45 protein-coding genes, 1 rRNA gene and 1 pseudogene (1 of these 47 only partly in view) are annotated in these 55,759 nt (G+C 58.4%); 10 read left to right on the forward strand and 37 right to left on the reverse strand.

The window, feature by feature from the left end; all coding sequences use genetic code 11:
* The 9 genes from AC1RS8_RS09205 to AC1RS8_RS09245 form a co-directional block, all read right to left on the reverse strand.
* Window positions 1-143 carry the 5' end (the start) of a cyclin-dependent kinase inhibitor 3 family protein gene (locus AC1RS8_RS09205; protein WP_493162513.1) on the reverse strand. 370 nt of this gene lie to the left of the window's left edge, so the window shows 143 of its 513 coding nt (coding positions 1-143); it begins with the start codon at window positions 141-143; its stop codon lies off the left edge, out of view.
* A 12-nt stretch (window positions 144-155) separates the two neighbouring features.
* The gene (arsH, locus tag AC1RS8_RS09210; RefSeq protein ID WP_493162514.1) at window positions 156-872 is read right to left on the reverse strand and encodes an arsenical resistance protein ArsH; all 717 of its coding nucleotides are present in this window, start codon (window positions 870-872) and stop codon (window positions 156-158) included.
* Window positions 865-1,938 carry an ACR3 family arsenite efflux transporter gene (gene arsB, locus AC1RS8_RS09215; protein ID WP_493162515.1) on the reverse strand — a complete coding sequence of 358 codons (1,074 nt, stop codon included), beginning with the start codon at window positions 1,936-1,938 and terminating at the stop codon, window positions 865-867. Before arsB ends, arsH begins: the two co-directional genes overlap by 8 nt.
* A 17-nt stretch (window positions 1,939-1,955) precedes the next feature.
* Window positions 1,956-2,426 (reverse strand): arsenate reductase ArsC, encoded by a 471-nt coding sequence (locus AC1RS8_RS09220; protein ID WP_493162516.1) that lies wholly within the window; start codon window positions 2,424-2,426, stop codon window positions 1,956-1,958.
* A gap of 36 nt (window positions 2,427-2,462) precedes the next feature.
* Window positions 2,463-2,825, reverse strand: coding sequence for a metalloregulator ArsR/SmtB family transcription factor (locus AC1RS8_RS09225; RefSeq protein WP_030131004.1), 363 nt, complete (start codon window positions 2,823-2,825; stop codon window positions 2,463-2,465).
* Window positions 2,826-2,833: 8 nt separating this feature from the next.
* On the reverse strand, window positions 2,834-3,247 hold the full coding sequence (locus AC1RS8_RS09230) for an arsenate reductase ArsC (protein ID WP_493162517.1): 414 nt from the start codon (window positions 3,245-3,247) through the stop codon (window positions 2,834-2,836).
* Window positions 3,248-3,574: 327 nt separating this feature from the next.
* Window positions 3,575-4,930 carry an FAD-dependent oxidoreductase gene (locus AC1RS8_RS09235; protein WP_493162518.1) on the reverse strand — a complete coding sequence of 452 codons (1,356 nt, stop codon included), beginning with the start codon at window positions 4,928-4,930 and terminating at the stop codon, window positions 3,575-3,577.
* Between the two features lie 11 nt (window positions 4,931-4,941).
* Window positions 4,942-5,445 carry an arsinothricin resistance N-acetyltransferase ArsN1 family A gene (locus tag AC1RS8_RS09240; protein ID WP_493162519.1) on the reverse strand — a complete coding sequence of 168 codons (504 nt, stop codon included), beginning with the start codon at window positions 5,443-5,445 and terminating at the stop codon, window positions 4,942-4,944.
* A gap of 64 nt (window positions 5,446-5,509) precedes the next feature.
* Window positions 5,510-6,007 carry a MarR family winged helix-turn-helix transcriptional regulator gene (locus AC1RS8_RS09245; protein ID WP_477798830.1) on the reverse strand — a complete coding sequence of 166 codons (498 nt, stop codon included), beginning with the start codon at window positions 6,005-6,007 and terminating at the stop codon, window positions 5,510-5,512.
* A 123-nt stretch (window positions 6,008-6,130) separates the two neighbouring features.
* On the opposite strand from AC1RS8_RS09245, the gene AC1RS8_RS09250 reads away from it, so the two are divergent.
* Complete coding sequence (locus AC1RS8_RS09250) at window positions 6,131-7,348, forward strand: MFS transporter (RefSeq protein WP_493162520.1); 1,218 nt, start codon at window positions 6,131-6,133, stop codon at window positions 7,346-7,348.
* Window positions 7,349-7,400: 52 nt separating this feature from the next.
* On the opposite strand, the gene AC1RS8_RS09255 is transcribed toward AC1RS8_RS09250, so the two are convergent.
* From AC1RS8_RS09255 to pmrG, 8 genes are all read right to left on the reverse strand, one after another.
* The gene (locus tag AC1RS8_RS09255; RefSeq protein WP_493162521.1) at window positions 7,401-8,471 is read right to left on the reverse strand and encodes a flavin-containing monooxygenase; all 1,071 of its coding nucleotides are present in this window, start codon (window positions 8,469-8,471) and stop codon (window positions 7,401-7,403) included.
* Between the two features lie 38 nt (window positions 8,472-8,509).
* The gene (locus AC1RS8_RS09260; RefSeq protein WP_493162522.1) at window positions 8,510-8,860 is read right to left on the reverse strand and encodes an ArsR/SmtB family transcription factor; all 351 of its coding nucleotides are present in this window, start codon (window positions 8,858-8,860) and stop codon (window positions 8,510-8,512) included.
* 428 nt (window positions 8,861-9,288) lie between these two features.
* Window positions 9,289-10,503 (reverse strand): 5'-methylthioadenosine/S-adenosylhomocysteine nucleosidase family protein, encoded by a 1,215-nt coding sequence (locus AC1RS8_RS09265; RefSeq protein ID WP_493162523.1) that lies wholly within the window; start codon window positions 10,501-10,503, stop codon window positions 9,289-9,291.
* A complete protein-coding gene (locus tag AC1RS8_RS09270) occupies window positions 10,500-10,970 on the reverse strand; it encodes a response regulator (RefSeq protein WP_493162524.1) in 471 nt (156 codons plus the stop codon). The genes AC1RS8_RS09265 and AC1RS8_RS09270 overlap by 4 nt, the downstream gene beginning before the upstream one ends.
* Window positions 10,967-14,389, reverse strand: a complete 3,423-nt coding sequence (locus AC1RS8_RS09275; protein WP_493162525.1) for a hypothetical protein — start codon at window positions 14,387-14,389, stop codon at window positions 10,967-10,969. Before AC1RS8_RS09275 ends, AC1RS8_RS09270 begins: the two co-directional genes overlap by 4 nt.
* Before the next feature lie 525 nt (window positions 14,390-14,914).
* The gene (locus AC1RS8_RS09280) at window positions 14,915-15,178 is read right to left on the reverse strand and encodes a hypothetical protein (RefSeq protein ID WP_008047515.1); all 264 of its coding nucleotides are present in this window, start codon (window positions 15,176-15,178) and stop codon (window positions 14,915-14,917) included.
* A 512-nt stretch (window positions 15,179-15,690) separates the two neighbouring features.
* Window positions 15,691-16,524 carry a phosphatase PAP2 family protein gene (locus tag AC1RS8_RS09285; RefSeq protein WP_489339714.1) on the reverse strand — a complete coding sequence of 278 codons (834 nt, stop codon included), beginning with the start codon at window positions 16,522-16,524 and terminating at the stop codon, window positions 15,691-15,693.
* A gap of 31 nt (window positions 16,525-16,555) precedes the next feature.
* Window positions 16,556-17,227, reverse strand: a complete 672-nt coding sequence (gene pmrG / locus AC1RS8_RS09290) for a lipopolysaccharide core heptose(II)-phosphate phosphatase PmrG (RefSeq protein WP_489339713.1) — start codon at window positions 17,225-17,227, stop codon at window positions 16,556-16,558.
* 394 nt (window positions 17,228-17,621) lie between these two features.
* Between pmrG and AC1RS8_RS09295 the strand changes: the two are divergent.
* Both AC1RS8_RS09295 and AC1RS8_RS09300 read left to right on the forward strand, forming a co-directional pair.
* A pseudogene (locus AC1RS8_RS09295) lies at window positions 17,622-18,500 on the forward strand (methyl-accepting chemotaxis protein); the annotation flags it as partial.
* A gap of 201 nt (window positions 18,501-18,701) precedes the next feature.
* The gene (locus AC1RS8_RS09300) at window positions 18,702-19,406 is read left to right on the forward strand and encodes a methyl-accepting chemotaxis protein (RefSeq protein ID WP_407514505.1); all 705 of its coding nucleotides are present in this window, start codon (window positions 18,702-18,704) and stop codon (window positions 19,404-19,406) included.
* 161 nt (window positions 19,407-19,567) lie between these two features.
* Here AC1RS8_RS09300 and AC1RS8_RS09305 read toward each other — a convergent pair whose 3' ends face one another.
* The 6 genes from AC1RS8_RS09305 to AC1RS8_RS09330 all read right to left on the reverse strand — a co-directional run bounded on the left by AC1RS8_RS09305 (window position 19,568) and on the right by AC1RS8_RS09330 (window position 29,406).
* A complete protein-coding gene (locus AC1RS8_RS09305) occupies window positions 19,568-20,941 on the reverse strand; it encodes a DUF1329 domain-containing protein (protein WP_489339712.1) in 1,374 nt (457 codons plus the stop codon).
* A 134-nt stretch (window positions 20,942-21,075) separates the two neighbouring features.
* A complete protein-coding gene (locus AC1RS8_RS09310; RefSeq protein ID WP_489339711.1) occupies window positions 21,076-23,031 on the reverse strand; it encodes a DUF1302 domain-containing protein in 1,956 nt (651 codons plus the stop codon).
* A gap of 60 nt (window positions 23,032-23,091) precedes the next feature.
* Window positions 23,092-24,381 carry a phospholipase gene (locus tag AC1RS8_RS09315; protein ID WP_489339710.1) on the reverse strand — a complete coding sequence of 430 codons (1,290 nt, stop codon included), beginning with the start codon at window positions 24,379-24,381 and terminating at the stop codon, window positions 23,092-23,094.
* Window positions 24,382-24,620: 239 nt separating this feature from the next.
* The gene (locus AC1RS8_RS09320) at window positions 24,621-26,189 is read right to left on the reverse strand and encodes an FGGY-family carbohydrate kinase (RefSeq protein WP_057716503.1); all 1,569 of its coding nucleotides are present in this window, start codon (window positions 26,187-26,189) and stop codon (window positions 24,621-24,623) included.
* 20 nt (window positions 26,190-26,209) lie between these two features.
* Window positions 26,210-27,805, reverse strand: coding sequence for a glycerol-3-phosphate dehydrogenase/oxidase (locus AC1RS8_RS09325; protein WP_489339709.1), 1,596 nt, complete (start codon window positions 27,803-27,805; stop codon window positions 26,210-26,212).
* 5 nt (window positions 27,806-27,810) lie between these two features.
* Window positions 27,811-29,406: an FAD-binding oxidoreductase gene (locus AC1RS8_RS09330; RefSeq protein ID WP_489339708.1), complete on the reverse strand. Its 1,596-nt coding sequence runs from the start codon at window positions 29,404-29,406 to the stop codon at window positions 27,811-27,813.
* Between the two features lie 210 nt (window positions 29,407-29,616).
* On the opposite strand from AC1RS8_RS09330, the gene gliR reads away from it, so the two are divergent.
* Window positions 29,617-30,645, forward strand: coding sequence for an AraC family transcriptional regulator GliR (gene gliR, locus AC1RS8_RS09335; protein ID WP_057716506.1), 1,029 nt, complete (start codon window positions 29,617-29,619; stop codon window positions 30,643-30,645).
* A 26-nt stretch (window positions 30,646-30,671) separates the two neighbouring features.
* On the opposite strand, the gene AC1RS8_RS09340 is transcribed toward gliR, so the two are convergent.
* The 7 genes from AC1RS8_RS09340 to mdaB form a co-directional block, all read right to left on the reverse strand.
* Window positions 30,672-31,040, reverse strand: a complete 369-nt coding sequence (locus tag AC1RS8_RS09340) for a glyoxalase superfamily protein (RefSeq protein ID WP_489339707.1) — start codon at window positions 31,038-31,040, stop codon at window positions 30,672-30,674.
* Between the two features lie 236 nt (window positions 31,041-31,276).
* Window positions 31,277-32,734, reverse strand: a complete 1,458-nt coding sequence (locus AC1RS8_RS09345) for a D-aminoacylase (protein WP_489339706.1) — start codon at window positions 32,732-32,734, stop codon at window positions 31,277-31,279.
* A 1-nt stretch (window position 32,735) separates the two neighbouring features.
* Window positions 32,736-33,596 carry a MurR/RpiR family transcriptional regulator gene (locus AC1RS8_RS09350; RefSeq protein ID WP_218494849.1) on the reverse strand — a complete coding sequence of 287 codons (861 nt, stop codon included), beginning with the start codon at window positions 33,594-33,596 and terminating at the stop codon, window positions 32,736-32,738.
* 14 nt (window positions 33,597-33,610) lie between these two features.
* A complete protein-coding gene (locus AC1RS8_RS09355; protein WP_008047545.1) occupies window positions 33,611-34,960 on the reverse strand; it encodes a GntT/GntP/DsdX family permease in 1,350 nt (449 codons plus the stop codon).
* A 185-nt stretch (window positions 34,961-35,145) separates the two neighbouring features.
* On the reverse strand, window positions 35,146-36,591 hold the full coding sequence (locus AC1RS8_RS09360; protein ID WP_057716510.1) for a SulP family inorganic anion transporter: 1,446 nt from the start codon (window positions 36,589-36,591) through the stop codon (window positions 35,146-35,148).
* Between the two features lie 242 nt (window positions 36,592-36,833).
* Complete coding sequence (locus tag AC1RS8_RS09365; protein WP_223502861.1) at window positions 36,834-37,745, reverse strand: LysR family transcriptional regulator; 912 nt, start codon at window positions 37,743-37,745, stop codon at window positions 36,834-36,836.
* A 125-nt stretch (window positions 37,746-37,870) separates the two neighbouring features.
* On the reverse strand, window positions 37,871-38,461 hold the full coding sequence (mdaB, locus tag AC1RS8_RS09370) for an NADPH:quinone oxidoreductase MdaB (RefSeq protein WP_102669005.1): 591 nt from the start codon (window positions 38,459-38,461) through the stop codon (window positions 37,871-37,873).
* A gap of 162 nt (window positions 38,462-38,623) precedes the next feature.
* Between mdaB and AC1RS8_RS09375 the strand changes: the two genes are divergently transcribed.
* Window positions 38,624-38,938 (forward strand): putative quinol monooxygenase, encoded by a 315-nt coding sequence (locus AC1RS8_RS09375; RefSeq protein WP_489339705.1) that lies wholly within the window; start codon window positions 38,624-38,626, stop codon window positions 38,936-38,938.
* On the opposite strand, the gene AC1RS8_RS09380 is transcribed toward AC1RS8_RS09375, so the two are convergent.
* Entirely contained in the window at window positions 38,928-39,692 is a 765-nt protein-coding gene (locus tag AC1RS8_RS09380) for a sulfite exporter TauE/SafE family protein (protein WP_489339704.1), read from the reverse strand. The genes AC1RS8_RS09375 and AC1RS8_RS09380 overlap by 11 nt on opposite strands.
* A 217-nt stretch (window positions 39,693-39,909) precedes the next feature.
* Here AC1RS8_RS09380 and AC1RS8_RS09385 point away from each other — a divergent pair, with 217 nt between their 5' ends.
* From AC1RS8_RS09385 to AC1RS8_RS09400, 4 genes are all read left to right on the forward strand, one after another.
* Window positions 39,910-40,794, forward strand: coding sequence for a LysR family transcriptional regulator (locus AC1RS8_RS09385; protein ID WP_489339703.1), 885 nt, complete (start codon window positions 39,910-39,912; stop codon window positions 40,792-40,794).
* Between the two features lie 42 nt (window positions 40,795-40,836).
* A complete protein-coding gene (locus AC1RS8_RS09390; RefSeq protein ID WP_057716516.1) occupies window positions 40,837-41,415 on the forward strand; it encodes an NAD(P)H-dependent oxidoreductase in 579 nt (192 codons plus the stop codon).
* A gap of 49 nt (window positions 41,416-41,464) precedes the next feature.
* Entirely contained in the window at window positions 41,465-41,836 is a 372-nt protein-coding gene (locus AC1RS8_RS09395; RefSeq protein WP_057716517.1) for a MerR family transcriptional regulator, read from the forward strand.
* A 106-nt stretch (window positions 41,837-41,942) separates the two neighbouring features.
* Window positions 41,943-42,287: a cupin domain-containing protein gene (locus tag AC1RS8_RS09400; RefSeq protein WP_007988984.1), complete on the forward strand. Its 345-nt coding sequence runs from the start codon at window positions 41,943-41,945 to the stop codon at window positions 42,285-42,287.
* 173 nt (window positions 42,288-42,460) lie between these two features.
* Here AC1RS8_RS09400 and mmsB read toward each other — a convergent pair whose 3' ends face one another.
* Together mmsB and AC1RS8_RS09410 are read right to left on the reverse strand one after the other, a co-directional pair.
* A complete protein-coding gene (gene mmsB, locus AC1RS8_RS09405) occupies window positions 42,461-43,348 on the reverse strand; it encodes a 3-hydroxyisobutyrate dehydrogenase (protein WP_057716518.1) in 888 nt (295 codons plus the stop codon).
* A gap of 10 nt (window positions 43,349-43,358) precedes the next feature.
* A complete protein-coding gene (locus tag AC1RS8_RS09410; RefSeq protein WP_057716519.1) occupies window positions 43,359-44,885 on the reverse strand; it encodes a CoA-acylating methylmalonate-semialdehyde dehydrogenase in 1,527 nt (508 codons plus the stop codon).
* 150 nt (window positions 44,886-45,035) lie between these two features.
* Between AC1RS8_RS09410 and AC1RS8_RS09415 the strand changes: the two genes are divergently transcribed.
* Window positions 45,036-45,983, forward strand: coding sequence for a LysR family transcriptional regulator (locus AC1RS8_RS09415; RefSeq protein WP_057716520.1), 948 nt, complete (start codon window positions 45,036-45,038; stop codon window positions 45,981-45,983).
* Here AC1RS8_RS09415 and recD read toward each other — a convergent pair.
* From recD to rrf, 4 genes are all read right to left on the reverse strand, one after another.
* Window positions 45,980-48,073, reverse strand: a complete 2,094-nt coding sequence (recD, locus tag AC1RS8_RS09420) for an exodeoxyribonuclease V subunit alpha (protein ID WP_489339702.1) — start codon at window positions 48,071-48,073, stop codon at window positions 45,980-45,982. The two genes, AC1RS8_RS09415 and recD, sit on opposite strands and share 4 nt — an antisense overlap.
* Window positions 48,070-51,759 carry an exodeoxyribonuclease V subunit beta gene (gene recB, locus AC1RS8_RS09425; RefSeq protein ID WP_489339701.1) on the reverse strand — a complete coding sequence of 1,230 codons (3,690 nt, stop codon included), beginning with the start codon at window positions 51,757-51,759 and terminating at the stop codon, window positions 48,070-48,072. The genes recD and recB overlap by 4 nt, the downstream gene beginning before the upstream one ends.
* Complete coding sequence (recC, locus tag AC1RS8_RS09430) at window positions 51,759-55,208, reverse strand: exodeoxyribonuclease V subunit gamma (protein ID WP_489339700.1); 3,450 nt, start codon at window positions 55,206-55,208, stop codon at window positions 51,759-51,761. The genes recB and recC overlap by 1 nt, the downstream gene beginning before the upstream one ends.
* Window positions 55,209-55,429: 221 nt before the next feature.
* Window positions 55,430-55,545, reverse strand: a 5S ribosomal RNA gene (gene rrf, locus AC1RS8_RS09435).
* Between the last annotated feature and the right edge of the window lie 214 nt (window positions 55,546-55,759).

Consider the following 55,759-nt stretch of genomic DNA (forward strand, 5'->3'; position numbering starts at 1 on the left):
GTCAGCAACGCCGATGCCCCTGCATCCTTAAGGGTTTGCAACGCCTCGAATGGTCGGGTGCCCTTCGTGCCTGGGCACGGGGTAAAGATCAATTGGCCATTGAACTGTGCCAGAGGCAGTACGGAATAAGGGTGTTGTGGCACGGTGAAAAATCCTCAGATGGAGCGCTGATTGACACGTTTCATGAGTTCTTCCGCTGACTCTTTGCGCTCGGAATAACGATCCACCAGATAGTCCTGACGGTCGCGAAGCAGCAGCGTGAATTTCACCAACTCTTCCATCACATCAACGACGCGGTCGTAGAACGGAGAAGGTTTCATCCGGCCGTTATCGTCGAATTCCATATAGGCCTTCGGCACGGAGGATTGGTTTGGGATGGTGAACATGCGCATCCAACGTCCCAGCACTCGCAGCTGATTGACCACGTTGAATGACTGCGAGCCACCGCACACCTGCATGACGGCGAGGGTTTTGCCCTGGGTCGGGCGTACCGCACCCATCGCGAGTGGCACCCAGTCGATCTGCGCTTTGAATACTGCACTCATGGAACCGTGACGTTCTGGAGAGCACCAGACCTGCCCTTCGGACCACAGCATCAGATCGCGCAGCTCCTTCACACGTGGATGATCGTCGGGTGCGTCATCTGGCAGTGGCAAACCTGAGGGATTGAAAATCCGCGCCTCGGCACCGAAGTGCTCCAGCAGCCGAGCGGCTTCCTCGACCATCAGGCGACTGAAGGAGCGCTCACGGGTCGATCCGTACAGCAGCAAAATGCGCGGCTTGTGGATGGAGGTCTTTTCGATACCGAGCTTGTCTGTCGAAGGAAGATCAATCAGGTCAGTATCGAGCAGGGGGATGTGGTCATCAAACATAGTCTTTGTCCTGCGCTACGGCGCTCTTGGAATCATCAAACCAGCGGCGTTTCAACCAAAGGGCAACACCAACCAGAGAAATCAGTACTGGTACTTCGACCAGCGGGCCGATCACCGTGGCGAAGGCCACTGGGGAAGCCAGGCCGAAGGTGGCAATGGCCACAGCAATCGCCAGTTCGAAGTTGTTGCTTGCCGCTGTGAAAGCCAGTGCAGTGGTGCGTGGGTAATCAGCCTTGAGCAATTTGCCCATCCAGAAGCTGATGAAAAACATCACCACGAAGTAGATCGTCAGAGGAATTGCGATACGCAATACATCCAATGGCAATTGCAGCACCACGTCACCCTTGAGGCTGAACATGGCTACGATGGTCAGCAGCAGCGCTACCAGCGTCAGCGGGCTGATCTTCGGAATGAAGCGCTCTTGGAACCAAGCTTCACCTTTACGGGCGATGAGGATTCTGCGGGTCAGGAAGCCCGCCAGGAACGGCACACCCAGGTAGATCAGGACGGACTCGGCAATGCTGACAAAGCTGGTCTGAATCACACTGCCTTCCAACCCAAACAGTGGCGGAAGCAGACCCAGAAAGACCCAGGCATACACACTGAAAAACAGGATTTGGAAGATGCTGTTGAACGCCACCAACCCGGCGACGTACTGATTGTTGCCACCCGCGATCTGGTTCCAGACCAACACCATCGCAATGCAACGAGCCAAGCCGATCAGGATCAGGCCGGTCATGTACTCCGGTTGGTCCCGAAGGAAGATGATCGCCAGCGCGAACATCAAAACCGGTCCGATGATCCAGTTCTGGACTAAAGACAAAACGAGAATGCGCTTGTCCTTGAAGACCTCCGGCAGTTCCTCATAACGCACCTTGGCCAGAGGCGGATACATCATCACGATCAAGCCGATAGCGATGGGGATGTTGGTGGTGCCAACAGATAGACTGTTGAGCCACTGCGGCCAGCCTTCGAACAAACTCCCCAGACCGATCCCCAAGGCCATGGCGAGAAAAATCCACAGCGTCAGATAACGGTCCAGGAAAGAAAGGCGGCTTTTACTCATGATCATTGCTCCTGTGGTTACAACGTGCCAATCAGGGCCAGCTCTGCCTTGAGCTGTTCGGCACTCAGTTGGGCAAGCGGTAAAGCCAAGAAAGCTTCAATTCGGGTTTTGATCTGCTCCAAGGTGGCTTCAAAAGCCGCCTCGATCTCTTCTTGAGTCCCGTGGTATTCCGAAGGGTCAGCCAGCCCCCAGTGGGCTTTGGTGGCCGGTCCGAAAAATACCGGGCAGGCTTCACCGGCTGCCTTGTCGCACACCGTGATGACGAAATCAGGAGCCAAGTTCACATGGACATCGCTGGACTTACTGAACAGCCCGAGCGTCGACATACCAGCGTTTTCCAAAGTCTTGAGACTCAGCGGATGCACTTCACCTTTGGGCTGACTGCCCGCGCTGTAGGCTTTCATGCCTTCCGGTGCCAAGTGATTGAAGACCGCTTCACAGAGGATGCTGCGACAGCTATTGGCAGTGCAGAGGAACAGGATTTTCATCGAGCGATCTCGTAGTCGAAGGCGGAATCAGGCGATTTAGCTTTCACAGCAGGCCAGTGCCCGTTCAGGACGGTCGCCCATTTCATCAAGGCGTTTGGCGTCAGGGCTCAACCAATGCTTGTTGCTTTCGAGCACAGTGGTCAGCACTTGATGGACCCAATCTGGGAGATTCGGGTGCAGTCGGTAATACACCCATTGGCCTTGCCGACGATCCGACAGCAAACCGCAACTGCGCAGCTGTGCCAGGTGTCTGGAGACTTTTGGCTGACTCTCATTCAACGCGCAGGTCAGCTCGCAAACACAAAGCTCTCCTTCACGGGTGATGAGCATCATCGTGCGGACCCGAGTGTCGTCGGCCAGGCATTTGAAAACAGTGGTCGGTGTCAGATGGTCAGCCATATCGTTTCTCAGTGTTTGTTTTTGACCAAGACGAACATCTTGATGCGCTCATGAATCTCGTGAAGGGTGTGACGGAAGGCATCGGGTTTGGCGCTGGTGACCGGGTCCTCAAAACTCCAGGCCAATGCCTCACCAGCTCCAGGTAAGGACAGGCATTCCGCTGCGGCTTTATCACACAAGGTGATGACGTAATCGAAACGCTCACCACGGAACTCGTCTATCGACTTGCTGCGCAATCCTTCGGTGCTCACACCAATGTGTGAAAGCGCCTCAAAGGTGCGCGGATCTACCTGAGTCGGAACGGTACCGGCGCTGAACGCCTCGAAATGCTCCGAATCGGTATGCCTCAGCAACGCTTGGGCCAACTGAGAGCGTGCAGCGTTGGCGGTACAGACGAACAGGACACGGGCTTTGCTGGTCATTGTGACGCCTCAGCTCATATGCGGCTTTACGAATATATGATTTTCCGCATACAAGGTAAAGAGCAAACGACACACTAATCCATCAAAACGACTGGACTCCGCCGACCACATCCAATGAAAGCCCTGTATTACGGCGTCATCCATGTAAATCACTTTCCGGATCTCTTCAAATATCTACGGCGTCAGATATATGGTTTTTGTAATGAGTCTGTCACTCACGCAGAAATAGGCCGCTCCTTGGTTCAAGGACCACTTGGACATGCAGAAGAAATAAGAAGGTCGCCCCTAACCCGTCCAGTCATCGAGGGCGGGGTCGGTGGCTGCGCACTAGGCTTTGCAACAACCCGGAGAGGCACGAGGTGCGGCCTCAAGGATTGTCTCTCCGGTGCCACAACAAGACGTCTGACTTGTCGAAGCCTTCAAACGATCATCGACTTCATCGAAATCCGAGTTGCAAATGCCAGTCTCCGGGAGGACCAGCTCAACCCTTTTGGCCGCATCCCAATCGCCCGCCAATGCCGCGACAACAGACCGTATCTGCTCATACCCCGTCATCAACAAGAACGTTGGCGCTCGGCCATAACTCTTCATCCCCACAATGAACAAACCTTCCTCAGGATGGGCCAGCTCTACCGCGCCATGGGGCCTGACCGTACCGCAGCTGTGCTCGTTGGGATCAATCATTGGTGCGAGCAACACTGCGCTTTGGGTCGCGGGATCAAGTGCGATACGTAGCTCGCTGAGCAAGCTCAGGTCTGGGCGGAATCCAGTCGCCACGATGAGTTCGTCCACTGGTGGGAGTATCCGCTCTCCTGCCTTCACGACCAGCCCTTGGCCATTGCCTGCGACCTGATCGATGGCGATGTTTTTGAACAACTCGATCACGCCGTCATTCAGCAACTGGCGAATCTTCAGGCCGAGCTTTCCGCGCTCCTCCAATTGGTCATTCGCACCACCACCCAGAATGCGCTCTAGAGAATTACCCCGGATCGCCCAAAGCACTTTGGTTTGCGGCGCCTCCTGAGTCAGTAGCACCAGATCCTGGAGGGCGTTAAAAGCGGAGTGACCACCACCCACCACCAGCACTCTTTTGTTGGCATAGCGATTCCGGGCGCGGCCCAGTACCTCCGGAATGCCATACGCGATGTGTCCTGCATGCTCGATCTCGCCCAAGGCTGGGATGCCATGGGCGCCCATCCAGTTTGGTGTCTGGTAGGTGCCCGAGGCATCAATGACAGCACTTGCCAGCACATCTCGTTCACCCGATGGCCCTGCGACACGCAGTAAAAAAGGAGCTGCCGATCTGCCCTGGGTCTTCATCACATCCTGACCGACGCGAGTGGCTGCCAGAACACGGGTTTTCAGCTGCAAGTGACGCTTGATCTGTTCGAGGTCTGCGAGAGGTCGAACAAACCGATTCAGCAGTTCACGCCCCGTTGGATACTCGTTCTCCGGTGGTGGAGTCCAACCATCGGCCAGCAGAAGATTGGCCGCCTCCTTGTCCACATTGAACTGCCACGGCGAGAACATCTTCACATGCGCCCATTCTTCAATGCTCGCCCCAGCTTCCGGACCAGCTTCCAGGATCAGCGGAGTGATACCTCTGGCCAGTAGGTGAGCGGCTGCGGCGAGGCCCACTGGGCCCGCACCGATTATGGCGACAGGGAGCTGAGTGTTATCCATGATCGACTCCTTCAGGTTGGCTGATTGTTCAGGAACAGGCGCTCGACAATCGCGCAGTCGAGCCAGCGTCCTTCCAGGCAGGCGTGTTTTTCATACACCCCCACTTGGCGAAAACCGCAGGCTTCGCACAATGCGAGGCTGGCGTGATTGAAGGTGAAAATGCGTGAAAGGACTTTCCAGAATCCGCGAGCTTCGGCTTCTACCAGCAGTGTCTGAAGTAACTGCTTCCCTAGCCCCTGGCCACGAACACTGCGATGCAGGTAAATGGAAAAATCCGCAATGCCGTCGTAGCAGGCGCGAGCGCGATAGCTACTGAGTCCTGCCCATCCAACAACCAGATCCGCCTCATCGACCATGACCAACACTGGATAACGCTCCATTGAGTTGATGCGATCAAGCATGTCTGCCGGGCTTCGAGGCGTCGTTTCAAACGTAGAGCTACGTTCCTCGATCCCCTGGTTGTAGATAGCGGCTATTGAAATAGTGTCGCTGGCTTCAGCTAGACGAACTCGCATTGTTGGCGCCCCATTACGTTGGTAGTAACAACATTATTGGCAAAAAAAGGGAAACTCCTCCCTTTCAATCCTTGCTCTTCACCGCTGGGCAGCACTCACTCACGAGCCCGCAGCGAATCTCCGTGGCCCGTGTGATCTGCCTGAGCAAACTCAGCGCTCCTTGCCTGGCTTCAGCCGACAGGTTCTCGATCATTGCTCGCTCCTCAGCAATCAGGTCCGCTCTGATTTTCTCGTATAGCTCACGTCCAGCATCCGTTGCCTGGATTCGTACCGCACGCCGATCTTCATCATCCTCAACGCGGGACACATACCCTTTGCGTTCTAGGGTATCGATCACGCGACTCGCCGTGCTTTTGTCCAAGAACATTTCTTCTGCCAAGACCTGAAGACGCAGAGCGCCCCTTTTGACCAGCGTCTCGACGGCATAGCATTGGGTTACAGATACGTCGTAACAGCAGATCCGATCACGATCACGGAACTGATGGACGCGAACAAGCTGGTTCAACGCCTCATACAAGTCCTCGGAATCCTGAGTCAGCTGATCGTTTTTACGCTTTGTCATAACCGTCACAAATTAGTTGTTAGCTGCAACAATAATCCTGATATTCCGAAATCGTCAATACCGATCTCTCGGTTGACGATAGCCAATGGAAGGCGCTAGCTTGTTGTTACTGACAACAAAAAAATGAGCACGCCGGTCGTGACACTTCCAGAGCAGATTCATCCACCCATCAATCGCTCCAGGCTCGTATGGGCCCTGGGTTTCACTCAGATTCTCGCCTGGGGTTCGACCTATTACTTACCCGCAGTGCTTGCGTCTCCGATAGCCAAAGAGACGGAGTGGTCCATTACTAGTGTGGTGGGTGGCCTGTCTTGGGGGCTGCTGATAGCGGGAGCGTCCTCGCCGGCCGTTGGTCGTCAGATTGATCGCCATGGTGGGCGTTCGGTCCTAGCCGCCAGTTCACTGCTGCTGGCTCTCGGGATGCTATTGATGGGTCTCGCGGAAAACGTTGCCACCTACTATGTCGCCTGGACCCTGATCGGCGTTGCCATGGCGGCAGGCCTATACGACGCAGCCTTCTCAACCCTGGGACGACTTTTCGGGGAGGAGGCTCGAACGTCAATCACCGGGCTGACCTTGTTGGGTGGCTTCGCCAGCACCATAGGTTGGCCGGTGATAGCGGGACTGGAGAGTTGGATCGGCTGGAGAAACGCCTGCTTTACCATCGCCGCAGCTCATCTGCTAATCGGATTGCCCATTCATGCGCTGTTGATTCCTGGAAGCACAAAGCAACCGCCCCATCCCGTAATAGTAGAATCACCCAATGCATCCGAGCTTCGCCCTAGGGCCACCAACCAACTGTTCTTGTTGATTGCCGCCATGCTGACGGTTCTGGCGTTGGTCGTATCAGGTATCTCAGTACACCTGCTCAATGTCCTCAAGCAATTGGGAATCGCGACCGCAGTGGCCTTGGCCATCGGCATGGTGATTGGTCCCTCGCAAGTCCTGGCACGGGTGGCGGAGTTTTCCATAGGCAGGAACCTCCACCCAACGTGGTCCACACGAGCCGGTGTGTTGCTTTGTTTGATCGGGCTTGGACTGCTAATTTCAGGCCTGCCCTGGCTGGCCTTTGTGGCGATAGCACTTTACGGAGCCGGTAACGGCATCCTCACCATCGCTCGCGGGACTCTTCCACTGGCGCTGTTCGGGTCACAAGGATATGGCTTACGAATGGGACTGCTCGCAAGGCCCGCCCTTGTCGCCCAAGCTTGCGGCCCTATCGCCGCCGCTTACGTTCTGGACAGCTTCGGAGCATCGGTACTGCTTAGCGTGATGTGCGGGTTTCTGTTGCTGTGCTTCATCGCCACTTGGCGTCTGCCAACTACGCAAAAAGGCAGGTAATTACGATGTTCCGGTAGACGCAGTGTTGAGCAGAAAAAATCGATAGCCGGCATCAAGCGAACACGGGGTGCGATGCATCGTGTATGAAGCGCATCAAGCTAGGGATGATGTGAGAAGCATCTGGTCCGACGCCTCTAAGGGTGGCCGAAGCAAAGTTGCGCTGCTTCGGTAATCCCACAAAATACAAACCCGGTACGTGCTCCGCCTTCCCGTTGCGTTGGGTCAGGCTTTCATTGCCCGCCACGTGCAGACCTGCCAAAAAACCAAGGTTCGGACGAAACCCGGTCGCGAAAACCAAACTGTCCACGTCAGTGTGCTGCCCATCAGCCCAGATCACGCCCGTTGACGTTACCTCCGTGAACATCGGCTTGCGCTCAAAAAGTCCCTGCTTGATCGCTCGACGGTAGGTGCCATCATCCAGTACAGGGGTACTTTGATCATTCAGCCAACGAGTCTTCTCCATCCCTGTCCACTTGAGCCAAGCATGAAAATCCACACCGAGGATCTTTTGCGGAAAAAACCGAATCGATTCCCTTGTCGCCAATACGACGCTGCTGACTTGAGCCAACTCATGGGCAATTTGTACAGCTGAGTTGGCAGCACCTACCACCAGCACTTGCTGACCACTGAAGTCTTCGGCATTTCGGTAATTGGCGCTGTGTAAACGCTGCCCGCGAAAACTCTCCAGCCCCTGAATATCAGGGGTGAATGGCTGATTGAACCCGCCTGTGCAAACAACCAATGCTTTTGAGCTGAAACGCTGACCATCAGATGCCTGAAGCAAAAATAGTCCATCCTCCTTACACACTCCCTGGACTCGAATGTTCTGCCGAATGGGTAGCTGGAAAGCGTCCGCGTACTGCTCCAAATAACGTACGACTTCATCGCGTAGTGGGTAGTGCTTAGCTTCAGCTGGAAAAGGCATCCCAGGTAGCGACGAGTAAGCAGCAGGTGAAAAAAGTCTCAGGCTGTCGTAGTAATTGCGCCAGTTTCCACCTGGCTGGCTCTCGGCATCCAAGATGAGAAACCTGAGATTTTGCTGCCGTAGATGCCAACCGCACGCGAGCCCAGCTTGGCCCGCACCAACAACGATGACATCCATGGGCTCATTAATTACGTTCATGTATGCGCACTCATGCATATATAGAAATAGCAAAAAAACTACTCTGGAACACCAGGGCAGCAAAACGGGGCCAGACTCTTCATGTGTTGGAGAATGGCTTCGAGCCGTGTCACCACTGCCGGTCCATCCACCTCGTAGAACATCTGCCTGCTGACCTTGGTAGCGCGGACAATACCGGCCTCTAATAGCACTTGCAGATGACGGGACACCACTGAACGCTCTTGAGGTAGCCCTTCGGCAATCTCACCGATATCTGCTCGCCCCAGTTGCATGACTCGCTTGAGCACAGCTACCCGCGACGGCTCGCACAGAGCTTTGAAGAAGGCTCCATCGAGAGAGTCGATTGCAGCATCAATTGCACGGGAACGTGTAGAGGCTCGGTTTGTCATTTGGATGACTATATGTGTAGATCCATGCACACGTCAATTGTCCGAATGAACGTCAACAACAGATATCAATAGCGCCTGATCAATGACTGCAAGCTCGAGAATGATGAATTCGACCATCAGTTTTGGGTCGATTTTTGCCTTCCACGACGGGCAGTAAACGGCCGAGGGTGTATAAAAACATTTTTGAGCGCGACAGGTACTCAAAACAGGACTGGAAATCGCGCTTCTATGCGGAATCCACATCTGCTGACGTGCCGATAAATTTCAGATTTAACGTAGACGCGCACACTTCAATTTTGGCGAAGCGTTTTTACACACTCTGGGCCAAAAGCGGACACTTGCTACAGGCCAAGAAGCGGAAGAGCAAATCGATCCGCTTCGGCCATTAGTGGACATTGAATATCTACAAGCGCAGTAGGGATTATGCGTCAGAGATATTTCTCGAAGAAAAATTGCACCGCTTTAGCACTTGTATAAGAGGCGTAGTCCTGATAATCGTCACTTTTGTGCGAATCTGCAAAATCACAAACAGACTTCATAACTAACACTAAAGGCTGAGGATGGGGAGAGTCTATGGCCGCAGCGAACACACTATATGCCTCCATTTCGACACCTAAAACTTTACGGTGCTGGCCTTGAATACCGGTAGTGACGTCTGGATCTTCCAAAACGGAAGCGCCGGAAGCAAGTGGCCCAATATGAAGATTTAATAATGGGGGAGTTTGCACTGGCCATTCCAACCGTATAGCGTTTAGAACTGCAGCATCCTGACTAAAACGTTGCAGTTTAGACTTGATGAATGGATCGAGGCTTAGCTGATGAGGTGATGGCTGAAAAAATGGCCCAGTATCAGACTTCGTCTTTTTACCGCTACCGTAGTCCCAACTAGGATCGGCAGCAATGATGTCGCCTGGTTCAACGCGGCCTACTATGCCAGCCGTAATACCTGCCATGACTAAATATTTAGGCTTAAAAGTAGATACCATTTTCATAGAGAGAACTGCCGCTGCAGGCATGCCCATACGGGACGAATTAGCAGCCATAACAGAAAGCTTCCCTTCGCGGGTATTAACGTAACCCCGATGGTATTGGGTCGGATCCCCCTCAATGATGTAATCCTCCCAGGCCCATGGTAGCCGAAGCACTGCCGTCAGCTCAGGCTTATATAGTGCAGTAAGAATACATATATCTGCCGAATGAACAAACTGCTCGCCAGATGATTGATTATTACGGATGATGTGCATTACTTTTCGCTGTAGCTGTACAAGCCAATCGTCACTATTAGTTGTGTAATGTAAAACCGTCCACAATTCACTGTTAAATCTTTGGATTGAAGCGTCTTGAGCTTCTGAGAAAGCAGTTAACCCAACAACTTCTCTTGGTTTATTATATATATCTCGCTCAAGAATTTCATCTAAGAGCAAGAGACCTCCATTTGGCCTTGGATCCAGGTCAGAAGTTTCAGGGATTGATATATCTAGAATCATCAAGTCATAATGTTCTGTTCTAAGCCAATGCTTTGCTTCGTTAGCATCTCTTGCTTTCTTGATGCTTTCATCAGTTATTCCAGCAACAGATAATAACCCAATCATGACAGCTTTGAGTTTGTCTCTTTCATCCTCAACCACAAGTATTTTTATCACTGCGAACCTCCTTGTAAAAATCCAAACTCAGCAAGCTTTTTACGAAGCTCAATTTTCCATGTGTTAATAGAAGCATGGTAGTAGACGAAACCTTTATAAATCGCCGGGTATTCCAACTTAAGATTTCCGTTTAAGCTTTCGAGATTCATCTCGTTGGGTGGTTTTCCAAAAACCTCGAACTGAGTAAAAACCAAGACAGGTGTGGAAACATCAAATCTATCCATTTGAGCTAAAAACTCCTGCCCGCCAAAAATGTGGGTATCATCTGACGGTTCATCAGGACTTAGATCATATTGCGGTAATGTCATATCGAGAATTACCAAATCAAAATGATCGGTCCTGATTTTTCTCACCCCGCTTTGTAATGATCTCTCAAACATGACATCTTCATTAGGGATGACGCTTTCTAAAAAACGCTGTAGTTGAATGCGTTTGTTTTCGTCATCCTCTACTACGAGAATACTCATATTGATATCTCTCTCAGCGTCAAGTTAAACTTTACAAAAAACCTTGTCTCATTGACATATCCGAACTCAAGCAAATGAGTGGAGCCAATGATTTTCTTCAATTTTATAAGGCCAGTTCCACCTTCTGTTCTTAAAGAACCATGATATCCGCCCGACTCAATCAGAGCCCTGATTGCTTTCATTCTTTCTGTACATGATTGCATATCGGCTTCGGCACTGACTTCATTTTCAACCAGAAAGCTTAGTGCCTGCTGACTATCCCGTTCAACTGTTATCCAGAGCTTGGGAGATGTGCCGAGATTCGAATACTTCCTCGCATTATCAAAAAGTATGAAGAAAATATCCGAAAACATTGTCAATGCTCCCGCAACAGGAGGGAGTTCGAGAATATCCTTTGTGATAATTGGATTAAAATCTTTATGGATTCTTTGAACGCACTGTAGTCCGATATCGATAAGCTGCTCCACCTCAAAAAATGGCTCAGCTCGAGGAGTGGGAAGCTTAAACCAATCTTTCATTTGCTCACACGCTTGCAATGAGTTGGTTTGTGCTGTTCGAACAGCGCGATCTAAATCAGCTGTAAACTGCGAGAGTGCAGCATGATTAATAGTTGACTGCAGCGTATAAAACACTTCATTTATTTCAGGTTTAATTTTGCTTTCTATAGCTGAGTGCACTATGCGAAGGCAGTTTTCGACGCTAGCCCAAAACAAATTAATACATTCATCAAAGAACTCATCGAAAGTAGTAGTAGGTGTTACCGTGGTTGCGAGAAAACGCAAATGGATGGGAGTGGTATCCAGATAAAACAACCCACGGGGCTTCTCAAGCGAACGAACTTGCACTAAGTCATTCGTCAGTCGTTCTATTAGGTTATCGTAGCGAGCTGAGAAAATGCAAAGACCCAGGTCAATACTGTCCTTAGCAGTAGCTGTGATACCGACTAATCGTTCCAACCAAATCTCATTCGACGCGTAACTATTGATGCCGGCGGTTCGCTGCGTAATAACTTTTTCCAGCTCTAAAGGTCCGCGCAACTGCCCTGATAGTGCACCATGCCGGATACGCATACTCAAATAACAATCTAATCCATGCATAGGATTATTAGTGGACTCTAGGAATATCGCACTTACGAGTTCTCGTAATAATGTACCCGCCTCGTCAGTAGGCACCTGTAAAAACTCGGAAGGTAAGGGTTTGCCATCTGAAAGCAACTGCAAGTATGCCTCTGCAAAATCAGAGGATGGACTTATACCGGCGGCAATCATTGCTCGATATCTAAAAAATGACTCCTTTAACTTTTTATCACACAACTTTCGGATTGCAGGAACATCGATGGACATCTTGCTTTGTTCAACATGCCTCACGCCGCTTCGAATTACTTGCGCGCGTGTTATTTCTCTAATTTCAGATTCATAAATTTTTGCATTCGGCTCATCTATATCTAACAATAATGTAAAAACAGCTAAGCGTTCATTCTGAACCTCAACAGAACCTTTAAATACAGACGAAACCTTCATGATTGCGGGTGTGCAGACGTATCTCAGATAGAAAACCAGCAGACGCTTGTCAAAATCTGATGATTTTGCCTTCAATTGACTCGGCCTTTCTAAGCCGTGTTGAATTAGAAAGTCTTCATATGAATATGCAAGTGCCTTGTCGTATTCATCACTATAATTTGTGGAATTGAGAAGCAATACAATTGGTACAGCAATGTTACCCGCAAGCTTTTTCCTAATTTCTTTTCCATTTAATATCTTAGCGCATTCAGCAACCGGCATCAGATCGGTCGCCCCAGGGTCAGCGACTACAGTATCCGCAATCAATTTAACGAGCGCTTCAACATCGTCCAGTTGGCCGAGTGAAGCCGATATCAAGCGGGCGGCTAAACGCTTCCTCCTAATCGATGAGAGCTGAAGGGCCTCGGTGGCCACCTTAATTGACTGAGGAAATTCGCCGTTAGAGTATAAATATTCGGCTGCCTTCAAAGTCTGACGGTTCTCATCCAAGCCGCAGATTGTCGGAAGGTCTATATAGAGATCCTTCTGAGCCCAAATATCAATTGGTGTCTCAGCTGAAATTTTGTAAGCATTAGATATAGCGGCTATATATGGACCCCTACAATAAATCGGTAGATACGCCAAAAAGTCAGAATCCAAATATGGCGTAAAAACGAACCGTATCAAAGCATCATCCAAGTCCAAGATCGGAAGAACCGATAGTTCTTCGAGCAATATTCCGTGAAGAGTGCGGGAGAAGGCGGCCCATCTAAATGCGAATGCTGACTTAAGAGTTTCAGCTAATCTATGTTCAGCTAAAAAGCCTTTGGAATAAATTTCGTATAGGGCACTGACACACTTGCCCTGGATATTTTCGGTATTGGTAGGTAAGACCTCCGAATCAACCAGTCGCTCTGCTAAAACTCTCCAAGCTACCGGCCAAGAATTTGGCGCCAGTGAGTATTCTTCATCAAGAGGTGTATCGTTAACCACGCTTCTATAAAGCAGCTTTCTCTGCTCAAACCCCACCTGAAAAATTTTGTCAGTTTTACCAGCCAAAAACATCAAACGATTAAGACGTATATCGTTTACTTTACCCGAGAGCTGAATCAGTTTTTTTATTGCTGATTGATGCATGTCAGAAGTTGTGTCTATCACATACTTTTGAAGAATCTCAAACAGTGAATTATAAACATCAATAAGAGCAGAGTTGGTTTCGTAGTGAAGTGCGCCGCTTAACTCATCTGCATCTTCAGGAATAATACCGATAGATTGAAACTTTAACGATGCCCGCAACGACAAGTCTATCACATCATCCAAAGTATCTATGGTCTGCGACAAATACCTGAAGAAAGTAGTAGGTTGTTCATTTCTTACACTGAAGTTTGTCGCAAGCCAAGGTACATTTCCTTGCCCTTCGGATTTAACTGTGGCCAAATATTTTTTTTGCGCCTCAACACCTTCAAAATGCTGAAGATGTGCAATTTTTGTTTCGATCAACCACACTGACAAACCAAACTCTAATTCAATGGTTTCGAGAGCAAGTAAACATGCTTGCGAGTTGGCTTCAAGAAGCTGCATCTCATATTCATTGGCTAACTCTAAATATCTGGAAATACGCTTTGCGTTAGCTACAACTAAAGCGGTAAACCAGCTCATCTCTCTTTCAAGAGAAACCTTTGGTAGTAGTGGTGCACACTTCAGCTCTTTGATAGTTCTCGGAAATAATATCTGCCTAAGCTTTTGCCCAACTGGCTTGCCTTTTTTTGTGACTGTCATAGCCCAAGTGAGCAACGAAGAAAACTCACTCGGTGCAATCTCCCTTCTTCCCACCCCCAAATTGAAAAGGAGGCCGGTGGTCAGTATGTTAGCTTGAACATTTCGCAGGCTAATCCTTGGAGTCTTACTTTGTGCCTTCATTCACAAACCTCAGGAGAGTGCGGTAGCTTCAAAAATTCATCAGGGCATCTTAGTCGGTTTTTACAATAGAGAAATGCAAACTTTAGGAATTGAGTTCTTCTCCTACGCCTAACCAGATCCAGGCCATTCTACGACTGCCTCTGGCGCCGCCGGCGGAGTATCCGCTTTTTTTCGTTGTAAGGCCGTTCGGGAATGACCACTTTTGGCCGATTTCTGCCTGTCGTCACCGGCAGCTATGCGCAGTTAACTGCCAACCATGGTTACGAGGTGTGCTGGTCAACTCCGATGCAATCGGTGGTCAGATCAAATGCAAACGGGTAGCCAATTTCGCACGGTATTCCAATTGGTATTCCAGCAAAAAACCGAAAACGATATTAATTTTTTAAATCAATAACTTACTTAACAGATTCAAATTACCCCGGCCCACCAATTGAGACACCAACGAAGCCCGCCCAGTGCGGGCTTTGTTGTTTCTGGCTGTATCGCTAGCCCTGCAACCGTCTGAAACAGGACCCACACCAACGATCAGTACTTGATATCCCGAGCTGTGCGACGGGTATCCTGCTTGGTGCTGCGCTTGTCCTGGCGACATTCCACGTTGCTCTTGTCATTGCCCTTTCTGCATTCATCCTTGGTTTGCCGGGCAGTGGATCGCCCTTCCTGCCTGGTATCGCGGGCTTCACGCCGCTGTTCACCCTGCTCGGTCGCGTAGACGGGTAGCGTCACCCACTGCACGCCAGCGGCGATAAGCAGCGTCGCCAGGGCTTTCAAGTAGTGCTTGCGAATCATGATTTTTCTCCAATTCAACATCGCTCGGTCGCTTCGTTCGCTCCCCCAGGCATTCAGCTAAAACGTGAGTTACATCGTACGCCCACAACTCACAAAAACACTTTGTGGCAGGTGAAATCTGACGATAGGGTCACATGGTCAGTCGCGCAATGCCGCTATGTGCATGGTTGCAATATGGGCACCGGCCCAAACCTCCTTGTTTCCAGGTAGTGGCGTCGAGTCGATGCCTGACAGACAAACCGGTCGGAAGCAGACTTTGCCGCGGATCATTTGCCGTAGCTATGCCGCAAGCTCTGGTACAAGGCTTTGATCCAGATGAATTTTTCTTCACCCCACGGTTGCGTTACTGCCTGTACATTGCACTCGCTCATTCAAGAAACTACGGTTTGCCCGCCCTCCCGCGGGCTTTTTTTTGTCTGCGAATTCGCAATTCGAGACTCACTGAAGGTTTCCGCGAGCAACAAAAAACCCGCACCCCTTTCGAGATGCGGGTTTTGCGGTTCAACACCAACTCAATTCGCTGCCTGGATCTGAGTCGCCGCCACCGGTTGTTGCGCTTTGGAGAGCACGGGCTGTTCCAGCCTCGCTCGCCCGTAGAACGCCAGCGCCGTCAGTAAACACGCCAGCCATACGAAGATCCCGGCCCAGAAGGTGTGGGACATGTAGTGCCACCCTTGCAATACCCGTGTGGTGCCATAGATGAAACCGAGGGTCAGCGAGCCGTACATGATCGCTTTCGAATAGCGCCAGCGATAACGGCGAGCCACGAAGTACAACGCCAGCATGGTGAAACCGCCCGACGCATGTCCGCCCGGCCAGCAACGCCCCTCGCCAGCGACTTTCAACAGGTCGAAATTCTCATACCACTCAATGTGCTCCATTTTGCCGCCGTACAGGGTCGTCTCGATCGGGCAATACACGCTCGTGTGGCCCTTGAGGTAGTGAATGACCCCGGTGCTGATGGAGAACGCGAACACCACGTAGAGAAAGTCGCGTCGATGGCGATTGGCAAAGCGCAGCACCGGTGCGACTTTGATTTTTTCCAGGAAGGCGATGATTTTCGAGTGCTTTTCAGCCTTCAGGCGCGGCCAGAGAAACGACAGCAAGGCTCCGATAATCGCTATTTCTCCGGTCCAGTTCGGAATGATCCGCGCCCATTTGTGGGTGATTTTTTCGAACAGATGGACCTGGTCCAACGGGTACGTCTGCGTCACCGGATCAAAAAAGTAATTGTTGAAGGCGATGTCGATACTGGTCATGTCGAACATCAGGAACACCGCGACCGCGCAGGCCAGCGGAATGCCGAAATTCACCCAGTAAAAGCGGTAGCGGGAAGCGGTCAGCATGCTCAGTCCTGATTCGAAGGGATGGTGAAATTCAACGGGTCGTCACCGTCGGCCAATCCGATGCTTCGATAAAGCCAAGCATGCGCGGAGTCTGCGGCGTTTCGGCGGAGATAAACAAAGAAGCCCCGTAACCCAGGGTCGACGTCGGCAAATGGAGGTCTTTTTCCAGTTGGTCCATGCATTCGCTGTGGGTCACCAGAATCAGGTTACGTCCGGCCACCTTGTGCGCCAATGCGTCGCGCAGCATGGTGCCCCGGCAACCGATCAGCCAGTCTTCGCCCGTGCCGACCTTGTTGAACATGAAACCGGCGGTCTGCGCCGTACGCAGGATCGGGCTGTTGTAGATATCAGCCTTGTCCAGGCCCAGGTTCTGGAAATGCGTACCGACACCCATGGCGACACTGCGCGAGCGCTCGGTAATGCCATCGTTGCCAACCAGGCAAGGCGCCGTGGAGTGATCGCAGCGCTCGACGTGGCGCACCAGAACGATCAGGTCGCCCTTGGCCCACCCGGTCATCAACGCCTGTGCACCAGTCACATTGCCGTGAGCCAGGTCCGCAACGGCGGCAGGTCGCAGCAAGAACAGCACCAACGGGATCACCAGCAACGCCGAGACCAACACCACCGCAGCGTTGCGATAACGGGCGAAGCGGTTCAGATCGATCGAGCGTTTTACCCCAAAAAGACTCAGTCTTAATTCCACATCAAGCCGCCTCGCCGGCACGCACTACCTCATCAGATACCGGCAGGTTAAGGAAACGCGCGTCGGTGGTTGGTGAAACCCATGTGAAAAAAAGCTTAAAGGCGCTGTAAAAGTCTTGTTACAGAACCGTGCGGAAAAAACCTTTCAGCTCCCGGGATTGCTGCCGATACATTCTGCTTACACCGCTTGGCGGCTTCCAAAAAAAACAATCTTCCAGCCAACCGACGATAAAGAAGTACCAAGTTCCTGGAGGAATGAGATGAATAGCTGGTTCGGCAACATCAGCGTGAACCTGAAACTGGGCCTGGGGTTTGGCCTGGTCCTGGCACTGACCTGCGTCCTGGCCCTGACCGGCTGGACCAGCCTGGGCGGGTTGATCGACCGCAGCAACTGGATGAGCGACATCACCCAGCTCAACGCCGGCCTGACCAAGCTGCGCGTGGTTCGCCTGCAATACATGCTGACCAACGGCGACGAAACCGCCGCGCAGAACGTGCAGACCACCCTCGACGCCTTCTCGGCCCAGCAGCAAGCCCTGCTGGCGAAGTTCAAGAGCCCGGAAAACCTCAAGCTGCTGCGCGAACAAGGCGCCGTCATCGACGCCTACAGGACGTCCCTGGGCAAGATGCGCAGCGCCTATCGCGCCGGCAACAGCGCCCGTGATGCTATGAGCGCCAGCGCCGAAACCGCCAACACGCTGATCAATGACATCAATACCCGCGTGCAGCAAATGCCGTTGAGCGACCAGCGCTTCGAACAGTTCCAGGCCATCACCGCGGCCAAGGAAGCGTTCCTGCTAGCCCGCTACGAAGTGCGCGGCTACACCGCCAGTACCAATGCCGAGACCGAGCAAAAAGCCGTCGGTCAACTGGACGCCGCCATCGCCAGCCTGAAACCGCTGAACGTGCATTTCGCCGATTCCCAACAAGACGCCTTGCGTCAGCTGGAAACCGCGCTGGGCAACTACCGAAGCGCCTTGCAGGCCTATAAGGCCGCCAGCAATGACGCGGTGCAGGCGCGCAAGGAAATGACCGACCAGGGCGCCGCCATCGTGTCCCAGAGCGATCAGCTGTATCAGATCCAGCTCGACCGCCGTGACGCCGAAAGCGCCCGGGCCCGCACTCTGCAACTGATCAGCACATTGCTGGCACTGCTGGTGGGCGTCATTGCCGCCGTGGTCATCACTCGCCAGATCACTCGCCCATTGCGCGAAACCCTGGCGGTGGTCGATCGCATCGCCAGCGGTGACCTGTCCCACAATGTGCTGGTCACTCGCCGTGATGAACTCGGCGTGTTGCAGCAAGGCATCGCGCGCATGGGCGTGACCCTGCGCGACTTGATCAGCGGCATCCGCGACGGCGTGACCCAGATCGCCAGCGCCGCCGAAGAGCTGTCGGCCGTGACCGAGCAGACCAGTGCCGGGGTCAACAGCCAGAAAGTCGAGACCGATCAGGTCGCTACCGCCATGCACGAGATGACCGCCACCGTGCAGGAAGTCGCGCGCAACGCCGAAGAAGCCTCGCAAGCTGCTGCAGCGGCGGACGGCGAAGCCCGTGAAGGCGACAAAGTGGTCAACGAAGCCATCGCCCAGATCGAGCGCCTGGCCAGCGAAGTGGTGCGCTCCACCGAAGCCATGAGCGTGCTGCAACAGGAAAGCGACAAGATCGGCAGCGTCATGGACGTGATCAAGGCCGTCGCCGAACAGACCAACCTGCTGGCACTCAATGCCGCCATCGAAGCGGCCCGTGCCGGTGAAGCCGGTCGTGGTTTTGCGGTGGTGGCCGACGAGGTCCGCGGCCTGGCCCAGCGCACGCAGAAATCCACCGAGGAAATCGAAGGCCTGGTGGCCGGCCTGCAGAACGGCACGCAGCAAGTGTCCGCCGTGATGAACAACAGCCGCGTCCTCACCGACAGCAGCGTGGCCCTGACCCGCAAGGCCGGCGAGTCACTGGAGAACATCACCCGCACGGTGTCCAACATCCAGTCGATGAACCAGCAGATCGCCGCCGCTGCCGAACAGCAAAGTGCCGTGGCCGAAGAGATCAGCCGCAGCATCATCAACGTGCGCGATGTGTCCGAGCAGACCGCTGCGGCGAGCGATGAGACCGCCAAGTCCAGCGTTGAGCTGGCGCGGTTGGGTGGTCAATTGCAGCAGATGGTGAGCCACTTCCGCGTCTGACCGTACACCGTCGGTAATTGAAAGGCCCATTCGCGGGCAAGCCCGCTCCCACAGGTAGAGAGTCGAACACAGACTCTGTGAACGACCCAAAACCCTGTGGGAGCGAGCTTGCTCGCGATTGCGTTCTCACAGACCGCATCTGAAAGGGTGTGCTGCGCGGCTTACCGCGTCCCGCGCTGGCGCAATGCCGACGGCATGAAGTACGCGTCTTCGGGCACCGGTTGGGCAAAGTCCACTGTGCCCGGCTCTTCGTTATCCAGGTTCTGCACGTAGTAACGACGCGCCTGCAAGTCATGGAATACGTCCAGCGCACTCCAGGTGGTGGGCAGGTCGTAGAAGTTTTTCAGGTAGGCCATCGACACCCGCCACAACTCCCCTCGCCCGTCATATTGATCCACCAATGCTGCGCCCCAACTGTCCTCGTCCAGAAACAGCACGCGCTTGGAATAGATATGCCGCGCGCCCGGCTTGAGCGTGCCTTCGACCACCCAGACCCGATGCAGCTCATAACGGGTGAATTGCGGGTTGAGGTGGCCCGGTGTGAGCAGCTGCTCGTACTTCACCTCAGGGCTGCCGACTTTGTAATTGTTATAGGGAATGTAGACCTCTTGCTTGCCCTTGAGCTTCCAGTCGTAGCGGTCTGGCGAGCCGTTGAACAGGTCCGTATCGTCCGCCGTGCGCAGGCCGTCGGATGAGGCGATCGGGGTGTCATACGCGAGGTTCGGCGCCCGGCGCACACGGCGCTGGCCCGCGTCGTAGACCCAGGCCTGACGCGGGTCCTTGAGCTGGTCCAGGGTCTCGTGAACCAATGCCGCACCGCCCGCCAGACGGGCCGGGCTCTTCACGAACGCCAGGTAGTAAAACAGCATGTTTTTCAGGTCGGCAAACTGCCCGCCCGAGCGGTAATAGTTGAAGAGCCCCTCCTGCTGCGAGGTCACAAGCGCGAAGCTGCCGTTGCGTTGTACCGGCGCTTCGGAGGCACGACGGACCACATAGATACCGCGATAACGGGTGATGTGGTTCCACAGCACCTCGATGCCATCCTTGGGCACCGGGAACGGCACACCGCCATAGGCATCGGCAAAACCGGTGCCGCCATCGAGCAGCTTGGCCGAGGTCGCGTTTTTCAAGGTGTTGTCATACAGCCACTGCGGCGCCGCGCCCGAGCGGCGAGAGGGATAGACCGGCATCTGGAAGGTGTCGGGGTAGCTGTTGAACAGTGCGATCTGACCCGGGCTGAGGTGGGCCTTGTACTGTTCAAGGTTGGCCTTGGTGATGGTGAACAGGGGCTTGTCCGCCGCATACGGGTCCAGGTGATGCTGGCCCGGCTTGTAGCCCGCCGGTGCCTGGGTGATGCCGCCGTTCCAGGCCGGAATGGTCCCGGCCGCATTGCCGGCACGCTCGGCCCCCAGCGGCGTCAGCGTGGTCTTCAATTGCTCGGCCTGCTGGGGCGAGATCGCGGCCAGCGCGTTGCCGGCAGCCAAGCTCAGGAGCAGCGCCAGCGTGGTCTTGGTCAGTCGTGAAGTGTGAAACATGATCGTTCTCCGAAGTACAAAAACCTGTGGGAGCGAGCCTGCTCGCGAATGCGGTTTTTCAGGCGACATCTGCGTTGAATGTGCCGCCCATTTCGCGAGCAGGCTCGCTCCCACAATGGGTCTGCGTGTAGCAATCAAAGGAAGTACTTGAGGTTGAAGCCGACGTTGTCGCGGTCACGCAGGCCGTTGTCCTGCCCACCGCCGTAGAACTCGGTGTATTGCAGCTCGGCCTCCAGCTTGTTCTGGTAGTTGGCCTTGATCCCCAGGGTGTAGGCCTTGCGGCCCTCGATGATGTTGCCCGCCTGGTAGCTGTTGCCCTTGAAGTCATCCTTGTAGACGACATAAGGCGAGACGTTGACCCCGGCATACACGTCGTTCCAGGTGCCGTTGAGCATCGCGGTGTAGCTGTAGGAGTTGCGGTTGACCTGATCGCTGCGTTCGCCGCCGGACACATAGGAAAAGTTGCCGGTGCCAGCGTAGTAACGGGTACTGCCGTCATACGCGGTGTATTGCAGGTTGCTGCCGCGCAGGTGCTCGGACGCCAACTCGAATACGCCGAACATCGAGTCGAATGACAGGCTCGGGCCAAAGTTGTAAATGGTGCCCATGGACGTGTTGAACGCTTCCACCCGCTCGGCGTTATTGATCTGGCTGTCGAGCGTGACCTGCTGCCCGCCGATGTTGATGGTCTGGCCGCCTGCCGCTGCGGCGGCGCCGTTGGCCAGGTCGCCGATCAGGTCGTTGGTGGCGGCGACCCCGATGGGCAGGTTCGGCCGATAGGCCACTTCGCCGAAAACCGACGCCTGGCCCAGGGTGGTGTTGAAACTGAAGCCGTACATGCGGATGTCTTCGGCGTAGCGCCGATGCGCCTGAATATTGCCCAGCACATCCATGGTCGCCAGGCCGTTGGCCAGTTGCCCCGCCTGGCTGCCGGCAACACCGGCCAACAGGTTGGTCAGGGCGTTCATGTCGATGCCCTTGTACCCACCCAGATCGGCGGAAATGGTCGGTTCCTTGGCGTGGTAGTTGACCATGTACAACCCGAACTCGGTGCTGTTGAGCTCTTCTACGATGTAGCGAAAAGCGAAACCGAATTGGCCGTCGTTGCGCGCGTTGTAATCCTTGCCAACCGAGGCCACTTTGACGGTGTTGCCAAAGGCCGGGGTGACCCCGTTGGCGTACAAGCCGGTGGTGCTCAGGGCCTGGCTGAGCAGCGGGTTGTTGCCCAGCGCGCTGTACAGATCGATCACGTTGCCGAAGCCAGGCACCGGGGTGTCCAGGGCGGTACCGGTAAAGTTGTTGTAGGCGGTGTTGCCGCCGTCGGCGAACAGGTCCGTCTGCGAGTAGAACGTGCCGACCGGGTCGATGCGGGTTTCCTTCCAGTTCGTCTGGTAAAAGCTTTCCATGGTCAGGCTGTCGGTCAGGCCGATGTTGAAGCTCAGCGCTTCCACCGGCACCAGCACTTCCTTGACTTCAGCCCCGGGCAAACGGTATTTGGCCGCGTCCACCGGGTTGGTGGTGTTGACCCCGCCACGGTAGAAAATCCCCTCACCCCAGTTGAACACCTGGCGCCCGACACGGGCCGTGACTGGCATCTGCGCAACGTCCCAGTTGCCATAGAGGTAGGCATCGAGCATCTCCACCCGGCTGCCGGCGATATCGCGGGTCTGGTCAGTAAAGTGGTCGTCCTGCGGGAAACTCTGACTGGGTTGCGACGGGTTGTTGTTACGGTAGTAATCGTTGCGCTTGTCCATCAATTGGGTGTCATAGAACGCGGTGCCGCGCACGAACATCCCGTAGTTCTGATAGTTGGCCTCGAGCTCCGAGGTGATCTTGTACACCTCGGAAACCAGCCCGGTGTCGAAGTTGCGATTGCCGTCGTTGGTGTTGACGTCGTCGTTGTTTTTGTCCCGCCCCTGGACCCGCCACAAGCGGCCATAGGACAAGGTACTGTCGAATGAACCGGTGATCTGGTTGTCCAGCACGCTGAACTCCTTGGCCTGCACGCCGTCGACCGCGCACAGTTGCAGCAGCCCTGCCAGGCCCACGCCGGGAAGCGCCGCGCCAGACAGGCGAAATCGAGTGCTCATGATCCTTTCCTCTTTCCCTGGTTTTATTGTTTTTGTGTTCTGAAACTGTGGCTGCGATGGCTATGGCGCCAATCCCGCACGGGCGTAAATCCGGCTGTGGGCGCCGAAATTTCCCAGCAGTTTGAACAGCTGCCGGTTGAATGCCGGATGGTCGAAGTCTTCGCGCTGCAGCTGATTACCGCTGCTGAAATCGCTGGTGGTCGGTGCCGTGTCCAACCACTGGCCGATGGCTTCATCAAACGCCGCGGATTCGTCGACGGACTCGGCACTCACCACTTCGCGCAGGTAGTTCACTGAGTACGGCGGATAACGGCCGTCCTGTGCAGAGTCGGTATAAGCGTCGAGCATCGGGTGTGCATGGCCGGCGCGCAGCAGGCGACGAAGCCAGGTCGACTGATACTTCTCCACTTCCATGTGTCGGGTGGCGACCCGTTCGATGGCGGTATGTTTGTCCGCATCGAAGCCGGCCAGAGCCTTGCCTTCCAGCACCAGCAGGCTCGCCAGTTCGACACCGGGCAGCGGCTTGGCGTGATAAGGCTGGGTCAGGTCCTGAACGTGGTGCAGGCCCCAACCGAGAAATCGATAGCCCCAATAAGGATGGCCAGTGGCAAACGCCAGTCGCGCCAAGCCCATGTACTGGTAGGCGCGCCAGTCCGGCCAGCTGCGCTGAAGAAACCCGGCAGCGGCGTACACCACCGGGCTTTCATGGAAGAAGCCCATATGGAACGGTGCCTGGGAGCTGTACTGAAACCGGGCGTCGCCGAAAGGCTGCGGGCCGAAGCCGTACAACGCGCCGACTTCGCCGGGGTTGTCACTGAACAGGTTGATGTCGTGGCCGTAATCCGGCTCATCGGCAGCGCTGGCCAACACGGCCAGGGGCGCGACTTGTTCGTGGTCAGCGACAACGATGAAGCGCTGGCGATTCCACGGTGAAAGCGTCTGTTGCACCATGACTTGTTCGGCCTTGAGGTGTTCACACTCGGGCAGATCCTTGCCCGGCATCGGCTGGATGACCATCGCCAGATGAATCCCGGGGTTGATGCGCAGTGCGCTGAGGAAGTCATGGCGCAGATTGCCCCCAGGCACGACTGGCAATCGCAGGTTGTCGGGGCGCGGCGGGTATTGGGCGAAGTGCTCGCGGGCGAAGCGCTCCTGCTCATCGAGCAGCGCACTCACGGCCTGGTATTGCTGCGAAAGAAACTGTTCCAGCGGCTCGACTTCGACCTGTGGCGCATCACGCAAGGCCGGCAAATCCTGCAACGCCAGGTAGCTGCCCACCGTATGGTTCGACCAGCCCCAGGCTGTGGGGGCCGTTGCACAAAGCAGCAACAGGAGGAATGTCAGCTTCATTGCTTGGTTCTTATTGGATGTGCTGTGGGGGTTGAGCCTAACAACCGACCCTGCCCCTGACACTGTCCAATCTCACCAGAAAAGGTCTCCGATAGCGCCACATGAGGTGACATGAAATCACCCCCGGACATTGTAGGAGTGAGCCTGCTCGCGATAGCGGTGGGTCAGCCAACAGTTACTTTGACTGACACACCGCTATCGCGAGCAAGCTCGCTCCCACAGGGTTCCCGGGTGTTTTCCTAAGCGGGGTAACCGGTAATTTTGCGGATGCTCTGGTACAGCGGCTTGAGCTGTCGATACATGCGCAGGTAGACCTCTTTGTACAGTCGCTCATAGATCTGCTGCGCTTCGGGTTGCGGCATGAATACCGCACCGACCCGGGTCATGGCGGCCATCGCCGTGGGGAAATCCGCGTGCAGTCCCAGCCCCACCGCGCAGCAAATGGCCGCGCCCAGGCCGGACGCTTCGTAGACATGCGGACGCTCGGCCGGCAGGCCGAAAATGTTCGCCGTGAGTTGCATCGCGGCATCACTCTGGGAGCCACCTCCGGCGACGCGCAAGCGCGTGATGGAGACCCTCGAACGCTTCTCGATTTTCTCCATGCCCTGACGCAAGGCATACGCCAGACCTTCGAGGATCGCCCGGTAAATGTGTGCGCGGGTATGCACGTCGCCGAAGCCGATCATCGCGCCCTTGGCTTCGACACCCGGCTCGCGGATACCGGGCGACCAGTAGGGTTGCAGCATCAACCCCATGGAGCCCGGCGGCACGGCGTCGACCAGCGCATCGAAGAGTTGCTCGGGCTCCACACCCTGGGCTTTGGCCTGCTGCATTTCCCGCAGACCGAACTCGTTCTTGAACCAGCTGACCATCCAGTAGCCGCGATAAATCATCACCTCGCAGTTGTATTGGTCCGGCACCGCGGACGGGTAAGGCGGAATCAACGGGACGATTTCCAGGTAGCGCGACCGGGTGCTGGTGATCGTCGCCGTGGTGCCGTAGGAAAGGCACACGGTGCCTGGGTCGACGACGCCGGAACCCACGACTTCGCAGGCCTTGTCGGCACCCGCGGCAATCAGCGGCAGCCCCTCGGGAATGCCGGTGTGGCGGCTGGCCTCGGCGCTGATGTAGCCGAGGGTTTCACCGGGCTTGTGCAGGCTTGGCAGTTGTTCGGGGCGCACCGCCAGCGCCTGCCATTTCCAGTCGGAGGGGGCGGCCCAGCGCAAGCGCTTGAAGTCGAACGGCAGGTAACCGACGCAACAGCCCACCGAATCGACAAAGCGCCCACACAGGCGATGGGTGAGAAACCCCGAGAGCAGCAAAAACTTGTCGGTCGCCGCCCAGACCTCAGGCTGGTGGCGGGCGATCCAGTTGGCCTCGGCCTGGGCGCGAAAGTAGTCCACTGTGGCTTGCGCGCCGACCAGTTTGAACAGCCAGCCCCACGGTCCCTTGATGCCACCCTTGACTTCGGCCTGGCGTTGATCGAGCCACAGGATCGCCGGGCGCAGCGCCTTGCCCTGGGCATCGACGTTGATCACCGTGCCGCGCTGGGTGGTCAGGGATACACCGGCGATCTGTGAGCGATCGATGCCGGTTTGCTCCCACAACTGCTGGCAGGCCTCACCGAGTTTTGCCCAGTAATACTCCGGGTCCTGTTCGGCCCAGCCGGGTTGAGTCGAGTAATAGGCCTGCAACTCGACCTTGCCTTTGCCCAGCAGATTGCCCTGCAGGTCGAAGAGCAGAGCGCGCACGCTCTGGGTGCCATTGTCGATGGCCAACAGGTAACGCTTGTTCGGGTGGTTATCCATGGAGCTCTCTTCAATGGGCATCAATGCGCGGCATCCGGCAAACCATGATGGCGTTGCCACAACGCCCGATAACGCTGTAATTCCTGCTGCCAATGCTCATCGTCCCAACCCAGTCGCGGTTGGCAGAGTTGGCCAATGGCAGCGAAATAATCCTCGCCACCGCGCGGCAGCAACAGGCCCAGGCGGGTTCGGCGCAGCAACAGGTCATCCAGGTGCAGGACCATTTCCCCATCGCAGGCAACGGCCAGCTCCGCCCACAAGGTGTCAGTGCCGCCGACGGTGTCGTGGCCGAGTTCCGCGATCTGTTGCGCCAGCCTCGGCAGGTCACGGCCATGCCGCCCGGCCAGGCGCCGCCACCGGTTGGCGCTGAGCCCCGGTATCGCCAGCGGCGGCACGGCGGCGAACACCGGCGCGGCGTCATCATTGAAGGGGCGCTCGAGCATGGTTGCGCAGGCCTTGAGCACTTCAATCGCCTGCGGGCGAAAGGTGGTCAGCTTGCCGCCGGCCAGGGTCACGCAACCAGGCTCCTGCCACAGCACATGCTCACGGGTTTCATTCGACGGCTTGTCTTGATGCTCACCCGCCGCACTGCCCACCACCGGGCGCACGCCCGACCAGGTCGACAGCACATCGGCGGCGACCACCTCGGCCTGGGGGAACTGTTGGCTGCAGGCCGCCAGCAGATAGTCGAGCTCATCAAAGCTGATGCTCGCGCTCTGGTCCAGATCGCCGTGATGATCGAGGTCCGTGGTGCCGACCACCGTGGCACCCTCCCAAGGGAAAACGAACACCGGTCGACGGTCGCGCTCGTGCAGGAAGGTGAAGGCTTGCGCCACTGGCAGGCGCCAGCCCGGCAACAGCAAATGACTGCCACGCAACGGGCGCAACTGGCGAGGGGCATCGGGCAGGCGCAAGCGCTCGGCCCACGCGCCGGTGGCCACGGCCAGCGCACCACAACGCAATGTCAGTAACCCCCCCCCTTCGCAGTCTTCGACCTGAACCCCGCAAACGCGCCCCTCCTCACGCAGCAATTGCTGTACCCGCACGCCGTTGAGCACCACGGCGCCGTCGGCCCGGGCCTCGCCCAATACGCGCATCACCAGACGGGCATCATCGGTCAGCGCATCGACAAAACAGGTGCCGCCCAGCAGGTCATCTTCCTTCACCCCGGGCGCCAGATAACGCAGTTGTTGCGCGTCATGGAAGTGATGGCTGCGCCGCCCGGCCAATGCGTCATAGATGGACAGCAAACCACCCAGCACCCGCGGTCCGGGAAAACCGCCTCGGTAATGCGGCATCATGAAACTCATCGGCTCCACCAGCCCCGGCGCCTCGTCGAGCAGGCGCTGGCGTTCGCGGACTGAGTCGCGGGTCAGGCGCCACTGGCCCTTGGCGATGTAGCGCAAGCCGCCATGGACCATTTTCGAGGAGCGGCTGGAGGTGCCCCAGGCGAAGTCGCGCTGCTCCAGCAGCAGGCAGCGCCAACCACGGCGCGCGGCTTCGCGCAGGATACCGGCGCCGCTGATGCCGCCACCGATGACGATCAGGTCCCAGGTTTCATCCGCCAGCGTCGGCAGCACCCGCTCTCGCCACGCAGCGTTCCAGTCCAGGCTCATGGCCGTCACTCCTGCAACAGCGTGCCAGGGTTCAGTCGCCCGGCCGGATCAAAGTGCCGACTCAGTGCCTGCAGGGTGTCCATCGCCAGCGCGCCCTTCTCCCGCAGCAGATACGGCGCGTGGTCCTTGCCCACGCCATGCTGGTGACTGATGGTGCCATGGTTGTCGACGATGGTCTGGCTGGCCGCCTGCTTGAGCGCCTGCCAGCGCGCCAGGGTGGCGGGGTAGTCGGCCGCCGGGCGAAACACATAGGTGGTGTAGATGCTCGATCCTTCGCCATAGACATGGGAAAGGTGGGTGAAGACATGCACCCGCTCGCCTTCGGCAGCCAAGGCGTCGCGCAGGCTGTTTTCGATCAGCGTGAGCAGGTTATCGACGTTGCTCCAGTCAGTGGCCGTTTCCAGGGTGTCCACCACGTAACCGGCGTTCCACAGGTTTTCCCGCAGGTAGGGAAAACGAAAACGGTTCTGCGCCCACTTCTTGCCGAGCAAGGTGCCGGTAAACACCCCGCCGAACGCCTTGAGGTGCTGCCGGGCCTGGCGCAGGGACAGCGCATTTTGTCGTCGATTGCCGGTCACGCCGAACGTCAGCAGGCATTTGCCCTCACCGGCGCCGCGCAGGGCCAGGTACTTTTCCAGCCAGGCGATCTGCTGCGGGTGACCGGCCAGCGCCAGCTGGGTTTCGGTTTCCACCGCGTTGGACAGACGCAGCATCGACAGCGGTACCCGCGCCTGGGCCAACTGGCGGATGGCTTGCAGCGCCTTGGGCCAATCGGGCAGAAACACACCATAGAAACGCTCATCGGCGGGCAGAGAGCTGACCCGTACCTTCACCTCGGAAATGATCCCGAAGCGGCCCTCACAGCCCAACACCACCTCGCGCAGATCGGGCCCGGCCGCCGAGGCCGGAAAGGAGGGAATGTCCAAAGGTCCGGCAAAGGTTTCCAGGGTCCCGCCGGCGAACAGTTGCTCGATCCGCCCATAGCGCAGCGACTGCTGGCCACTGGAGCGGCTGGCGACCCAACCACCCAGGGTCGACAGCTCCCACGACTGCGGGAAATGCCCCAGGGTGTAACCATGGGCGCGCAGCTGACTTTCCACCTGCGGTCCGCTGGTGCCAGGACCGAAGGTGGCCATCAGGCTCTGTTCGTCGAGGTCCAGCAGGCGATTCATGCGGGCCAGGGAAACCGTCACCACCGGCCGCGCGGAACTCGGCGGGTTGATGTGACCGGCCACCGAGGTGCCACCGCCATAAGGAATCAGGCACAGGTCCTGTTCATGGGCGAGCAGCAGTAACCGGCGAATCTGTTCAGCGTTCACGGGATAGGCCACGGCGTCGGGATAATTCCCCAACGCGCCTTCACGCAACGCCAGCCAGTCCGGCAGGCTCTGCCCTCGCGCATGCAGCAAACGATCTTGGGCATCCACGCTGTACAAGAAGTGTTGCTGCAACCGCGACGGGGGCACGCGGGCCAATGCCGTCTCAAGCGTCGCATCGGGCAGCGCTCGACCGTCTCCCACCCGCTGGGCGAGAAAACTCGCGCCCTGGGCCGGCAGTTCGACCACCGTGGTTGCATCTCCCCAGCCGTTCCAGCGTCGCATGCGTGTGTCCTTTTGCGGTTCTGATCAGTGATATTTCAGGCCCCCATACTAGTCAGCCGCCGAAAAGTGTCACGGTCGCATCCGGCCAGTTCGAGTAGCCAATTGAGTCAAACGTCGCGCAGGCGTCAGCCATTTACTTTAGCCGTGGTTTCAAATTACCTTTCAGGGCATTCATCCGCGCACGCGGGCCTTGATCAAAGGAATACGATCATGCAATCCCTGGGCTTCACTTCAGTTCCGCCGCTGCTCAAATACCTGCGTCATGCCGAACAACTGGGCATGGCCATCGAGCCTGCGTTGGCGGCTGCCGGGTTGCAGGCACAGCAGTTGAGTGACAACAGCCTGCGGTTGCCGGGTGAAGCCCATGAACGGCTGCTCGATTATTTCTGCGAACACTCGGGCGATGCGTTGTTCGGTCTCAACGCCGCACGTTTTGTGTTGCCCAACTCCTGGAGCGTGCTGGGTTACATCACCATGAACTGCGCGACACTGGGCGACGCCATGAGCCGCATCATGCCGTTCGAGAAGCTGGTGGGAGACATGGGCGTCAGCCGCGCCGAGGTGCAGGGCAGCGACGTGCACCTGATCTGGACATGCCGCCATCAACGCCCGCGAATTCGCCGACACCTGGTGGAAAACGTGCTCGGTTCCTGGCTGCAATACGCGCGCTGGATCGCCGACACGCAAATGTCACCGGCTGCCGTCTGGCTGGAACATGCCTGTCCGGCCGACACGACGCTGGCACAGTACGAGCAGTTCTTCGACTGTCCGGTACTGTTCGACCAGCCTTATTCGGCGCTGATTGTCCCATTGCCGTATTTGCAGTTGCCATTGCGACAGGCCGATGCGCAATTGCTGCGCACCCTGGAAGAACATGCCCAGGGGTTGATGGCCACACTGGAGGACGCTTCGCTGGAACAGCGGGTCAAAAGCATCCTGCGAAAATTGCTCAAGGAAGGTCTGCCGCGCAAGGAGCAGGTGGCCGAGCATCTCGCGGTGTCAGTGCGCACGCTGCAACGCCAGCTGCATCAGGCCGGCACGTCGTACCAGCAGATCCTCGATGACCTGCGCCAGGAGCTGGCCGAGCATTACCTGCTCAACAGCACCCTGCCGATCCAGGACATCGCCCAGTACCTGGGTTTCACCGAACCCCGCTCGTTTCACCGCACGTTCAAAAGCCGGCGCGGGATGCCGCCCGGCGAGTTTCGCCAAACCCACCGGGTGCCGAACGAAGGCTGAAGGCTTAAACCTGAGGGGCTGAAGGCTCAGAGGCTGATCGCGTTGGTGAACACCAACCGATTGCCGAACGGGTCGGCGATGGCCATGTCCTGGCTGCCCCAGGGCATGGCCTGAATCTGCGGATGGGAAAACCTGTATTGCTTGGCCAACAGTTGCTGCTGAAACTTCTCCAGCTCATCCGTCTCGATCCGCAGCGCAGACCCCGGTGTGCTATCGCCATGGTGTTCGGACAAGTGCAGCACACATTCGCCACGGGAGATTTGCAGGTACAGCGGGTAATTCGCTTCGAATCGATGTTGCCAGTCGATCTTGAACCCCAGGAAATCGACGTAGAACTCCACTGCCTTGGCTTCGTCGAAAATACGCAGGATCGGAGTTGTTTTGCCGAAGCTCATCGGGTTGCTCCCAGACAATGAAAGACCTGCAGGAGCGAGCTTGCTCGCGATGGTCGTTAACGATGACGCGTGTCTACTGGGTAAACGCTGCGCCCTATCGTCCATCGCGAGCAAGCTCGCTCCTACAAAATACGTAACCGAACCGCAATGATAGCCGGGCCTGTTGTCAGCAATTCGGCGCGGAAATGCCATTCTTTAGTTTCAAAGTGCCATCACTGTGACGCAGTCCTCGAAACTCACTGAAAACCCGTGCGCAAATCCCCTTCCCGGGCCAGAAACCGTCCTTCCCTGCGCCCGTTGGCCTGGCCATCACGGTAACTCAACACACCGTTGATCCATACCCCTTCAATGCCCTCCGCCGCTCGCTGTGGGTCGTTGAAGTCGGCGACATCACGAATGGTCGCCGGGTCGAACAACACCAGGTCCGCCCAATGGCCTTCGCGTATTTCACCGCGCGCCTTCAAGCCGAAGCGCGCCGCCGACAGCCCGGTCATTTTGTGCACGGCGGTGTGCAGCGGGAACAGTCCCACGTCGCGGCTGAAATGTCCGAGCACCCGAGGGAATGCGCCCCACAAGCGTGGGTGCGGAAACGGATCTTCCGGCAAGCCGTCGGAGCCGACCATCGACAGCGGATGCGCGAGGATCCGACGGACATCCGCCTCATCCATTCCGTAGTACACCGCACCGGCCGGTTGCAGTTGGCGAGCGGCCTCCAGCAACGGCAGATTCCATTCGGCGGCGATGTCCATCAGGTCGCGACCGCCCATCTGCGGATGCGGGGTCGACCAGGTGATGGTGATGCGGTGGGCATCGGTCACCTGCTTGAGGTCCAGGGTCGAAGAGCTCGCGGCGTAGGGATAACAGTCGCAACCCACCGGGTGGGTCTTCGCTGCCACTTCGAGGGACGCCAGCAGCTGCAGACTACGCCCCCAGTTACCGGCGCCGGCGCATTTGAGGTGAGAGATGATCACCGGGCTTTGCGCATGGCGACCGATCCGGTACGCCTCGTCCATGGCCTCCAGCACCGGTTCGAATTCGCTGCGCAAATGGGTGGTATAGACCGCCCCGAACGCGGTCAATTCTTCGGTCAGTTGCATCACTTCATCGGTCGATGCCGAGAAGGCGCTGGCATAGGCAAGGCCGGTGGACAGGCCCAAGGCGCCGGCCTCGAGGCTTTCGCGCAGTTGCTCGCGCATCGCGCTGATTTCATCGGCCGTGGCGGTGCGAAACAGGTCGTCCAGATGATTGCTGCGCAACGCCGTATGACCGACCAGCGCGGCAACGTTCAGCGTGGTGTTCGCCGCTTCGACCGCCGTGCGGTAGTCGCGGAAGGTCGGATAAACGAACGCAGCGGCCGTGCCGAGCAGGTTCATCGGATCCGGCGGATCACCGCGCAAGCTCACTGGCGACGCACTGATCCCGCAGTTGCCGACGATGACCGTGGTCACGCCTTGGCTGAGCTTGGGCAGCATCTGCGGCTGACGAATCACCACGGTGTCGTCATGGGTGTGCACGTCGATGAAACCCGGCGCCAGCACATGGCCCTGCGCGTCGATTTCCTCGCTGGCACGGGCATCGCGCAAGTCGCCGATACGCTCGATGCGCCCGTTGAAAATGGCCACGTCGGCGGAGTAACCGGGGCTGTTGCTGCCGTCGATGATCAGGGCGTTGCGAATCAGCGTGTCGTACTGCATGTCAGTCTCCCAGCGGCAAGTGATCGTCGCCGCCGCGGTATTCGTCCAGGGCGAGTTTGATCCGCCGCAGACGTTCTTGATTGTCTTCAGGATTGGCCAGGGCCAGCTCGGTGGCGAGCACATCGATGGCCAGCAACATGCCGTAGCGCGCTGCCGTGGGTTTGTAGATGAACGAGGTTTCGGCGCTTTGCAGGGGCAGGACGATATCGGCCAGTTGCGCCAGGGGCGAATCTGCCCGGGTGATGGCCAGAATGCCTGCGCCATAGTTGCGCGCCAGCTCCACCGTTTCAATCAGCTCCGGGGTGATCCCGGTCAGCGAGCAGACAATCACCACGTGTTCAGCGCTGAGGCTGGCGGCGGTGACGCGCATCATCACCGCATCGTGGCACACCGCAATCGGATAGCCGAGGCGTACCAGGCGCACTTGCAGTTCATCGCTGCACAGGGTCGAGCAGCCGCCCATGCCGAAAGCGTGGATCATGCGCGCCTTGCCCAGCAGTTTCACCGCATCGGCGAAACGCGACTCATCGAACGCGGCCAGGTGCTGGCGCAAGGTCGACTCGATGTCGCCCACGATCTGCCCGTAGAACGCCGACTGCTCGGGCGTGCCCGCCGGGTCGAGAAACCGGCTGCCGACGCCGCTGGCCTGGGCCAGTTGCAAGCGCAAGTCACGCAGGTCCTTGCAGCCGACCGTACGGGCGAACCGCGACAGCGTGGCGCTGCTGACCTCCGCCCGCAGCGCCAGCTCATCAAGACTGGCGGAGGCGGCAAATCCTACGTCGTCGAGCATCAGGCGGGCGATGCGCCCTTCACCGGCGCTGAAGGAGTCCTGACGGGCGCGGATCTGATAGAGGATGTCCATGCAAGTGGCTCCGGCTAAATCAGGTAAGAAAGGCCAACGGTCAGGCCGAAGGCGACGACCGAGATCAACGTCTCGAGCACGGTCCAGGTCTTGAAGGTCTGGGTCACTGTCATGTTGAAGTATTCCTTGATCAACCAGAAACCACCGTCGTTGACGTGGGAAAAGATAACCGACCCGGCGCCAGTCGCCAGCACCAGCAACTCCGGATGGGGATAACCCAGACCAATGGCCACTGGCGCGACCACGCCTGAAGCGGTGGTCATAGCCACAGTGGCAGAACCGGTGGCGATACGCATCAGCGCGGCAAACAGCCAGCCCATCAACAGCGGCGACAAATGAAATTCGTGGGCCAGGCCGACGATCTGGTCGGTGACGCCGGCGTCCACCAGAATCCGGTTCAAACCACCGCCGGCGCCTACCAGCAAGGTGATGCTCGCAGTCGGCGCCAGGCATTCGTTGGTGAACTTGAGGATCGATTCGCGGTTGAAGCCCTGGGCCAGGCCGAGGGTCCAGAAACTCAACAAGGTGGCCAGCAACAGTGCGATCACCGAGTTGCCGATGAACAGCAGGAACTGATTGAAACCACTGCCCGGCGTAGAAATCAGATTGGCCCAGCCACCGATCAGCATCAGCACCACCGGCAACAGGATGGTCGCCATGGTGATGCCGAAACCCGGCAGGCTGTCGCGCGGTTCACGCTCCAGGAACTGGCGTTCCAGCGGGTTTTCCGCCGGCAACTGAATGCGCGGCACGATGAATTTGGCGTACAGGGGACCTGCGATGATCGCCGTCGGAATGCCGATCAGGATCGCGTACATCAAGGTCTGCCCCACCGACGCCTGATACACCTGCACCGCCAGCATCGCCGCCGGGTGCGGCGGTACCAGCGCATGCACCACCGAAAGCCCGGCGACCATCGGCAAGCCGACCATCAGGATCGAGACGCCAACCCGCCGCGCCACGGTAAAGGCAATCGGCACCAGCAAGACGAAACCGACTTCGAAGAACAGCGGCAACCCCACCAGAAACGCGATGGTCACCATCGCCCAATGCGCGTTCTTCTCGCCGAAACGGTCGATCAAGGTCCGCGCCACCTGCTCGGCGCCACCGGACTCGGCCATCATCTTGCCGAGCATGGTGCCCAGCGCCACCACCAGCGCGATGTGCCCCAGGGTCTTGCCGACCCCGGCCTCGTACGCCCCCACCACACCCGACGGGGGCATGCCCGCCACCAGCGCCAGGCCAATGGAAATCAGGGTGATGACAATGAACGGGTTGAGCCGGTAACGGGCGATCAGAACGATCAGTGCAATGATGGCGATGGCGGCATACACCAGCAGCCAATAGCCGAAGGACAGGGTCATGCGGTACTCCTCGAGAGGGTCACGTCGAAATATTTGTGAAACTCTTAAAACATTTCGGAAGGTGATTTTCAAACGAGGTGAAAGTAATTTTCGTGCAGAGGTAAGGCGTGTCGCGCAGAGGTATGAGTTGTCGCAAATAATGAAAATCAGGCAGGCGGATTTTCATCGCGCCTGCCTGTTTGATTTCAGTCGTGCTGCATCCGGGCACGCTTGAGCAATTTCTTGCAACGCTCGGACAAATGCAGCACCCGCAGGTGCTTGCCGGCCTTGGTGTAGCGCTCGCGCAAGGTGCCCAGTGCAGCGATGGCCGAGTAGTCGACAAAGCTCAGGTGCTGGCAATCAAGTGTCACTTGCGCCGGGTCATTGGCCGGATCGAACTGATTGAGGAAGGGTGTGGTCGAGGCGAAGAACAGCGTGCCATGCACCCGGTACAGCTTGCTGCCGTCGGTTTCCAGATGACTGTCGGCGTACAACTGCCGGGCCTGCTGCCAGGCGAAGTTGAGCGCCGCGATGATGATCCCGCAGAGCACTGCCATTGCCAGATCGGTGAAAACGGTAATCACCGTCACCGCGATGATCACCAGCACGTCGTTCAACGGCACCTTGTTCAGCACCCGCAACGAAGCCCAGGCGAAGGTCTGTTGCGACACCACGAACATCACCCCCACCAGCGCGGCCAGCGGAATGCGCTCGATCAGCGGCGACAGAAACAGGATGAACAACAGGATCGACACCCCCGCCACCACCCCGGACAAACGCCCGCGACCGCCGGAGCTGAGGTTGATCACGGTCTGGCCGATCATGGCGCACCCGCCCATGCCGCCGAACGCACCGGACACCAGATTCGCCGCCCCCAGCGCCACGCACTCGCGATCCGGGTAACCACGACTTTCGGTGAATTCGTCGGTGAGGTTCAGGGTCAACAGGGTTTCCAGCAACCCGACCAGCGCCATCACGATCGCGTAGGGCGCGATGATGCGCAGGGTGTCCAGGTTCCACGCAATGTCCGGCAGCGCCAGCGTCGGCAAGCCACCGGCAATGTGCGCCATGTCGCCCAGGGTGCGAGTCGGCAGGCCAAGCAGATACACCGCCAGGCCCACGCCGAGAATCGCCACCAGCGCCGGTGGCACCGTACGGGTCAGGCGCGGCATCACATAGACAACGGCCATGGTCACCGCGACCAGCCCGAGCATCATGTACAGCGGCGTACCGCTCAACCAGGCCTCACCGTTCTTGAAGTGCTCCAGTTGCGCCAGGGCAATGACGATCGCCAGGCCGTTGACGAAACCGAGCATCACCGGGTACGGCACCATGCGCACCAGCTTGCCGAGCTTGAGCAGCCCGAACGCGATCATGATCAACCCGCCCAGCAACACCGTGGCCAGCAGATACTGCACACCGTGTTGCACCACCAGCGCGACGATCACCACGGCCATCGAGCCTGCCGCGCCGGACACCATGCCCGGTCGCCCACCGAACAGCGCGGTCAGGGTGCAGATGATGAACGCGCCATAGAGCCCCATCAACGGATTGAGATGGGCCACCAGCGCGAAAGCGATGCACTCGGGCAACAGGGCGAAGGAAGTGGTAAGCCCCGCCAGGACATCGGCACGTAGACGTTTTGCTTTCATTGGGAACCGCACACAGGGAGAGACGAAAAAGAGTGTGCGGATGTTACGGAAATGCAGTCAGACCGACCAGTTGTTGTGCCTGCGCAAACGCCATCGCGAGCAAGCTCGCTCCCACAGGTTTTGTGTCATTCACGAAATGGGCGAACAACACAGTACCTGTGGGAGCGTGGCTTGCCCGCGAAGAACGATAACGCGGTCTAAAGCAAGCTCAGCCCCTCTCGTCATTGCGCAGCAATCACGAATCAACCCTTGAAGTCTGCGCTCGCATAATCCGCCAACTTGCCCTGGATGAAGTCCAGGAAGCACTGAATGCGCAGGGCCAGTTGCGAGTTGCGGTAGTACACCGCGTTGATCGGCTGGCGATAACCGCTGTTGAACTCGGCCAGCAACACCTTCAAGCGTCCGGCACGAATGTCTTCGATGGTCATGAAATGCGACAGGCTGGCGATGCCTTGCCCGTCCAGTGCGAGATGGCGGATGGTTTCGCCGCTGGAAGCACTGATCGACGCCTGGATCGGCCAGCGATCGCCATGCACATAACGCAGCGGCCATTGGTTGAGGCCTTCGTTCTGGGTGAACCCCAGCAGCGTATGGTGGGCCAGGTCAGCCACGGCTTGCGGTGTGCCGTATTTTTCCAGGTACGCCGGGCTGGCGACGATGTGCAGCGGGCTGCAACCCAGGGAGCGGGCATGCAGCGTCGAGTCGGTCAGGGTGCCAATGCGAATGGCGATATCGGTACTCTGCTCCAGCAGGTCGATGATCAAATCGTTGCTGTTGAGTTCGAGCTGGATGTCGGGGTAAAGCCTGCGGAATTCATCGATGTAGGGCACGATGGCGTGCAGCATGAACGGTGATGCCGCGTTGATCCGCAGCCGCCCGGACGGTGTTTGCTGGCGTGAGGACAGGCGCTCTTCGAGCTCATCCATCTGATCGAGAATCCGCTTGGCATGTTCGAAGAAGTACTTGCCCTCTTCGGTCAGGTCCATGCGCCGCGTGGTACGGTTGATCAACGTGGTGTCGAGCTTGGCCTCCAGCCGCGACAGCGTACGACTGACCGCCGAAGGCGTTTGCCCGACCTGCTCGGCCGCCGCAGAAATCGACCCGCATTCAATCACGCAGACGAAAATCTGCAACTCATCGGATCTGGCTTTCACGTGTGTCCCTTATCGATAGTCCTGCGCCGCTCTATTGTGCAGAGAAAATCCATTGTGGCGAGGGGGCAAGCCCCCTCGCCACAAAAGCCCGCACACAAACTCAAGCTTTCGATACTAGCTGACAGTTACGCCTTCAGGCCAAACACCTCTGCCAAATGCTGCTCATAGCGCGCCACGTCGCCTTCGATGTTTGGGCGCTTCATCACGTCCACACACAGGAACGTCGGCAAACCGGTCATGCCCAGGAACTCGTTGGCCTTGTGGAACGGGAAGTACACCGCGTCCACGCCTTTGGCCTCGAAAAAATCGGTCGGGTCGTCGAAGGCCTGCTGCGGGGCGTTCCAGGTCAGCGACAACATGTATTGCTTGCCGTGAATCAGGCCGCCACTGCCGTACTTCTGCGACGCGTCCGAACGGGTGCGACCGTCGCTGGCATAGAGGCTGCCATGGCCTTCGGTGAAGACTTCATCAATGTACTTTTTCACTGTCCACGGCGCGCCCATCCACCAGCCGGGCATCTGGTAAATGATCACGTCGGCCCAGAGGAACTTGGCCACTTCTTCGGCGACGTCGTAGCCCTCGTCGATGAAAGTGGTTTTGACATCCATACCGCCGCGATCCAGCACGCTCAACGCGGCTTCATGCAGGGTGGCGTTGTAGCGGCCGTCGGAGTGCGCAAATTTTTTGCCGCCATTGAGCAACAGGACTTTTTTCATGGGAGGTCTCGGGAAAGTCGGGAATCGGATGGCGGCAGAGTACCGATCGACCTCACGCGGAGTAAGCGTCGATTTGGCAAAATTCATTTGACCTACAAGCACGAATCAACAGGCGATTGTTGCCTTAGACTGGCGCCAGTTCTGACTTGAGGAGAGATGTAGATGAGTGAAATCCAGGGATTCATCCTGCACGCCAAGACCCGTCCGGAAAAATCCGACGCCTTTGAAGCGTTTTTCAGCGGCTACGTGCAAGCGAGCCGAGCCGAACCCGGTTGCATCGAGTACCACATGCTGCGCGACAAACAGGACCCGACCCTGTTCATCTTCTACGAAATCTGGCAATCCCAGGCCCACCTCGATGTGCACTCGAACCTGCCGCACATGAAGCAGTTTCTCGCGCAGCGTGATGAATATCTGGAGCGGGATTTCGAGATCCGCGACATCGACATGATCAGCCCATCGTCCGCTAGCCGCTGATCAACAAATGGCCGCCGAGCAACCCCAGGCCAACGAAGAACACGCGCTTGAACCACAGGGCGCTGATCCGCTGGCGCAGCGATTGCCCCAGCCACATGCCGAGCATGGCCGGGATCAGCGCCAACAGCGACGCGCTCAACTCGCCCCCGCCGAGCGCGCCGTGCCATAGCAAGCCACCGGCCAGGGCCAGGGTCGAGACGGTGAACGACAGGCCCAGCGCCTGCACCAGCTGGTCCTTGCTCAAACCCAGCGCTTGCAGATAGGGCACCGCCGGAATCACGAACACACCGGTGGCTGACGAGATGACGCCGGTCAGCACGCCGCACAGAGGACCGAGCCAGCGTTCGCTGCGCCGCCCTACGCGCACAGTCGGCAGGAACAAACCGCTGAGCGCATACAGCAACAATGCCGCGCCCAACCCCCGCACCACCCAATGGCCACCGCTCATGCCGACCCACAGCGTGCCTGCCCCGGTGCCGATGAAAATCGCCAGCAACATCGGCCACAACCGCTTGGCCAGCGCCGACAGATGCCCGCCGAATGCCAGTTGCCAAATGTTGGTCAGGGTCGCCGGAATGATCAGCAGCGCCGCAGCCTGCGTCGGCGCCATAGCCAGACCGAGCAGGCCCATGGCAACGGTCGGCAGGCCGAGGCCGATCACCCCCTTGATCATGCCGGCCAGCACAAAGGTGCCGATAACCAGCAGCGAAAGGGCCAAGCCGAGATGCTGATAAAACGCCGAGAGTGTATTCATGGGGCCATGGTGAGCCCGCGGGGGTTGATTGAAAATCTGCCATATACTGAGGCTGCCTCTCTTCAGACAAGAGGCTGAATAATCGGGTGCGGTATCTGACGCCATCGCGAGCAAGCTCGCTCCCACAGTAGTTATCTGTTGTTCACAAATCTCCTGTGGGAGCGAGCTTGCTCGCGATGGCGGCCTCCCTGACAACACACATCCAGAGGTTGCCGCAATGCACTTCGACCTGACCGATTTGCGCCTGTACCTGAACATCCTCGACACCGGCAACATCACCGCCGGTGCCGCGCGCAGTCATTTGTCCCTGGCAGCGGCCAGCGCGCGAATTCGCGCCATGGAGGCGTCGCTGGGCGTCGAGTTTCTTCAGCGCAATCGTCGTGGAGTCAGCCCGACGCCGGCCGGCAATGCCCTGGCCCGACACGCCCGGGTTCTGCTGCAACAGGCCGAACGCCTGCAACAGGAACTGGCCGAGTACGCCCAGGGTGTCAAAGGCCAGGTGCGGCTGCTGTGCAACACCACGGCGATCACCGAATACCTGCCAGAGCTGCTCGCGGATTTCCTGCATAGCCATCCCAACCTCGACATCGATTTGCAGGAACTGCCCAGCACCCGCATCACCCACGCCTTGCGCCAGGGTGCGGCGGACCTGGGCATCGTTTCCGACGCGGTGGACACCGATGACCTGCAGACCCGAGCGTTTCGCGATGATCCGCTGGTGCTGATCATGCCCCGGGAACATCCCTTGTCTCATGCGACCTCAGTGAGCTTCACCGACACGTTGCATCACGACTACGTTGGCCTGAATGCCAACAGCGCGCTGGCGGTGTACCTGGAAGAGCAGGCACTGCACGCCGGCCTGCGCATGCAGATTCGCATCCGCGCCGACGGTTTCGATGGCGTGATGCGCATGGTCGCCCGAGGGGTGGGACTGGCAATCGTACCGTTGGCCGCGGTCGAACGCGGGTCCGCCGGACTACCCTTCAAAAGCCTCGCCCTGCAAGAACCCTGGGGCCAACGCAAACTGCTGCTCTGTGCCCGGGACTTCGCCGCATTACCCGGCTATGCCAAGGCCCTGCTGCACGCCTTGACTCTCCCCTGAGGGGCAGACTTTATCCTTGAGGTTTGATCTTCAAGGACAGCGATGATGGGTAAACGAATACTGGTGATCCTCGGGCATCCGTCCGGCAACAGCTTCTGCGCCGCCCTTGCCGAGCGCTACACACTGTCGGCAGTGCGCGCCGGGCATGAAGTGCGTCAATTGTTTCTGGGCCGCATGGATTTTGACCCGGTGCTGCGCGAAGGCTATCAACAGGTCCAGCCGCTGGAAGCCGACTTGCGTAACGCCCAGGCCGATATCCTGTGGGCCGAACAACTGACGCTGGTTTATCCCATCTGGTGGGGTGGCGTACCGGCCTTGCTCAAGGGGTTTTTCGACCGGGTGTTCTTGCCGGGTTTTGCCTTCAAATACCGCCAGGGCAAAGCCTTCCCCGACAAACTCCTGCGTGGCCGAACCGCCCACCTGCTGGTGACCATGGACACACCGCCCTGGTACTACCGATGGATCTACCGCATGCCCGGTTTGCATCAGGTCCGTAAAACCACGCTGGAATTCTGTGGTATCAAGCCAACCCGAACCCTCACCTTCGGGCCAATTCTCGGCGCCAGCGCAGACCGGCATGCAGCCTGGTTGCGGCAAGCCGAAGCTATCGCCAGCGCTTGAGTCGGTCGATAATGCGCCGAGCTTTATCCTCGGAGAAAAGGACCTTCCCATGTACATCGGCCAAGCCGCGCAACGTTCCGGAACCACGGTCAAAAGCATCCGTCATTACGAGTCGATTGGCCTGCTGCCTGCCGCTCGCCGCCTGGGCAAGTACCGCATCTATGACCAGCACAGCGTCGACCTGCTGATGTTCATCAAATGTGCCCAGCAGTTGGGTTTCAGGCTCAAGGAATTGCAGTCGGTCTTCGCCGGACATCAGGGTCCGCAGTTGCCATGGGAACGGGCACACCAGATCATCGCCAGCAAAAAACAGGAAATCGCCGAGCGGATAGCGGCGCTGTCGCAACAGCACTCACAATTGGTCGAGTTCGAGAACAGCCTCGAACAATCCAGGCTCGACTGCCCGCTGACTCGTCCTTGAGAGTTGTGCGTTTCTGGACAGCTCAGTGTCGAGCACAGACAACTGAACGATGGGCAGGCGCTATAGGGTGCGACTTCAGTTCTTGAGCCCACTGCCCGGAGTCATCATGACCGCACCGATTACCGTACTTCGCGATACCCACCCGCTGCCCGTGCTCGACGCCTGCAAATGGGAAAAACTCGAAGGCGACCCGCACACCGTCAACCTCAACGCCTACACGAGTGAAGACGGCAGCAAGATCATGGGCACCTGGATCTGCACGCCGGGCAAGTGGTACGTCGAATATGTGAAGTGGGAGTACTGCCATTTCCAGGAAGGCTACTGCGTCATCACCCCGGAAGGCATGGCGCCGATCCACCTGCGCGCCGGCGACATTTTCGTCATCGAACCGGGAATGAAAGGCACCTGGGAAGTGGTGGAAACCGTGCGCAAATATTTCGTGTTTGCCTGATACAAAAAAACCGGGGGATCACCCGACGTGATCTCCCGGTAAATATCTTTGGGTATATGCAGTCCCTGTGGGAGCGAGCTTGCTCGCGATTGCGGTGGGTCAATCACCATCAATGTCGACTGTAACGACCTCATCGCGAGCAAGCTCGCTCCCACAGTTTTTTCACCGCCCTTCTATTGCGGCTTGCGATAACCGTTGATGATCGCCGAGAAGTCCTGACCACCCTCCCCACGCAAACTCATCGCCTGATACAACTGCTGGGCCACCGCGCCGAGTACCACCGGCTGGTGCGCCTGACGCGCCGCTTCAGTGGCCAGCCCCAGATCCTTGAGCATCAGTTCGGCACCGAAACCACCGGTATAACCGCGCGACGCCGGTGCTGTTTCAACGATGCCCGGCCACGGGTTGTACATCTCCGAACTCCAGCAACGCCCGGTGGAACTGTTGATGATGCCCGCCAGCACCTTGGTGTCGATGCCCAGGGCATCGCCCAGCGCCATGGCTTCGCTGACGCCGACCATGGAAATCCCCAGCAGCAGGTTGTTGCAGATTTTAGCGATTTGCCCGGTACCGACCTCACCACAATGGACGATGTTGCGGCCCATTTGCGCCAGTACCGGTTGCAGGGTGGCGAACAGTTCGGGGGTGGCGCCGACCATAAAGGTCAGTGTCCCGGCGGCTGCGCCACCGGTGCCGCCAGAGACCGGTGCATCGGCCATGGCCACGCCCTGTTTGGCAGCGGCGGCGGCCACGTCCCGCGCGGTCTGCGGATCGATGGTGCTGCAATCCACGGCCGGCACACCTTTGCCGATACCGGCGAGCACGCCGTCTTCACCCAGCCACACACTGCGCACATGCACGGCGGCAGGCAGCATGGTGATGACCAGTTCGGCGCCCTCTGCCGCTTCACGGGCCGATGCACTGATACTGCCGCCCAGTTGTTCCAGTTCCGCCAGCACGGCCTTGTTCAGGTCCACCAGGCGCAGTGCATGGCCAGCCTTGATCAGGTTGCGCGCCATCGGCGCGCCCATGTTGCCCAGACCGATAAAAGCGATTTTCATGTCCGGCTCCTTAACGCAGGTTGATGGTGGTGTTCACACCGTCGTTGACGCTGTCGTCATCGAACCAGCGACTGGTGACGGTCTTGGTCTGAGTGTAGAACTGCACCACTTGCTTGCCGTACGGGCCGAGGTCGCCGAGCTTGGAACCGCGCGAACCGGTGAAGCTGAAGAACGGGACCGGCACCGGAATCGGGATGTTGATGCCGACCTGGCCGACGTCGATTTCGTTCTGGAATTTACGCGCCGCCGCGCCGCTCTGGGTGAACAGGCCCGTGCCGTTACCGAACGGGTTGGCGTTGACCAGGGCGATGGCCTCGTCGAGCGTATTAACCTCCAGCACAACCAGCACCGGGCCGAAGATTTCCTGGGTGTAGATCTGCATGTCGGTGGTCACGCCGGAGAACAGGGTCGGGCCGACAAAGTTGCCCTTCTCGTAACCTGGAACCGAGATCTCGCGACCGTCCAGCTCCAGTTTCGCGCCTTCCTTGATGCCGCTCTCGATCAGGTCGAGAATCCGCGCCTTGGCCTTTTTCGAAATGACAGGGCCAACATCAGTGCCCGGCTCGCTGCCGGCATTGACCTTGAGCTTCTGCGCCAGCGCCTTGAGATCCGGCAGCCATTGCTTGGCCGCGCCCACCAGCACCACCACCGAAGTGGCCATGCAGCGTTGACCGGCGGCACCGAAACCGGCACCCACCAGCGCATTCAGCGCTTGTTCGCGATTGGCATCCGGCAACACCACGGCGTGGTTCTTGGCGCCCATCATCGATTGCACACGCTTGCCGTGTTTACCGGCCAGGTCGTAGACATGCGTACCGACGGCGGTTGAACCGACGAAGGAAACCGCCTTGATATCTTTATGGGTGCAGAGCCCGTCGACCACATCCTTGCCGCCATGCACGACGTTGAGTACACCGGCCGGAATACCCGCCTCGATCGCCAGCTCCACCAGGAGCATGGTCGACATCGGGTCCTGTTCGGACGGCTTGAGCACGAAGGTATTGCCGCAGGCGATGGCCATTGGGAACATCCACAGCGGAATCATCGCCGGGAAGTTGAACGGGGTAATGCCGGCGCACACACCGATCGGCTGGCGCAGGGTGTAGGTGTCGACGCCACCGGCGACGTTTTCAGCGAACTCACCCATTTGCAGGCTGCCGATGGAACAAGCGTGCTCGACCACTTCCAGGCCACGGAAAATATCGCCTTCGGCGTCGGCAATGGTCTTGCCCTGCTCGGCGCTGAGGACGGCGGCGATGCGCTTGGAGTGTTCGCGGATCAGCGCCTGGAGCTTGAGCATGATGCGCATGCGCGCGCCGATGGGTGTCAGTTTCCAGGTCTGGAATGCACGATGAGCGGCGCTGATGGCAGCATCGACTTCTTCAGCGGTGGCAAACGGCACCTTGGCCAGCACTTGCTGGGTCGCCGGGTTGATGATGTCGTGCCATTCGGTGGTCTTGGATTCGACCCACTGGCCGTCGATCAACAGTTTGACCTTCTGCACGGTGGTGTCATTGGGCGTGAGCGATACGTTCATATGGGTCTCCAGATCTTTGTTGTTATCTTGGGAGCCAAGGCGAAATAGTCGCCTTGAGAAGAGGCATGCGCCGCGAATTGGTTAACGGGCTGTTTTTGGAGTATAGATGTGCAAACTTCTGATAAGAACGCACATAAAAACCGGTCCAACATGCAAAAAAACATCACCTCCCTCGGCTCGTTGAACTGGGACGACCTCAAGTTTTTCCTGGAAGTCTCCCGCACCCGCAAGGCCAGCACCGCGGCCAAGCGCCTGGCGGTGGACTACACCACGGTGTCGCGGCGCATCAGTTCCCTGGAAACGGCGCTGGGCACATTGCTGTTCGAGAAATCCCGGACCAGCGGCTTTGTCCTGACCGCCGAAGGCCAGCGGTTGATGGGGTATGCCGAGTCGATCGAAAGTACCTTGCACATGGCGTGCGAGCAGGTTTCCGGGTCCGGCGTGGCGCTGTCCGGCCATGTGCGCATGGGCTGCACCGAAGGCTTCGGCAGCTTTTTCATCACGCCGCAGCTGAGCCACTTCGTCGACACCTACCCGGCCATCTCGGTGGATATCCTGCCGCTGCCGCATTTCATCAGCCTGTCCAAGCGCGAGGCCGACATCGTCATCGCCCTGGAGCGCCCGGAGCATGGACCGTACGTCTGCTGCAAACTGTGCGACTACCGATTGCAGCTGTACGCGACCCAGGACTATCTGGACAACCACCCACCGATCCGCCGACCGGCAGACTTGGCCAAACATTCGTTTATCAGTTACGTCGACGACCTGGCGTTCAGCTCGGAGCTGCTGTACCTGGCCAACGTACTACCCGGCGCCAGCGCCAACCTGCGCAGCACCAGCGTGATCGCGCAATTTGTGGCCGCGCAGCAAGGACGCTCACTGGCGATCCTGCCATGCTTCCTCGCCACTCAGGACCCTCGCCTGCTGCCGGTGTTGCCGCAGGAAATCAATATCACCCGACAGTTCTGGATGTACTGCCGGGAGGATTTGAGGAAGCTCAAGCGGATCACCCTGTTGTGGGATTACATCCGCGAGGTGACCGAGCGCAATCAGGGACTGCTGATGGGTGAAAGCCGGGAGATGCTGTTCGCCGACTAGTCGGCGCCGAGCCCCAGCATCAACCCGCTCAAGCGCTTGACCTTGCGCCTCACCGCCTCTTCGAACACCCCTGTGCGGGGCTCGATCAAGGTGAACCAGTTCTTGGCCCGGGTGATCCCGGTGTAGATCAGTTCCTTGGTCAACACGGGGTTCAAGGCGTCAGGCAAAATCAACGCGGTGTGGGCAAATTCCGAGCCCTGGGATTTATGCACGGTCATGGCGTACACGGTTTCGACATCATTGAGCCGGCTCGGCAGGACAAAGCGCACGCCACCCTGGCCGTCATTGCGCGGAAAGGCGACACGCAGAACCTGCTTGCCGGCCTCGGGGCCCTCACGCTCCGGAAGCTTGAGGGCGATGCCGATATCGCCGTTCATCAAACCCAGGCCGTAGTCATTGCGGGTCATCAGAACCGGACGGCCTTCGTACCACTGCTGGTCACTGTCGATCAGGCGTGCCCTTAGCAAGGCGTCCGTGACTCGCTGGTTCAAGCCCTCCACACCCCACGGCCCCTTGCGCACGGCACATAACAACTGGAACGCGTCGAAGGCTTGCAACACCTCCCGGGCCCAGTCGGTCCAGCGTGAATCTTCCAACGGACAATCGAGCGCCGGGCGCTGATTGCGCAGCAGGCTCAGGTAGTGCCGATAACCCTGCGGCCCTTCACCGTGGCCTTCGAGCAGCAAGCGCTCCAGGGCCCGGTCCTGCTCCCCCTTGAGGGACAAGGCATACACATCGTCATGGCTTCGCGCAGACAACAACCTGCGTGCTTCTTCGGGTTGCTGCTGGTTGACCCAACGAGCCAGTTGGCCAATACCGCTACCTTCACCGAATCGCCGGGAATGGCGCAACATCACGACCTGTTGGGCCAGTGGATGAGCGCCCTGCGTGTCCTCCTGCAATCCACTGGCCTGCAAACTCTCGCCGCTGACGGCTTCCAGCCACTGGCGCGTCTGCGGGCTGTACCAGCCAGCCTCGGCGTCGCGACACAGATCCCCCAGTACCGCACCGGCTTCTACCGAAGCCAGTTGATCCTTGTCCCCCAACAGCACCAGGCGCGCATGGGCGGGCAAGGCGTCGAGCAGGTTGGCCATCATTTCCAGGTCGATCATCGAGGCCTCGTCCACCACCAACACATCCAGCGGCAGGCGATTGCCCGCGTGGTGCCGGAAATGACGAGTCCCGGGCCGGCTGCCGAGCAGGCGGTGAACGGTGGTGACGTCGGACGGAATCTTTTCCCGAACGTCCTCCGTAACCTTCAAGGTCCGGACTTGCTGGCTGATGGATTCTGTCAGACGCGCCGCGGCCTTGCCGGTCGGTGCGGCGAGACGAATGCGCAGGGGCATGCCGGCCTCGACCGCCGGCGCCTGGAGCAACGCCAGCAAGCGCACGACGGTGGTGGTCTTGCCGGTTCCCGGCCCCCCAGTGACGATGCTGAAGGCGCTGCGTGTCGCCAGGGCGCAGGCCAGCTTCTGCCAGTCGATCACGTCACCAGGCCGGGCAGGACCAAACAACCCGGTGAGACGCTGGAGCAAGTCGATCGGCGTGGATTCGTGTTCCGTCAAACGCTCGCGCAACGAAAGGTCGATCCGCCGCTCGTAGGCCCAATAGCGGCGCAGGTACAAGCGTTTGCCCGATAACACCAAAGGCCGGTCACGCACGTTGTCACGACTGTCAGCAGCCAGTGCGACCAGGTTGCTGGCGGCCAGCACCTTGCACCAATGAGCACCGTCCAGCGATCCCAGCAATTGCGAGGGCAACAACATCGCGCCGCCTTGCACGTCACCTTCGGGTGGCAGCGACAGGGCGAAGTCCGGTTCTTTCAGCGTCTCGAACAGGTCGAGGCAGACATGCCCGTGACCCAATTGGTGGCTGGTCAGCGCGGCTGCCAGCAACACCAACGGATCATCCTCCGGTGCCAGTTCATGTAGAAACGCCACAAAGGCTTTGTCCAGCGCGCGCAACCAGCCACGCTCGACCCAACGCGTGAGCAACAACAGCAAGTCGTCGGCACGACTCAGCGGCACCAGATCGACCAGGCTTTCGGCTGCCAGCGATGTGGGCAACAAATCGGCGAATGTGCGACTCATAACAGTACTCCCTGTTCCCAAGCGGGTTCGGCCTTGGGCTCTGGCTTGCCCTGGAACAACCTGTCCAGACGCTCGATCAGCTCTCTTGGCGGGCGGGCGAAAAACACACCCTGGCTGGCCGCACGCGTACCGCGCAAAAACAGGTACAACGCACCGCCGACATGCCGGTCGTAGTCGTAATCGGCGAGCCGCGCCTTGAGCTGGCGGTGCAGGGCCAACAGGTACAACACGTATTGCAGGTCATAACGGTTGTCGAGAATCGATTGTTCCATGGCCTGCGCGGTATAGGCCGCATCATCGACGCCGAGCCAGTTGGATTTGTAGTCGGCAACGTAATAGCGGCCGTCATGTTCGAACGTCAGGTCGATGAAGCCCTTGAACATTCCGTTGAGCAACACCGGTTCCGCGGCCACCCGGGCCACGCCGTTATGGGTGTATTGGCACACCAGCGCATCGAGCTTGAGCACATCGACCTTATGGCTGGCGAACCAGAACTCCATCTCGACCTGATACTGCGTCAATTGGCCGAATACCACCGGTGCCTGACCGGCGCCCAGTTGCAACGGCGACTTGAGCAGATGCTGCAGCCAGTCACTCAAGGTGCTGATCCAGCCCTCCCAGCCTCGACGGTTACAGCGACGGGCAATGGCGTCGATCACCTCGTGTGGTGCCGCATCAAAACCCTCGCCCCCTGCCCATTCGAGCAAGCCATGGAGGAAGGTGCCGGGATTCGGGCCGCGCGGGAAGCGATGGATATCACCACCACCGGCAACCACCTCCCTGGGGGCCTGCGGATCGAGGCGTTCGTCATCGAACAGTTTTTGCGCCTGCGGGCTCTCCGGCGCCTCGTCGGTGCCGACACTCAGGGTGTCGCCAATGCGTAACGCGCTGTAGGAAGCGATCCACCAGTTTTCACTGGCCTTGCGTTTCGGAACCCGCGGAACCAGCAGCGCCGCATCGTTTTGCGGTGGCTGATAATGCTCTGCTGTTGCTTCAGGCATCTCGGCATACACCAGCGCCGGGCAGTCCTGTTGCAGATCCTGCAGCCAACGCTGCAACGCCGGGGACTCGGCCAACGGCGCACCGCCGCCCAGCAGATAACCCAATGCCGACAGATGCAGCACCGAGCCATTGTTGTTACCGCGCTTGAGGTCGGCCACCCCCAGCCAGCAGGCGTGTTGCGCCCGGGTCAGGGCGACATAGAGCAAGCGCAGATCCTCGGCCAGACGCTCATCGTCAGCCAGGGCAATCAATTCTGCCGTCGGCTTTAAGGTGACTTGGGCGTTGCCGGATTCATCGTGGTAGTGCAGCGGCAGGCGACTGCCATCCACTGGTTTCGCCGAGCAAATGAACGGCAGGAACACCAAGGGGTATTCAAGGCCTTTGGACTTGTGGATGGTCACGACCTTGACCAATTGCTCATCACTTTCCAGACGCAGGATCTGCTCTTCGCCAGCCTGCCCGGACAACGCCAGATGCTCGGACAAATGCCGGATCAAGGCTTGCTCGCCATCGAGTTCAGCGGCGGCTTGTTGCAGCAGTTCGAAAAGGTGCAGAAGGTTGGTCAAAACGCGTTCGCCGTCACTGCGGGCAATCAAAGCCTGGGGCAAACGGAAGTCGTGCAGCAAGCGTCGCAGCATCGGCAGTACGCCCTGCTTGCGCCAGACTTCGCGATAGCCACGGAACTGCATGACCCGGGACTCCCAGGCCAACTCGTCCTGATTCAGACGCTCCAGTTCCGTCAACGACAGGTTCAACGTGATGCTGGCCAACGCAGCCCGCAGCGGTCGCTCGACATCCGGCTCGGCGCAGGCCTTGAGCCAGGTCAGCACGTCATGCGCCTCCTGGGCGGCGAACACCGAGTCCTTGTCCGACAGGTAAACACTGCGCACACCACGGGCGGCCAATTGCGCACGAACCGCCTGCGCCTCCTTGCCATCGCGCACCAGGATGGCGATGTCCGCCGGTAGCAGGCCCCTGAAGGCTTTGCCGTCCTGGGTGAATCCCGCTTGCCCCTGCTGCCCGCCATTGAGCAATGCCGTGATTTCACTGGCGCAGGCAGCCGCCAGATGTTGCCGGTACACCGCACCGGACAACGGTTGTTCGGCCGACAAGTGCCAGATGTTCAAGGCAGGGATTGCCTGGTCATTGATGCGCAAGACTTCTTTGCGGCCCTGGGAGGCAACCGGCGTGAACGGAACCGGGTTGTCGCCATTCTTCTCCCGAAAGAGGAACGCGCCGCGTCCTGACTCACGGGCTTCGGCGCGCGCGAACACATGGTTCACCGCGTTGACCATGCCATGGCTTGAGCGGAAGTTGGTGCCCAGGGTGTGCAGGCGGCCAGTGGTGGCCTGGCGGGCGCGCAAGTAGGTATGGATGTCGGCGCCGCGAAAAGCGTAGATCGCCTGTTTCGGGTCGCCGATCAGGAACAGACCGCACTCGGGGCTGTTCTCTTCAATGCGGTAGATGCTCTCGAAGATCCGGTATTGCACCGGGTCGGTGTCCTGGAACTCATCGATCAGTGCCACCGGAAACTGCTCGCGAATCAGGGTTGCCAGTCGCTCGCCGCCATCGGACTGCAAGGCCGCATCAAGGCGCAGCAACATGTCGTCGAAACCCATTTCCGCGCGGCGGCGTTTCTCCTCCTCGAATCGTGCCCCGACCCAGCGGGCCGCATGTTGCAGTACGGCGGCATCAGGCGTTGGCAGCCCATCGAGACAGGCCTTGAGCCCGGCCATCCCATCGAGCCCCGGATGTCGAGGCGCTTCGCCCTTCCAGGCTTCGGCCATGCCATCAGGGGTCAGGCGCGTGAAACCGGTGCCGATATCCAGTTGCTCGAGGGATTCGTCTTCGGCCCAGGCTTTGATCTTTTCAAACCAGGGCTCGAAATAGCGTGCCTGCATCTTGCGACCGTCGACAGCCTTGCCGGCAACGCCCTGGTGACAGATCGCAAGCAACTCGTCCGCCCACTGCAGCCAGGGCTTCTTGAGTTCGATCAGGGCCGCCCTTCGCTCTTGCAAGCATTGCGAAATCACTTCGGCGGGCTCTTTCCCTTCAAGGGTATCCCGCTCGCTGGCGAACAGTGCACGAATCCGTGGCAGCAGCGCCGCCGGTCCGCCCCAATTGCTGCGCACCCAATTCAAGGCGTCACCTTGCATCGGGTAGCAGAACAGCCGCCAGTAATCGCGCAGGACTTCCCCCAGCAAGTCGCTGTGGTCGGTTTCCAGGGTCTGGGTAAACAGGCTGCCGCTGTCGAATGCGTGCTCGCGCAACATGCGCTGGCACCAACTGTGGATGGTCGACACCGCCGCCTCGTCCATCCACTGGGCGGCGATATCCAGGCGGTTTGCGCATCCGGGCCATTGCTCGGGCAAGTACTGATCACGCAACTCGGCAATCAGGCTGTCGGGGGCAGGTGTTTCATCGCGAAAAAAGCGTGCGGCCTCGGCGAGCCGCGTGCGAATGCGTTCGCGCAGCTCTTTGGTAGCGGCGTCGGTGAACGTCACGACGAGGATCTGCGGCGGCAACAGCTCACGCCCGAAACCACTGTCCTCCCCGCCGTTGCCAAGCACCAGACGCAGGTACAACGCGGAAATGGTGAACGTCTTGCCGGTCCCGGCGCTGGCTTCGATCAGTTGACTGCCGCGCAGCGGGAATGCCAGGGCCAAAGGTGTCTTCGTGCTCATCAGCGCGACTCCTCGCTGGACAGGGAACGCCAGGGCGCTTCAAGAAGCGGGCGATAGAGCGCGTCACACCACTGGGGGAACGTCTCGTCGGCCACCAAGGCATCGTAATCAGCGAACTGGCGAGCGAGCGCCGGGCTTTCGCGACGCTCTCCGTCCGTCGTCTGCCCATCACCTTCATAGGCCTTGCGCGCAGCGGCTTCGGCTTTGACCGGGTCGGTTTGCCCCAGCCACGCGAAGGCGGTCTTGACCGCGATCGGCAGAGGCTGGCGCATCCCCGACTGCCAGGCCATCAACAGGTCACCGAGAATTTTCCGCGCCGTGGACTTGTCCAGCGGACCGAGCAACAGGCTGTCGTCGCTGGCCACCAATGCGGTGGTCAACGCCATGCCACTGGCACAAGCCATCAGATGATTGACCCAAGGGCGTGTCAGTCGATGCCATTTGCGCGATTTGATCGAGCCGATGCTGTTGGGGATCGTTGTGACAGACAACAAACCACCATCAGCACGCTGATGCAGGCCGCCGAGCCAGCCCTCGATGTGCAGGCCTTGCAGCTCAAGACTGACGGGCAACGCGCTGCTCAGCGGTGTTGGCCACAACGCCAGGAGCTGTTGGTGACGTTGCAGCAAGTCAGGCAATGGCTCGATCAACTCACGTTGCAGGCACTCACCGAATCCGGCCATCGGCAGCAGCCCGCTGTTCTGCAAACGCTTCGCCTGATCCTCCAGTGCCTGCCCGGTATTTCCAGGATCTGCCAGCGCCGCTTCGAGCAAACGGTCGCTGAGGCTATAACGCTGCAACGCATCCAGGACAAAGGGTTCTTCATCGGCCAACGGCACTTCTGCCGCCTCGAAGAAGACCTTCAGTCGCTGGCTGAAAAAGTGCCGTACCGGATTGCGCAGGAAATCCTGCAGTTGACCGAGACTCAGTGGTTCGTCCTGAACGTGGGGCCCGAGCACTTCGGCGCTTGGCTGCTGCTCTGCCGCTTGATGAAGGACCTGCCATTCGGTGGCGTAGCTGAACGAGTCATCGCCTTCGTGAAAGTAGCGAGCACTGAAGGGTTGCAACGGGTGTTCCCGGGTCATGGCTTCCAGCAGATCCTCGTCGCTTTGCAGCATTCGCCAACCGCTGGCCAAGTGGTCACGCAACTGGCCGATCAGCACCGAGGCAGGCCGCTCGCTGTTATCGCGGATGCTGCGACCCACCCAACTGATGTAGAGCTGGTCCCGTGCCGACAACAAGGCTTCCAGTAGCAGGTAGCGGTCATCTTCACGCCGGGAGCGGTCACCCGGACGGTAATCACTGCCCATCAGATCGAAATCCAGCGGCGGTTGCGCCCGCGGATAATCGCCGTCATTCATGCCCAGCAGGCACACCAGTTTGAACGGGATAGCGCGCATGGGCATCAAGGTGCAGAAGTTGACCGCACCGGCCAGAAAACGTTGGGACAAACGGCCCTGATCCAGACCTGCAAGCCAGGCTTCACGGACGACGGTCAGCGGCAACTCATCCTGCAACCCGACGGATTCGCAGGTCTCGAGCCAGGTCTCACGCAGCTCTTCGAGCTGGGCCAGCAAGTAGTCATCGTGTTCGTTACCGGCAAGGAAGAACAACTGCACCAACGCCTGCAAGCGCAAGCCCCATTGCCCTGGCGATGCCGGCTGAGAGAGTTCGTGGTGAGCCACTTCCAGCGCGTCCAGCAACGCAACCAGCGGACCGATGAGCGCAGCGTCCAGACCACCGATCTCGTCGTAGGGCTCGATACCCTCATAAGCATCGGCGCTGCCAACGGCATAACCGAGCAACATCCGTCGCAAGCCGAAGCGCCAGCTGTTTTGCTCCAGTTCATTGGGCAGTCCGAGCCCGGCACGTTGCTCGGCATTCATGCCCCAACGAATGCCGGCACCTTCGATCCAGCGGTGCAGCGTCGGCAGGTCACGCTCCTCGACACCAAAGCGAGCACGCAGTGCCGGGACGTCCAGCAGATCGAGAATCTCACTGACGGGGAATCGGCTGTCAGGCAGCTTGAGCAGGTGCTCGACTGCAATCAACAGCGGGTCGCGACCACGCTGGCCCTGGTCAGCCAGGGTAAACGGAATGAAGCGAGGATCCTGGCGGTCAAGCTGACCAAACACGGCACGAATATGCGGTGCGTAGCTGTCGATGTCCGGGACCATCACGATGATGTCTCGGGGCCGCAATGTCGGGTCGGCGCTGAAGCGCGCGAGCAGTTGATCGTGGAGGATCTCGACTTCTCGCTGGGCGCTATGGGCGATGTGAAAACGGATCGATTCGTCCTGCTGCAGATCGATAGCCGGCCAACGCTCCCGGGTCTCGTTGAGGGGACGCAATTCGAGAATGTCATCCTGCAACTGGTTGAGCACATTCAGCGGCTGACCGTCACTGAACAGGTCAATGCGCCCGTCGCGGAATGCCGAACGATAGCTGTTGGGATCGTCATAACTGTCGAGCAGGTTGATATAGTCCCGCCCCTGCTTGCCCCATGCGGCCAGCAACGGGTGCGCATGCTGATGCAGGGTTTGCGGATCGATCACTACCGGCATGCCGCTTTTGCGGGCCTGACGCTTGTATTGATGCCGCAACAGGTCTTTATCGGCGACGATGTCCGCCCAATGGTGACGACACGGGTTATGTACGCACAGCAAAACCTGACTGAACCGTGCCAGTCCCGCCAGTGCTTCCAAGGCTTGTGCAGGCAGCGAAGAAATCCCGAAAACGATCACTCGCGAGGGTAACCCCTTGGGGGCTGCTTCGAGATGGTTGATACGCTCGACAAATCGCTGATGGACACCGGCACGGCTTTGCGCCATGCCTTCTTCTCCCACATCCAGCAAGAGTGCGCGCCATAGCTCTGCCTGCCAGCAATTGGCCGGGGTCAGGGGTTTGGCTTCACCCCTGGCGTTTCTTGTTTGATGGCGACCTTCCGCCCAGTCTTCGAGCCAGTCGGCTCGGTACACCTGGTATTGGTCGAACAGATCCGCCAGACGCTCAGCCAATTGATAGCGCTTGCGCAGATCGGTGTCATGGGTCAGGAAACGCTGCAGCGGCTCGAAGTGCGGCTGATTGATCAACTGCGGCAGCAGGCGCATCAGACGCCAGGTCAGTGGGGCTTTATCGAGCAGGGACTTGACCGGAATTTCGTCACGGCCAAGGACCATGCGATAGAGCTGCCACATGAAGCTGCCGGGCAACTGCACGTCAATGGCGGCAGCGATGCCGCAGCCTCCCATGTCGTCTTCTTCAGAATCTTCCGCCAGTGCCAGCTTCAGCCATTGGGCAATGCCATTGCTTTGCACCAACGCGATTTCGTTCTCCAGGGGAGCCAGCGGGTAGCGTCGCATCCAGCTGACCACCAGGCTGCGCAACTCGTCCAGGCGGTTGCCGTGAACCACCATAAAACCAGCACTGAGGGACGTCGCGTCCGGCATAAAGGCTTCCTTGGATAATACAAATTCGAGGGACGACTTTAGCATTGAAGGCGATTGGCTTCATTGTAGGAGCGAGCTCGCTCGCGAAGAACGCCAATGATGACGCGGGAAACCTGAGGCCCCGCAGCGCTCTCGGTTTTTTCGCGAGCGAGCTCGCGCCTACAGGGACGCCAAAAACAAAACCCCTACCTGCATACGCAGATAGGGGTTTCGGAATTTAATCTTGACGATGACCTACTCTCACATGGGGAAACCCCACACTACCATCGGCGATGCATCGTTTCACTGCTGAGTTCGGGATGGGATCAGGTGGTTCCAACGCTCTATGGTCGTCAAGAAATTCGGGTACTGAGTCGTGACCGGTCGGCCTCGCTTCAGCAAATTGGGTATGTGACAGCTTTCGGTGTTTTGTGAGGTTCGAACTTTCGGTTCTTTCGTCTTCACACACCGCAATCTGATGCTCTTTCGAGTAGTCAAATTGCTTGGGTGTTATATGGTCAAGCCTCACGGGCAATTAGTATTGGTTAGCTCAACGCCTCACAGCGCTTACA

The organism is Pseudomonas sp. GW821-FHT12A04, assembly GCF_058807755.1.

Coding starts and splice junctions, on each gene's coding strand:
- arsH (WP_493162514.1), bottom strand. CDS start 872: ATGTTTGATGACCACATCCCCCTGCTCGATACTGACCTGATTGATCTT.
- arsB (WP_493162515.1), bottom strand. CDS start 1,938: ATGAGTAAAAGCCGCCTTTCTTTCCTGGACCGTTATCTGACGCTGTGG.
- AC1RS8_RS09220 (WP_493162516.1), bottom strand. CDS start 2,426: ATGAAAATCCTGTTCCTCTGCACTGCCAATAGCTGTCGCAGCATCCTC.
- AC1RS8_RS09225 (WP_030131004.1), bottom strand. CDS start 2,825: ATGGCTGACCATCTGACACCGACCACTGTTTTCAAATGCCTGGCCGAC.
- AC1RS8_RS09230 (WP_493162517.1), bottom strand. CDS start 3,247: ATGACCAGCAAAGCCCGTGTCCTGTTCGTCTGTACCGCCAACGCTGCA.
- AC1RS8_RS09235 (WP_493162518.1), bottom strand. CDS start 4,930: ATGGATAACACTCAGCTCCCTGTCGCCATAATCGGTGCGGGCCCAGTG.
- AC1RS8_RS09240 (WP_493162519.1), bottom strand. CDS start 5,445: ATGCGAGTTCGTCTAGCTGAAGCCAGCGACACTATTTCAATAGCCGCT.
- AC1RS8_RS09245 (WP_477798830.1), bottom strand. CDS start 6,007: ATGACAAAGCGTAAAAACGATCAGCTGACTCAGGATTCCGAGGACTTG.
- AC1RS8_RS09250 (WP_493162520.1), top strand. CDS start 6,131: ATGAGCACGCCGGTCGTGACACTTCCAGAGCAGATTCATCCACCCATC.
- AC1RS8_RS09255 (WP_493162521.1), bottom strand. CDS start 8,471: ATGAACGTAATTAATGAGCCCATGGATGTCATCGTTGTTGGTGCGGGC.
- AC1RS8_RS09260 (WP_493162522.1), bottom strand. CDS start 8,860: ATGACAAACCGAGCCTCTACACGTTCCCGTGCAATTGATGCTGCAATC.
- AC1RS8_RS09270 (WP_493162524.1), bottom strand. CDS start 10,970: ATGAGTATTCTCGTAGTAGAGGATGACGAAAACAAACGCATTCAACTA.
- AC1RS8_RS09275 (WP_493162525.1), bottom strand. CDS start 14,389: ATGAAGGCACAAAGTAAGACTCCAAGGATTAGCCTGCGAAATGTTCAA.
- AC1RS8_RS09280 (WP_008047515.1), bottom strand. CDS start 15,178: ATGATTCGCAAGCACTACTTGAAAGCCCTGGCGACGCTGCTTATCGCC.
- AC1RS8_RS09285 (WP_489339714.1), bottom strand. CDS start 16,524: ATGCTGACCGCTTCCCGCTACCGCTTTTACTGGGTGAATTTCGGCATT.
- AC1RS8_RS09300 (WP_407514505.1), top strand. CDS start 18,702: ATGACCGCCACCGTGCAGGAAGTCGCGCGCAACGCCGAAGAAGCCTCG.
- AC1RS8_RS09305 (WP_489339712.1), bottom strand. CDS start 20,941: ATGTTTCACACTTCACGACTGACCAAGACCACGCTGGCGCTGCTCCTG.
- AC1RS8_RS09310 (WP_489339711.1), bottom strand. CDS start 23,031: ATGAGCACTCGATTTCGCCTGTCTGGCGCGGCGCTTCCCGGCGTGGGC.
- AC1RS8_RS09315 (WP_489339710.1), bottom strand. CDS start 24,381: ATGAAGCTGACATTCCTCCTGTTGCTGCTTTGTGCAACGGCCCCCACA.
- AC1RS8_RS09320 (WP_057716503.1), bottom strand. CDS start 26,189: ATGGATAACCACCCGAACAAGCGTTACCTGTTGGCCATCGACAATGGC.
- AC1RS8_RS09325 (WP_489339709.1), bottom strand. CDS start 27,805: ATGAGCCTGGACTGGAACGCTGCGTGGCGAGAGCGGGTGCTGCCGACG.
- AC1RS8_RS09330 (WP_489339708.1), bottom strand. CDS start 29,406: ATGCGACGCTGGAACGGCTGGGGAGATGCAACCACGGTGGTCGAACTG.
- gliR (WP_057716506.1), top strand. CDS start 29,617: ATGCAATCCCTGGGCTTCACTTCAGTTCCGCCGCTGCTCAAATACCTG.
- AC1RS8_RS09340 (WP_489339707.1), bottom strand. CDS start 31,040: ATGAGCTTCGGCAAAACAACTCCGATCCTGCGTATTTTCGACGAAGCC.
- AC1RS8_RS09345 (WP_489339706.1), bottom strand. CDS start 32,734: ATGCAGTACGACACGCTGATTCGCAACGCCCTGATCATCGACGGCAGC.
- AC1RS8_RS09350 (WP_218494849.1), bottom strand. CDS start 33,596: ATGGACATCCTCTATCAGATCCGCGCCCGTCAGGACTCCTTCAGCGCC.
- AC1RS8_RS09355 (WP_008047545.1), bottom strand. CDS start 34,960: ATGACCCTGTCCTTCGGCTATTGGCTGCTGGTGTATGCCGCCATCGCC.
- AC1RS8_RS09360 (WP_057716510.1), bottom strand. CDS start 36,591: ATGAAAGCAAAACGTCTACGTGCCGATGTCCTGGCGGGGCTTACCACT.
- mdaB (WP_102669005.1), bottom strand. CDS start 38,461: ATGAAAAAAGTCCTGTTGCTCAATGGCGGCAAAAAATTTGCGCACTCC.
- AC1RS8_RS09375 (WP_489339705.1), top strand. CDS start 38,624: ATGAGTGAAATCCAGGGATTCATCCTGCACGCCAAGACCCGTCCGGAA.
- AC1RS8_RS09380 (WP_489339704.1), bottom strand. CDS start 39,692: ATGAATACACTCTCGGCGTTTTATCAGCATCTCGGCTTGGCCCTTTCG.
- AC1RS8_RS09385 (WP_489339703.1), top strand. CDS start 39,910: ATGCACTTCGACCTGACCGATTTGCGCCTGTACCTGAACATCCTCGAC.
- AC1RS8_RS09390 (WP_057716516.1), top strand. CDS start 40,837: ATGATGGGTAAACGAATACTGGTGATCCTCGGGCATCCGTCCGGCAAC.
- AC1RS8_RS09395 (WP_057716517.1), top strand. CDS start 41,465: ATGTACATCGGCCAAGCCGCGCAACGTTCCGGAACCACGGTCAAAAGC.
- AC1RS8_RS09400 (WP_007988984.1), top strand. CDS start 41,943: ATGACCGCACCGATTACCGTACTTCGCGATACCCACCCGCTGCCCGTG.
- mmsB (WP_057716518.1), bottom strand. CDS start 43,348: ATGAAAATCGCTTTTATCGGTCTGGGCAACATGGGCGCGCCGATGGCG.
- AC1RS8_RS09410 (WP_057716519.1), bottom strand. CDS start 44,885: ATGAACGTATCGCTCACGCCCAATGACACCACCGTGCAGAAGGTCAAA.
- AC1RS8_RS09415 (WP_057716520.1), top strand. CDS start 45,036: ATGCAAAAAAACATCACCTCCCTCGGCTCGTTGAACTGGGACGACCTC.
- recD (WP_489339702.1), bottom strand. CDS start 48,073: ATGAGTCGCACATTCGCCGATTTGTTGCCCACATCGCTGGCAGCCGAA.
- recB (WP_489339701.1), bottom strand. CDS start 51,759: ATGAGCACGAAGACACCTTTGGCCCTGGCATTCCCGCTGCGCGGCAGT.
- recC (WP_489339700.1), bottom strand. CDS start 55,208: ATGCCGGACGCGACGTCCCTCAGTGCTGGTTTTATGGTGGTTCACGGC.